Below are 56224 nucleotides of genomic sequence, written 5' to 3'. Positions count from 1 at the left end.
TTGCGGGCCGTTTGCACGCCGCCCCAGCCCGTGTACTGCACCTGCAGCGGCTGCCCCGCCGCCCCGCGCCGGGTGGTGATGCGGACAACCCCATTCTGACCCAGAAAGCCGTATTGGCCGGTGTCGAACGCGCCCTTCAAGATTTCGACCTGCTCAATATCTTCCGGGGCAATGCTCAGGAGTGGGTTGGTGCTGGCGTCGGGGTTGATGGGCGGCGGATTGAAGCCGGACACCTCGCTGAAGGTGTTGAACCGGTACTGGAACACCGGTACGCCGTCCACCACGTACAGCGGCTGGACGTGGTTGTCGAGGCTGGCCGCGCCGCGAATGCGCACCACGGCGCCCGCGCCGGGGGCACCAGAATAAGGCGTTACCTGCACCCCAGCCACCCGCGTAAACAGAGGGTGCACGGCGGTGATGCCCCCATAGATACGGATGCTTCGAACAGTGCTGTCGCCTGGGACAGGGGTAGCTACCAAACGAACAATAGGAGTGCCTGGGGCTAAGGTGTCGGCCTGTTGTGCCTGTGCGGCGATGGCTGCCATCAACAGAACACCGATGGGTAGAAGTCGGACCATAATAAAACAAGGAAGGAAAAGCAGCTGCGAAGATAGATGCCTCCCCTCCCGCAGATTACACACTGCTACCAGATGCAGCTACACGTACCGAAAGGCCACAACTGCGAAAGTCAAGCTAACTCAGTACCTTTCGTTCCCATCCACCCCTTTCTTCCGCTGCTTCTCATGCCCAAACGCCTACTCCTGCTGTTGCCACTGCTTGCCCTGCTGGCCAGTTGCGAAGACGCCACCGCCGACCTATATCCGACGCTGGCGCCCGTGCACTTGCCCGCCGAAAGCAAGGTAGGAGCTAACACCTTTGGCTGCCGCGTGAATGGCCAGCCCTGGGAAGCCAGCAACACTCGCACTCTCGACGGCCGCGTACTCACCCCCACCGCATACTACCAGCACGGCGAGCTACGCCTCGATGCCTTCCGGCGCCTGCAGGTCGAAGGGCCGATTACCACTGTTTCGTTACGGGCTGCTCACATCAATGGGCCCGGGCTGTACGAGCTAGGCGGCCCGGCTGATGCCGGCCGCACTGCAGCCCTGGCCACCGCTAGTCGGCAGCTCGTCTACGCGGCGGCCACCGGCACCCTTACCATCACGCGCCTCGATACGGCGGGCATGCACCCGGTGGTGGCGGGCCGGTTCGAACTGCGCACCACGCTTATGCCGGAAGCTCACCGGGCCGCCGGCCTGCCAGCCGAAGTGCGCGTAACAGAAGGGCGGTTCGATATCGAGCTTAACCGCTAGCAGGTTGGTGATAGCTGGCAAATGCTGGTCGGACGTGAGCGTGGTGGGGGGCGGGCCGCGGGCATTCGCCCGCTACCTTTGCCGTCCCAACCCACCCATTTTTCCACATGACGCCCACCGCCACCGCCCTCACATTCGACCGGCAAGCCCTCACCAACGAAACCCTGCTGCACCTCTACCAGCACCTGCTGCGCCCCCGGCTGATTGAGGAAAAAATGTTGATTCTGCTGCGGCAGGGCAAAGTGAGCAAGTGGTTTTCGGGCATCGGCCAGGAGGCCATCTCGGTGGGCAGCACGCTGGCGCTGGAAGCCGACGAGTACATTCTGCCGCTGCACCGCAACCTGGGCGTGTTCACGGGGCGTGAGGTGCCGCTGGGCCGCCTGTTTGCCCAGTGGCAGGGCAAGCGCACCGGCTACACCAAAGGCCGCGACCGCAGCTTCCACTTCGGTACCAACGAGCACCACATCGTGGGCATGATATCGCACCTCGGGCCGCAGCTGGCCGTAGCCGGCGGCATCGCCCTAGCCGACGTGCTCGATAAAAACCCCAAAGTGACCGTGACCTACAGCGGCGACGGCGGCGCCAGCGAAGGCGACTTCCACGAAGCCCTGAATGTGGCCGCCGTGTGGCAGCTGCCGGTTATCTTCATCATCGAAAACAATGGCTACGGCCTGAGCACGCCCAGCAACGAGCAGTTTCGCTTCAAGTCGTTCGTCGACAAAGGTCCTGCTTATGGCATGGAGGCCGTGCAGGTCGACGGCAACAACGTGCTCGAAGTGTACACCACCATCAAGCGCTTGGCTGAGGACATGCGCCAGAACCCACACCCGGTACTGGTCGAGGCCCTCACGTTCCGCATGCGCGGCCACGAGGAAGCCAGCGGCACCAAGTACGTGCCCCAAAGCCTGATGGAAGAATGGGCCGCCAAAGACCCGGTCGAGAACTACGAGAAGTGGCTCATGGCCGAGGGCATTCTCACCGAAACGGCCAAGCACGGCATCCGCGAGAAAATCAAGGCTGCCATTGAAGCCGGCCTGCAGGAAGCCGACGCCGAACCCATGCCCACGGCCGACATCCAGGAGGAAATTGCCGACATGTACCAGCCCTTCGATGCGCCCGTAACCGACGCGCCGAAAGACGCAGCGGCCCCCGAAAAGCGCTTCATCGATGCTATTCAGGAGGGCATGAAGCAGAGCATGGAGCGCTACCCCGAACTGGTGCTCATGGGCCAGGACATTGCCGATTACGGCGGGGTCTTCAAAATTACGGAAGGCTTTGTGGCTGAATTTGGCAAGGCCCGGGTGCGTAATACGCCGCTGTGCGAGTCGGCCATTGTCGGCATCGGGCTGGGCCTGAGCATCAAGCGCAAGAAGGCCATGGTGGAAATGCAGTTTGCCGATTTTGTCACCTGCGGCTTCAACCAGATTGTAAACAACCTGGCCAAGAGCCACTACCGCTGGGGCCAGAACGCCGACGTGGTGGTACGCATGCCCACCGGTGCCGGCTCGGCCGCCGGCCCCTTCCACTCCCAGAGCAACGAGGCCTGGTTCACGCACGTGCCCGGCCTGAAAGTGGTGTACCCCAGCAACCCGCACGATGCCAAGGGCTTGCTCTGCGCAGCCTTCGAAGACCCCAACCCCGTGCTGTACTTCGAGCACAAGATGCTCTACCGCAGCCTCACCGGCCCGGTGCCCGAGGCTTACTACACCACGCCCATCGGGCAGGCTGCGCTGGCCGCCGAAGGCGATGAAATGAGCATCATCACTTACGGCATGGGCGTGCGCTGGGCCCTGCAAACCTGCCAGGACTTGGGCGTGTCGGCCGACATTCTCGACCTGCGCACCCTGCTGCCCTGGGACCAAGAAGCTGTGCGCCGCACCGTGGAGAAAAACGGCCGTGTCATCATCCTACACGAAGACACCATGACGGGCGGCATCGGCGGCGAAATCGCAGCCTGGATTGGCGAAAATTGCTTCGAGCACCTCGATGCGCCGGTGCGCCGCGTGGCCTCGCTCGATACCGCCATCCCGTTTGCACCACCGCTGGAGGCGGCCTTCCTGCCCCAACAGCGCCTGCGCGAGCAGGTACAGGCGCTGCGCAGCTACTAGTACAGTTCAGGTTGGCGCGGTTTTCGCGCGTCCGCTCTATTGCTATTTACGTATCCTGAGCTTCGGCCCAACTCGCAGTGAAACAACGCCTCCTCTCTACTTTCTTTTCGCTGCTGTTCGGCGCACTGCTGCTGGCTGGGCTAGGCAGTTGTAGTCTCTACCACAAGATGGTGCACCCTTACCGGCTGCCCACGCCCAAGCCATCCAAGCAATTCATCGCTCAGCAGAAAGCAGAGAAGAAAGCCAAAGAAGCCCGCGAGAAGGAAGCCAAAGTCAACAGCAGCGGCGACAGCCAGAAAAGTGGCTTGTTGGGCGGCCTGTTTGGTTCAAAGAAGAAGAAACAGGCCGCTAGTGGTACTGATACCGAAGCTGCTACCGATGTGTCGACGCCATCGGGTGCGCCGCTGGCATCGGCCACGCCAACGGCCACCACGACCAGTACCCTGCCCGAACGCTCCACGGTGCGCTACGACAAGCAGCAGTTGATGAAAAAGCCGAAGCTGAACCGCCGCAAAATCCACAAGCAGCACAAAGGCTTCCATCCCATCGATTCTATCCGCAACTTCTTCAAATTCGGCCTCCATGCAAAACCCAACTACAGCCCCGACCACCGGCCCGCACCCAAGGAGCCTAAGCCAGAGGCCGACGACGCCCCAGCCCGCGAAGCTGCTCCGGACGGCCCGCCTGCTGCTCCCAATGCCGGCCCCGGTGGGCCGCCGGCCGCTCCTGGTGCCGGCCCTACGGGCAAGCCGTAGCCGGGTAGCGCCACTACTGGCCTTGGTGCTGTTGCTGGCGGGGCTACTTGCACCAGCTGCTCATGCCCAAATTGTGAAGGAAAAGCCCGGCCGCATTCGGGCAGCCAACCGCCGCGCCTTGCGCGAGGCCCGCGCCACCGAATCGCCGTACAAAGAGAGCCACCTCGACGTTACGCCCAACCGCCTGAAGCGCGGAGCCAGCAACGAGCCGCGCCCAGCCAACGACCGCGAGCTCAATTACAAAACCGGCACCGCTCCCAACGTGCAACCACCCGGTCTGCTGGGCGTGCGCCGCAAAACGACCTTGCAGCGCCCCCCGGCGCAGGAGGTCAAAAAAGCAAAAAAGAAGTGAGCCGGTTAGCAGAAAGCAACGGAAAGCCAGTGTTATCGCGTACGCTAAGCGTATGTTCGAATCTTTCGGCCGCACCGGCTGTTTTCGCTATCTATTAAACTAAGTAAATCTGAATGTCCACTCCCTGGCTTCCCCTCACCGATTCCGCGCAACTCACCGATTTGGCCCGTGCCTCGCACGAGCAGCCGGTGCTCATCTTCAAGCACAGCACTACCTGTTCCATCAGCGCTGCCGCCAAAGGCAAGATTGAGCGCCAGTGGGCCGATAGTGGCCTAAACGTGCCCATCTACTACCTCGATTTGCTGCGTTTCCGGCCCATTTCGGCCCAGATTGCGGAGCAGTTTGGTGTGCGCCACGAGTCGCCCCAGCTTCTGCTCATCAAAGATGGCGAATGTGCCTACGATGCTTCGCACATGGGCATCCGCCTCAGCGATGTGCAGGCTGTGGTAAAGTAAAACACAGGGTTACCGGAAGAGCAGTTGTTCTGTTCTTTCGGTAACCCTTTATGCAATCCAAGCTTACATATACTCGAATACAATGTTCTGCCGCACTTCCGGGTGCAGGCTCAGGCCCACCGGGCAGGTGTGGGCCGCGCGCTCGAGGATGGTCCGGTCCTGCGGGGCCAGAGCGGCGGGCAGTGTAAACGTCACGTCAATTTGAGCAATGCGGCGCGGTGCCTCAGTGCTCATGTGTTTAAGCACCGTGAAGGTGCTGTCTACTAGGTCCCAGTTGTGGCGCTCGGCCACAATGCCCATCACCGTCATCATGCACGAGCCCAGGGCCGTGCTCACGAGGTCGGTGGGGGAGAAGGCCTCGCCCCGGCCGTGGTTATCGACGGGGGCGTCGGTCTGAATAATGTTACCCGAAGCGGTGTGCGTAGCTTCGGTGCGGAGGTGGCCGGCGTAGCGGGCGGTGGCGGTGTTCTTCAAGTCAGATAGTTACCTTTAAGGCATCATGATTTCAGTAGCTAATTTACACCTCACCGAGGGTTTTGCATTGGGGCGGGCAGTTGCATCGCGTTTACAGGCCGGTATTCGTTTTGTGGCGCGTGCCCTGCCGGTGGTCGGGCTGGGGCTGGCAGCAAGCGTAGGCACGGCTCAGGCGCAGGCCCCGCTACGCACAACGGTGGTACCCCTGGCGCCGTCCGACGAGCAGTCTTACCGCAAGGAATTCGTGTTTGGCATCAATTTCAACGACCAAGGCGGGTTGCTGGGTGGGGCCTCCATCCGCTCGTCGCGGGTGCTCGACGACCGCAACCTGCGCTTCTGGATGGTGGAAGGCGTGATGCTAAAAAACACCGGCAAGGAGCAGCGAATGACCAACCCGTACGTGGGCGGTACTTACATCGCCAGCAAAACCAACTACGCGTTTGTGCTGCGTCCTTCGTTTGGGCTGCAGCGCGTCCTGTTCCGCAAGGCGGCCGAATCGGGGGTGCAGGTAAATGCGCTAGCCAGTGCGGGCCCGTCAATAGGCCTGCTCATGCCCTACTACATTACCTACGACCGCACCTTCGCCGTGGGGCAAACGCAGTACAACTTGTCGACCGATGATATTGTGAATGAGCAGTATGACCGGAAGAAGCACAACGTCGAGTTGGCCATTCTCGACCACGGCCCCTTGTTCAGCGGCATCGGCCAAACCAAAATTGTGCCCGGAGCACACCTGCGTGGAGGCCTAAGCTTTGAGTACGGTCGCTACCGCGACGCGGTGGCTGGCGTCGAGGTCGGATTTCTGGTCGAAGCTTTCACCAAGCGCATGGTTATTTTGGCTCCCGACCCGAACCTGTCGGAAGACAACCTCAACCGCCAGTTTTTTCCTTCGGTGTACCTCACGCTCTACTTTGGGCATCGTAGCTAAATGCCATTAACCGATAATAGATAAGCTCGGGCAGTGCAAACCAGCTAAGCGGTGTTGCTGTTGGACGACAATTCCGGGGTTATTTTTGTGCTGCTGCTTGGTCGCGACGATTTAGCTGCAAATTATTTTTCATAGGGTTAACTGCTACGTGTTAACTGCCAACTGTTAACTGAAAATGATAGATTTGCCCGTTATTCAGCCCGAAACGGCTGCCCCCGCCCGCCCGCGCAAACCCGACTGGCTGCGTGTGAAGCTGCCCGTGGGCGAAGAGTACGCCGCCGTGCGCCGCCTCGTAGACGAGCACAAGCTGCACACCATCTGCGAGAGCGGCAACTGCCCCAACATGGGCGAGTGCTGGGGTGCCGGCACGGCCACGTTCATGATTCTGGGCAACATCTGCACCCGTTCGTGCTCGTTTTGCGCCGTAGCAACCGGCCGGCCCACCGAGTACGACCTCGACGAGCCGCGCCGCGTGGCCGAAGCCATTGCCCTAATGAAAGTGAAGCACGCCGTTATCACTTCGGTGAACCGCGACGAACTGAAGGACCGTGGTGCCAGCGTGTGGCGCGAGACGGTGGTGCTCACCAAGCAGCTTTCGCCCGGTACCACCATCGAAACCCTGATTCCGGATGTGAAAGCCAACTGGGATGCGCTCGATGTGATGATTTCGGGCGGACAGGAAGTGATTTCGCACAACATCGAAACCGTGGGCAGCCTCTACCGCATGGTGCGCCCACAGGCCCGCTACGACCGCAGCCTCGAGCAGATTCGTCGCACCAAACTAGCCGGGCACCGCACCAAGTCGGGCATCATGCTGGGCCTGGGCGAAAAGGCCGATGAGCTGTACCAGGCCATGGACGACCTCGTGGCCAATGGCCTCGATATCCTCACCCTGGGCCAGTACTTGCAGCCCACCAAGCGTCACCTCGACGTAGCCGAGTTCATCACCCCCGACCAGTTTGCTCACTACAAGGAGGAAGGCCTGCGCCGTGGCCTTAAGTATGTAGAAAGCGGCCCGTTGGTGCGCAGCTCTTACCACGCCGAGCGCCACGTGAACGTGCCAATCTAGTCCGGGTCACTAACCGCCAGCAACAAAAAAGCCCGCTCAGTTTGAGCGGGCTTTTTGCTGTTACAAACGCGGCCTTAGCGGCGGGCGTTGTTGTCCTGCGGCGGGTAAGTGCTCAGGATACCGTTCACGATGCGATGGGTTTCGGCTTCGTCGATGGTGTTTTGGTTTACCTGGGCTTGGCCAGTGCCGCGCCAAGCAAGCTCCTTGCGGCGGGCATCCACAATGTCGATAACCACGGTGCCCGCTTTGTACTGCGTCACGGGCGAATAGCCGCGGCCGTAATACCCACCGTAGCCGTAGCCATAGGGGTAGCCCATGCCGTTGTTGTAGGGCGACACCTGCTGCTTGTCCTCAACGCGTGCGCTGTAGGCCACATAAATGTCGGGGGCAGCATTCGCGGCAACCTCAGTCAGACCTTTGGCTGTGAGCTCGGCAGTTACCGAAGCACGCATGCGCTTATCCAGGAACGATTCATAGCCTTTGGCTGGGCCGCCTTCGGCATCCTTGGGTTGCTGCGGGTACCAAGCCCAGGTTTTGAATGCCCGGAAGTTAACGGCATGGTCAAAGTCATTGGTCACGCCCACGCGGGCGGCGGTGGAGCAGCCGCTGGGGCCCAGCAGCAGTAGCAAGCCAGCGGCAGCCAGCGCCACCGGACGAGCTAGATAACGGGTGATGTGATTCATAAAGCAATAATGAACAAGTGGATGGAGCGCCTAACAGGCCGTTTATCAGACCAAACGGGCGTGTGCGGGCGGCTATTGAGTTAACGGAAAATGGCAATCCAACGTTCACATTTTACCAACCTGAAATAAAGCCTGCATGTGTGCTAATTCTGTTTGCCTATTATTGACTTAACCGGATTTTGTCCTACCTTACCCACAAAATACATCTTCCTGCTTCTCCTATTATTAATGAAAAGTACAGCGTTACTCTTAGTAGCCGCGGTTAGTTTGGCTGCTGCCTGCACAGCATCCCGCGATGAATCAAGTAGAGGTGGCGTCGAACGCACGCCCGTTGCCTACAATACCATCGTCGATTGCCCGGTATACGATGGCATGACCAAAACTTCGGCCATACTGGCTCAAACCACTACTGGCAACGAAGTACAGGTAACCGATACCATCAACGCCTATTTCGTGCGCGTGCGCCTCGACAAAGGAGGCCAGACCCAAGTGGGCTACATGGACCGCCGCTGCTTTGGCGAGCGCGGCAACGAGCGTGGTAACCGCAAAAAGAAATAACCGCTGTTATCCAGTCTGCTAAAAATGTATGGTGCCAGGCCACACAAAAAAGCCTCGTCAGGAATGACGAGGCTTTTTTGTGTGGTTAATCATGGCGTTGATTAGTACGATGGGCCTTTGTCAGCCTGCACCAGTTCTTCCTGCTGGTCGGCGTAGTCCTCCATTGGCGTGCAGCTACAAATCAGGTTGCGGTCGCCGTAAGCCGAGTCGATGCGGCTAACGCTGGGCCAGAACTTGTTGGCGCGCACGTACTCCATGGGGTATACGGCCTGCTCGCGCGAGTAGGGGCGCGTCCAGTCGTGCACCAGCACCGTAGCGGCGGTGTGCGGCGCGTGCTTAAGAACGTTGTCTTTGGCATCAGCCTTGCCGGATTCTACCGCGGCAATTTCCTTGCGGATGGAAATCATGGCGTCGCAGAAACGGTCGAGCTCTGCCTTGCTTTCGCTTTCGGTGGGCTCCACCATCAGCGTGCCAGCCACCGGGAACGACACCGTCGGCGCATGGTAGCCGTAGTCCATCAGGCGCTTGGCAATGTCTTCGACTTCAATCCCTGCCTTTTTGAAGTGACGGCAGTCAAGAATCATCTCGTGGGCGCAACGGCCGTGGCTGCCCGTATAGAGCACCGGGTAGTGCGCTTCGAGGCGGGCCTTGATGTAGTTGGCGTTAAGAATAGCCAGTTGGGTAGCGCGCTGCAGGCCGTCGCCGCCCATCATCGAAATGTAGGCGTAGCTAATGGGCAGGATGCTGGCCGAGCCCCAGGGCGCCGCCGAAACCGAGCCGTTCACGCGGCCTTCTACCGGCACCACGGCGTGACCGGGCAGGTAGGGGGCCAGGTCGGCCACCACGCCGATGGGGCCTACGCCGGGGCCGCCGCCGCCGTGCGGAATGCAGAAGGTTTTGTGCAGGTTCAGGTGGCACACGTCGGCGCCGATGGTGGCAGGCGAAGTGAGGCCCACTTGGGCGTTCATGTTGGCGCCGTCCATGTACACGCGGCCGCCGTGGTTGTGAATGGTCTGGCAGATGTCGATGATGGTTTCCTCGTACACGCCGTGTGTGCTGGGGTACGTCACCATCAGGCAGCTGAGGTTAGCAGCGTACTTCTCAGCCTGGGCTTTGAGGTCGGCTACGTCGATGTTGCCGTCTTCGGTGCTTTTCACCACCACTACCTGCATGCCAGCCATTACGGCCGAAGCGGGGTTAGTGCCGTGGGCCGAAGCCGGGATGAGGGCCACGTTGCGGTGATGGTCGCCGCGGGCATCATGGTAGCCTTTGATGGCCAGCAGGCCGGCATACTCACCCTGCGCGCCCGAGTTGGGCTGCAGGCTGACGGCCGCGAAGCCGGTTACCTCGCACAGCCAGGTTTGCAGGTCGGAGAAAATCTGCTGGTAGCCTTTGGCTTGGTCGATGGGGGCAAAGGGGTGCAGGCCACCGATTTCGGGCCAGGTCACCGGAATCATTTCAGCCGTAGCGTTCAGCTTCATGGTGCAGGAGCCTAGGGGAATCATGCTGTGCGCGAGGCTGAGGTCCTTGTTTTCGAGCTGCTTCATGTAGCGCAATAGCTCGTGCTCGGCGTGGTGCGTATTGAAGACGGGGTGCGTCATGTACTCGCTGCTGCGCACCAGGCTGGCGGGAACGCGCAACTCGCTGGCTTCGATTTCGGCGGCCAGCTGGTCGGCTTCCTTGCCCAGCACTTTGGCGAATACGTCCAGAATATCGGCTACGTCGTGCAGCTCGGTGTTCTGGTTCAGCGAAATACCCACGCGTACTTCGTCGAAATAGCGGAAATTGAGGCGGGCGGCTTCGGCTTCCTGCTTCAGGGCCTGCTGCATCTCGGTGCTTTCGAGGCGTAGGTTCAGGGTGTCGAAGTAGTACTCGTTGGTTTGCTCCACACCCAATTTCTTGAGGCCGGCTTCCAGCGTTTGGGCCAGCAGGTGGGTGTTGGTGGCAAACTGCCGAACGCGCTGCGGGCCGTGGTACACGGCGTACATGCCAGCCAGCACACTCAGCAGCACCTGCGCCGTGCAGATGTTGGAAGTAGCTTTTTCGCGGCGAATGTGCTGCTCGCGGGTTTGCAGGGCCATGCGGTAGGCCTTGTTGCCGGCCGCGTCCACGCTCTGGCCAATGAGGCGGCCGGGAATGACGCGCTTAAACTGGTCTTTGCAGGAGAAGAAGCCCGCGTGCGGCCCGCCGTAGCCCATGGGCACGCCAAAGCGCTGCGAATTGCCCACGCACACATCGGCACCCAACTCGCCGGGCGAAGTCAGTAGCGTGAGGGCTAGCAGGTCCGCACCCATCACCACAAACACATTGTTCTTCTGTGCGCTGGCGATGAAGTCCTTGTAGTCGAATACCTCGCCGTCGGCGGCCGGGTACTGCACCATCGCGCCGAAGAAGCCTTGGTTGCTCAGGTCAACCTGGCGGTGGTCGCCCACGACCAACTCAATGCCGACTGGCGTGGCACGGGTGCGCAGCAGGTCGATGGTCTGGGGCAGCACCTGCTCCGACACGAAGTACTGGTTGGCGCCTTTTTTCTTGGTCTGGCTGTGCAACATGTGCATAGCCTCGGCGGCAGCGGTGCCTTCGTCGAGCAGGCTGGCGTTAGCGATTTCGAGGCCGGTGAGGTCAATTACCACAGTCTGGTAGTTGATGAGGGCTTCGAGGCGGCCCTGGGCAATTTCGGCCTGGTAAGGCGTGTAAGCGGTGTACCAGCCCGGGTTTTCCAGAATGTTGCGCTGGATAACGGGGGGCAGGGTGGTATCGTGGTAGCCAAGGCCGATGTAGCTTTTGAACACCTGGTTTTGGCCGGCAATCTGCTTGAACTTTGCCAGAAAAGCCCGTTCGCTGAGGGCGGCGGGCAGGTCGAGCGGCTTCTTCAGGCGAATGGCAGTCGGCACGGTTTCGGCGATGAGCTGCTCGATGCTGTCCACGCCAATGGCGCGGAGCATCGCCGCCTGGGCTTCGGCACCAGGCGCGTTGTGGCGGGCTTCAAAAACGTCGACTGGCGAGAATTTCAACGACATAAAGACGGGAATGGGTTGGTGGGGAGCCAATTAGGCGGGTGGGTTTTCAGTATCAGAGTCCTTAACAAAGGTACGCCCGAAACGTCCCGACGAACTGCCAACAAAGCCGTAATTTTGGCTGCCAGTTGAATAAGCAGAACATCAACGAGCGACAAAAAGCACGTTGTGCTGCTAAAAGCTTTCCTCTCCAATTCCCACCACCCCATGCCCCTTACCATCGGCCTTATTTGCGAAGGCAAGACCCCGCCCGACAAGCGCGTTCCCCTCACCCCCAAAAAGTGCGTTGAGGCGCAGGACGATTTCCCCGGGCTGCGTGTGGTGGTGCAAAGCAGTGCCATCCGCAGCTACACCGACCAGGAGTACCGCGACCTGGGGCTGGACGTACGCGAGGATGTAAGTGGCTGCGATGTGCTGATGGGCGTGAAGGAAGTACCCATCGACCAGCTTATTCCCAACAAAACGTACTTATTCTTTTCGCACACCGTGAAGAAGCAGCCGGCCAACCGCAAGCTGCTGCAAGCGGTACTCCGCAAGAATATTACCCTCATTGATTACGAGCTGCTGACCAACGAGCACGGCGAGCGCATTGTCGCCTTCGGGCGCTACGCTGGCATTGTGGGGGCCTACAATGGCCTGCTCACCTACGGCCGCAAACACGGCCTCTACAACCTGAAGCCCGCTTACCAGTGCGTGGATATGGACGACATGCAGGAGGAGTTTTTCAAGGTAAAGAAGCTGCCAACCATTAAGATGGCCGTGACCGGCTCGGGCCGCGTGGCGCAGGGCGCGCTGGAAGTGCTCGACCGCATGGGCATCCGGCGGGTGAGTGTGTACGATTACCTGTACCTCGATTTCAACGAGCCGGTGTATACCCAGCTGCGCAGCTCCGACTACAACCGCCGCCGCGACGGCCGCGTGTGGGACACGCAGAATTTTCACCAGCACCCCGCGGAATATGAGTCGACGTTTGGCAATTTTCTGCCCGTAACCGACTTGCTCATTGCCTGCGCTTACTGGCACCCGGCCGCGCCACTGCTCTTCACAGAAGCCGATACGCGCCGGCCCGACTTCCGCATCAATACCATTGCCGACGTTACCTGCGACGTGAACGGCTCGGTGCCCACCACCAAGCGCAGCAGCACCATTGCCGAGCCGGTGTTCGACTACAACCCGGCCACCGGCGAGCTGGAACCGGCCTACTCACAGCCCGAAAACATCACCGTGATGGCCGTGGACAACCTACCCTGCGAGTTGCCCCGCAACGCCAGCCGCGACTTCGGCCGCCAGCTCATCGACAAGGTGCTGCCCCACCTGCTGGGCGACGACGCCGAGGGCGTAATTGCCCGTGCTACCATTGCCAAAGAGGGACACCTCACCGAGCGGTACCAATACCTGAGCGACTACGTAGCCGAAACCGTGCAGGCCTAACCGCTACACGCCCCGCAGAATGGGGTAGCGGGCCTGCACCAGCGAGTAGAGGCCGTAGGCAATGAGGCCTGCGGCCACGGCTGCCAGTACGGGTTGTCCCATTGCGGCCAGAAAGTCGAAAGCTTCGTCGGTGCTGCCCACCGCTCCGGCCCGCGACTGCTGCCCGGCCTGAACAAAAAAATAGCCGATGATGCCCACCACGATGCCCCGGGCTGCGACGCCCACCTGCGCGGTCCGGTACACAAGGCGGTGCTCGGCGGTAGAAAGGCGCCGCTCGTTTACATCGGATTGCAGCTGCCCCGAAAAGGCGCGGTATGCCTGGTACAGGCCAATGAAGATGGTAACAACACCCGCCAACATCAGGAGCCAGTCGCCTCCGGGCCAGCCCAGCACCGTGGCCGCCAGCGTTTTCGGGGCATCGCCGCCTTCGTCGGCGTGGCCGTTTAGGGCAAGCTTAGCAGCGTATATGGCCAGGCCGCTGTAGAAAAGCCCGCTGCACACGTACCAGAACCGAAAGCTCAGCCCTTTCAGGCTGGTTCCTTTGGATTCGGTATCGCGCAGAGCCTGCACAAAGCGCCACAGGATATAGCCAAGCAGGCCCAGCGCAATCAGGCCTAGCAACACGCTGCCGCCGGGTAGCTGCTGCAGGTGCTGCACGGCTTCTTCCTTGTCGGCACGGGTGCCACTTTGCTGGCCCATGGCAGCGAGCAAGGCCAATACTCCCATGAGCACATACACTACGCCTATGGCTGCAAAGCCGAGCTTAGCCAGCGCTTTAATGCCGGACGAAGGCGAGTGAGGAACAGCATCAAGTAGGGTATCGGTGGCAGACATAATAGCAGCGGGTAGAATACAGCTTTGCCTTACGCAGCAACCCGGGGCAAAGGTTGAGATGATGAAAAGAGTATAGATGCCAAAAAAGCCCCTTCTGTTTCCAGAAGGGGCTTTTGAATGATGATGCAACGTGGTATGAAGTGGAAGCCAGGTTACTTCATCGGGAAATACATGCGTTAGAACGTGCGCTGGAACCAGCCTTTGATGTCGTCGACGGCGTGGCCCGTTTTTTCCTGCAGGCGGCCGTACCACTCGTCCTGCTTACCGTCTTCGTAGTCGAGGTCATCGTCGGTGAGGGTGCCCCACTTCTGCTTGGCCTGGCCCTTAATCTGGTTCCAGTCGCCGCGGGCTTTCAACTCGGTGCTATTGCCGGTGGCCGTGGCACTCGCGTCATTGGTTGCGTTGTGAAACCAGTTCTTGATGCTGTCGATGGTTTCGCCGGTTTTTGCCTGCAATTGGCCAAACCACTCATCCTGCTTGCCTTCGCTGTACGAAAGGTCATCGTCGGTGAGGCTGCCCCACTTTTGCTTGGCGGCTCCTTTTAGTTGGTTCCAGTTGCCGCGAGCTTGCAGCTCGGTATTGTCGCTAACATTATTGCTGTTAAGGTCCATGATGAAAAGGCGTTAGGTACGTGAGAAATACTTTGGGTGGGAAGGGGAGTGTTGAGCTTTTACGCATCCCGTTTCGGCTGCGTTGAAGCTGGACCATGAATGCCGGAATCTTATACCTCCTTATTGATGCCTCAACGCTGCAGCGCTTCGCCCTGTTTCGTGAGCTGCAAATCAAGCCCGCAGCTAACTATAGTAGGGGTTGCCGGCCGCACTGACAGGGTGATAAAAGCAAAAAGCCCCGCTGCGGAGGCAGCGGGGCTTTGAGGTAAGTGGGGTCGATTACTTCTGCGGGGTGGCAGGAACTTCTTCCACTACTTTGTCGGCGGGTACGTCGCGCACTACGGCCGTGTCGCCGGGCTCGCGGGCGATGTCAGCTTTAGCTTCGTCAACGGCACCTTCCATTTTGTCGCCAGCGTTCGAAGCAGCGTTTTCAGTGGTGGTAGCAGCATCGTCTGCTTTTTTCTCAGAGCACGAAGCGGTGGCGAGAGCAGCTACAGCAAACAGGATTTTGAAGGAGATTTTCATGGCGTTTTAAAAAAGCATAAATGTTAAAATGTGCCTTTAATCAGACAATTTAGAAAAGGTAACCCGCTCAAATGCTAGTGTTGAGCTAGTGAGGGCTAGAAAACATGCCCCGGCCGTGGCCCTGGCGGTGGCGGGCATTGAAGCCCACAAGCAGGCTCAAGCAGCCGCCCTCACTGTTAGGTGCCACGCCCAGAGTGATGGGAAGTTGCTGCCGTTTGACTGGATAAAAGTGCCCAATGCTAAGGCGCAAGAAGGAAGATGTTAAGGTGAGGCTTTGTTCAGCCAATTTCTTCTTTTTACAGACTTTGCTCCGAAGTATTTCAGGTTATAATTAACTAATATTCAATAAAATATAAATGATGATTCCGACTTTGTAGGCTCTTGTGCTATCACGGAAGCGTTGGTTTCCTGCGCCGGCGTAATTTGGCTCGATGGATGACCTGCGCACTACCCTGCTAACCCTTAATCCCGACGAGCGCCGCGAGTTCGGCGTGTTCATTCAGCGGCAGCGGCGCAAAACAGCAGGCCGGCTCGATTCGCGCCTCTATGAACTGCTGATTCAGGCCAAAGAGCTCAAGCCTGAGAAGATTATCGACAAGCTCTACCCCGACGAGCCCAACGCAGTGGCCTACTACGCCCTGCGCAAGCGTCTCATGCGCCACCTGACGGACTACCTGCTCCTACGTCAGCGCCAGCTCGATACCACCGCCGCGGCCACTGTGCGCGGCCACCTCACGCTGGCTCAGTACCTGTTCGAGGCCGGCATTCCGCGCCTCGCCTGGAACACGCTGCGCAAAGCCGAAAAGCTGGGCCGCGAAAGCGAGCAGCACGAGCAGCTGAATGCCGTGTACAACCTTCAGATTCAATACGCCAGCTCGCCGCACGCCGAGCCGCTCGACGAGATACTGCCCCGCTACCGCCTCAACAAAAAAGCTGCCGACGAAGAGGAGCGCGCCAACATTGCCGACAGCGTGCTGCGCCAGCGCCTGCGCGGGTCGCGGACACAGGGCCGGGCCATGGTGCCCGCCGACGATATTTTGCGCCAGGTGCTGGCCGAGTACGATTTGCAGGAAGCTTTTGCCCGTTCGCCCTCCCTGCTGAGCCGGCTCATGTCCATCACGCGCGTTGCGATGTTGGTGCGGCGCGATTTTGCCGCCTTTGCTGCCTTCGTCGAACGCTGCTACAAGCTCATGGAGCGCCGCCACGGCTTCGCACCGGCCCAGCGCGGGCACCAGTTGAAGCTGCTTTATATGCTGGCCCATGCACTGTACCGCTCGCGCCGCTTTGCTGAGTCAGTGGCCTATCTGGAACAAGCACAGGAACTGCTGGCTACTGGTCCGGGCCGGCAGTTTGGCGAGTATGCGCCGCGCTTTACATTGCTGCTGGCCGCCAATTATTCGTTTCTGCGCCGCAATAGCGAAAGCATTGTGCTGCTTGATACGCTGCTGGGCGGTCCCAGGCCGCTGACCGAAAACAACGAGCTGGCGGTGCGGCTGCAGCTTACATTTCACTATTTTGCCGAGGGTAAGTTTGCCAAAGCCAACCACACGCTGCTGACCCTGGGCCGTACCGACCACTGGCTGGAGCAGCACCTGGGCCTGGAGTGGATGCTGAACCGTAACATCGGCGAAATGCTCATTCAGGTTGAGTTGGGCAATACCGAAGTAGCCCTGGGCCGGCTGCGAGCGCTCGACCGTGCCGTTCGCGAGCAGTTCCCGGCAGTGCCCGAAACTCTCGAATCCCCCGCTGTGCCGGCTGGTGGCCCATACCAGCCAGTGCTGGCATACCTGGCTTTGGTGCGTGAGTTGGTCGAAAATCCTGTCATTACCCAAGAGCGCAATTTCGGAAACCGGGTGATGCACCTGCCGCCATTTATTTCCGAAGAGCGCGAAGACTTGCAGGTCATCAGCTTTTACGCGTGGCTAAAAGCCCGCATTCTGCAACGGTCCTACTACGAGGTACTGTTGGAATTGGCCCATGCCTAACAGGATTGCTTCAACAAAAAAAGCCCCAGGCGTAGTGGCCCGGGGCTTTTTGTTGAAGCAAGAGTGAACTTACTGCGGGGCAGCCTACTTCTTGGCGGCTTCTTTCATGTTGTCTTTGGTCTGCTGAGCCGACTTGGCAGCCGCGTCGCCCATCGCGTCCATCTTGTTGCCAGCGGCATCCATCTTGGCGTCCATCTTGGCACCAGCGGCGTCCATTTTGGCACCGGCAGCATCCATTTTAGCATCCATTTTGGCGCCAGCTGCTTCCATCTTGCCTTCCACTTTATTGCCGGCGGCGTCCACATTTGCGCCAGCTTCTTGCGCCGACATCACCGTAGTCGAATCCGTGGTGACGGTTGCCGTGGTGCCCTCGGGCGTAGTGGTGGTCGTTTCAGTGGTTTTGGTTTCGCAGGCGGTGGCGGCAAAAGCGACAGCAGCGGCCACGAAGAGGGTTTTAATGGAGCGGTTCATAAGGGGAGGGATTGGGGTGAAAAGTTGCCGTTAATCGGAACTGTAGCAAAAGGTAACCCGCTCGCTTGCGAGGAATAGTAAATGGGCTAACGGCCTTGGTTCAACTTTTTAGGCGCGTGGTAAGTATATCCCTCACGCACTTTCATCATCCCGTTTTCTTATGGATTCCACCGCCGCCACTCCGCAAACGCCCGCCACGCCCGCCGTGCCCATGGCCGTAAGCGACCAGCAAAATACCGCCCTGCTCGACGATACTCTCACGTTTCTCACGAGCAGCAAAGCCATCAACTCCGGCCCCGAAGGGCGCACCGAAATCGACCGCTGGATGGCCGTGCTCGATGCTTCGGAACGTACCGGCCTGGCCAAAATCAAGCAGGAGCTCAACCAACTCAACGAGTTGCTGAGCAATGCTAAAACTCCCGCCCACGACATTGCCGAAATTCTGGCCAGCCTGGGGGCCGAAACAGCCAAAGTCGCCGACGAGGCCGGCGGCGACTACAACGCGCCGCTCACCAACCTGAGCAAGCAGCTCATCCGGGCCGCCTCCACGCTTTCTAAATAAGCCTGCAAAGCCGCTTCGTAACCGAAGTAGCGCGAACTTTGTAGTTCGCGTCTCCGCACCAGTCGTCATTTGACCGGCAGTGCAGGCGACGCGAGCTACAAAGTTCGCGCTACTGCTTTTTATGGCTCCATTTACCCCCGCCGACCTGCTGCCCTACGACCCGTTCGACGGCATGCGCTTCGGCCCCGAAACCTGCTTCCTCACCGGCCAGTCTGTCGGCCCCGACGATACCGTGCCCGTCTTTGCCGAGTGGCTGCAAACCCGGTACAACCTGGCCGAGCGCCCCATTCAGCTACTCGACCAACGCATTGTTCTCCTCAAGGATTTGCGACTGCCCGCCAGCGCCGCCGCCCGCCAGCGCATCGCCGAGTTGGAGAGTAAGGTAGAAGCTGCCAGCCTCGAAGGGCCCGCCGCCCTGCGTGCCCTCGGCGACAATACGCTGTTCCTGTGGATTGGAAAAATGTTCTACGGCATCTTCATCACGGAGCTGCTGAACGAATTTGAGCCGCTGATAAAGCCCAAGTACCCACTGGCCGAAAACGCCGCGCTGGTGCGCCGCTTCCAAGCGTTTTTCCAGTTGCTGCAGGGCCTGCGCGTGCCCACCGAATACGCCGATTTCGTGCCCGGCTCGGTGTTCGTACTCGAAGCGGACCCCACCGAAGACGTTACCCCTTTCGAGCACGACGATGACCTGAACACGCTAGTCTTCAGCATCAAGCTGGATAAAACCGTGCTGGTGGCTTGTCTGGTGGATATTGGCTTGGTGGGCCAGGCCATGCGCAAAGTCTACGCCGATGCCCAGCGGCCTTTGCATCCTGTGCAAATCGCCGAGTTCAAGGCCCGCGTGTATTACGCCGCGCACCTGCTACACGTCGTGCCCGACATTTACCCGCGCCACCCGCGCCCCGGCGATACTCAAATTGTATTTGATGCCCTCATCGACGACGTTACAGGGGCCATCTTCAACCCTTGGGAAAACAGCGCCTACACCCAAACCCTGGCCGAAATGTGGCAGCGCTGGAACATTACCCTTGCCGACGTAGTCGCCAAACCCACCGAGCCGCTGAGCCTGCTCTACGATGAAAACGGCGACCCCCGGCATCTCACGCACTGGCCCGTAACTGTCTAATAGATAAATACAGAACGTCATGCTGAGCGGAGCCGAAGCATCTCTACCGCGCTAGTAATCCAGTCGATTGGATTGCGTTGCGCGGTAGAGATGCTTCGGCTCCGCTCAGCATGACGTTCTAAAGTATACAATATGCTTTTGTTACCGCTCTACTTACGTACCGCGCTGATTGTGTTACTGCTATTGCCGCTTAATAGCTGCATTAGGCTGCTGCTCAAGCCCGGCCGGGAATTCGAAAAATATTCCCCCCCGCCGGCACCCGATTATGCGCAGGCCGGCAATTGGGCTGCCCTCCCCACCCGGCACGACTCGGCCGATGCGGTGCCCCGCCATTCCACCCTGCGCGATGAGCAGGCCACGGCCACCGTCGACGTGTTTTTCGTGCATCCCACCACCTACTACTCGCCCCGAAACTGGAACGCTGACGTGCGCAAAAAGTGGCTGAATAAGTACACCGACCGCAGCACCATCAGGCAGCAGGCCAGCGTGTTCAACGCCACGGGCCGCATCTACGCGCCGCGCTACCGCCAAGCCACCCTCTTTTCCTTTCTTGACAAAGAGCCCAACGGCCAGAAAGCCCTGGAACTGGCCTACTCCGACGTGCGGGCTGCCTTCCAATACTACCTCGCGCACTACAACCAGGGCCGTCCCTTCATCATCGCCGGCCATAGCCAGGGCACCGACCACGCCACGCGCCTGCTGCACGAGTTCTTCGACAAAGACAACAAGCTACGCCGTCAACTCGTCGCCGCCTACCTCATCGGCTTCCAGGTGAAACCCAACGAATTCCTGACCATCAAACCCTGCGCCGATTCGCTAGCCACCGACTGCTTCATCGCCTACAACACTTCCGACGCCGGCCACGAATCACCCATATTCCAACCCAGCATCGCTGTCAATCCGCTCACCTGGACGCTCGACTCCACGCTAGCACCGGCCAGCCTCAACCGGGGCGCGGTCAGCATTCGCTTCAAGCACGTCCACCCCAACTTCACCGACGCCCAGATTCACCACGGCCAGCTCTGGGTAAATGCGCCCCGGCTCAAGGGCTTCCCGCATTTCCCACCCTCCGGCCGCAAGGCCCTAAGCTACTCCCGTCACATTGCTGACTATGCCCTGTTCTACATGAATATCCGGGAGAACTCCAAGGCGCGGGTGCGGGAGTGGCAGATGCGGAAACAGTAGTGTTCTATTTTTTCAATTGATTAACAGCACCCTCTAAAAAAGGAGCCCATTTATCAGATGGAAACTGTTCGCGAAAGATTTGATAATCTTGCCAGAACCAATTTTCATCGAACTTCTCAAAACCCTGACTGGAATGCAGCGCAAGGTTGTGAAGCCAATCAGTTAGGGAATAAATGAATTCTAATGCAATGCTTCTGCCATGCCCCTGCAAATTCTGCGAGTGAGACAGATTATCAGGCCAAAATGATTGTCCTCGCATTTCCAGCATAGCAGTGTACAGCAGCTTTCGATAGAGATTCTTGCGCTCTTCAGTCATAGCCACAAAGAAAATCATCACAATGCCAGCGGGGCTTTTCTAGCGCGATTCAGCCAATGCCATTTCAAATACCTTCTTGAAATGTAGGACACTCAATTGCGGGTATTCCTGACTAAAACGTTCCATGCCTCGCCAAAACGCTGCCTCATCGAAGGCAATGAAGTTGTCAGCAGATGCTAACGCGAAATTATGAAGCAGATAAGCCACTGCACCGGAGTAATTGACAAGATTACGGCATTGTTGGTCAGTCAAATGAGCGGAACTGTCCAGCGTAGGAGTTGTGCGAATATCAAGTAGGAATTGATATAGCAAGTAGCGGTACGCCCGCTTTCTATGAGGTTCCATTAGCTCCTATTGTATCAAAAGAAAAGCCCCGCCGGCATAATGCCAGCGGGGCTTTCAATTTAGAAATCAGCCGCAATTAAGCGCCGATAGCTACACGCTTGAAGTCCGAAACCGTCATGCCTTTCGACTTGCTGTCGAGCAGCTGGGCGATGGTCATCGAGTTGTCTTTCACGAACTCCTGGTTCAACAGGGTGTTCTCTTTGTAGAACTTGTTGAGCTTGCCTTGGGCAATTTTCTCCAGCATCGCCTCGGGCTTGCCTTCGGCGCGGGCCTGCTCTTTGCCCACTTCAATTTCACGCTCAGCAATAGACGAATCCACACCGTCTTTGTCAACGGCGATGGGCTTCATGGCTACGATTTGCATCGCTACGTCGCGGCCCACGGCAGCAGCGTCAGCCGAACCAACGTTCTTCAGACCCACGAGTACGGCCTTCTTGTTGTCGGAGTGGATGTACGAAGCCACTTTCTCAGCGGTCAGCGTAGCGTAAGTCACTTCCAGCTTCTCGCCGATTTTGCCCATCAGGTCGGTTACGTGCTCCTGAATGCTCAGGCCGTCGGAAGCTTTAGCAGCGAGGATATCCTCTTTCGTGCCAGCGTCGATGCGGATAGCAGCGTCCAGAATTTGCTGGGCCAACTCACGGAAGTTAGCCACTTTGGCTACCGATTCGGTTTCGCAAGCCAGGGCTATCAATTTGCCCTGGGTGCCGTCTTCGCTCACGTTCACCAGCACGAGGCCTTCCGACGTCTCGTTCTCGGCGCGCTTGTCAGCGATTTTCTGGCCGTGCTTGCGCAGAATGTCGCGGGCGGCTTCGAAGTCGCCATCGGCTTCCACCAGGGCTTTTTTGCAATCCATCATGCCCGCACCGGTCATGGTGCGGAGCTTGTTTACGTCTGCGGCGGTAATAGCGGCCATTGTGAGTAGCGCGGACTTTTAGTCCGCGAATTAAGTGAATGGTTATTTTTGAGAAGGGGCGCGGACTAAAAGTCCGCGCTACAAAAAGAAAAAGGGAACCTCCGGAGCCTAGACTACTCGAAGGTTCCCTTTTTTCAAAGAGCTAAGAAGGGACTATTCTTCGTCAGCAGCCGTTTTTTCAGCAATGGCAGCCTCATCGGCTTCCTTGCGGTCGGCGTCTTCTTTGTCAACTTTGCGCTCCGACAGGCCGTCTTCGATGGCTTTGCCAATCACCCCAACAATCAGTTGGATGGACTTCGAAGCGTCATCGTTGGCAGGAATCGGGAACTGTACCAATTCGGGGTTCGAGTTCGTGTCGCAGATAGCGAAAACCGGGATGCCCAGTTTGTGCGCCTCTTTAACCGCGATGTGCTCGCGCTTCACGTCGATAACGAACAGAGCAGCGGGCAGACGGCCAAGGTCGGCGATACCACCGAGTACGCGGTCGAGCTTTTCGCGCTCGCGCTGCATCATCAGTTTCTCGCGCTTAGCCAAGGCGGCGTAAGCAGTGTTCTCTTTCACCATCTTGTCGATGGTGGCCATCTTCTTCAGGCTCTTGCGAACCGTGGCGAAGTTGGTGAGCATGCCGCCCAACCACCGGTCGGTTACGAAAGGCATCTTCAAACGCTCGGCTTCCGTGGTTACGATTTCCTGCGCCTGCTTTTTCGTAGCTACGAACATGATTTTGCGGCCGCTTTTCGCGATGTTGCGAATAGCCTGGGCTGCGTAATCCAACGAAACCAACGTCTTGTTGAGGTCGATAATGTGGATGCCGTTCTTCTCCATGAAGATGTACGGCGCCATTTTGGGGTCCCACTTGCGGGTGAGGTGACCAAAGTGGGCACCTGCGTCGAGCAGGTCCTTATAGGTAGTCTGGGCCATGATATGTTTCCTCCTGGATTAGCGTTTCGAGAACTGGAACGAGCGACGAGCTTTGCGCTTGCCGAATTTCTTGCGTTCCACCATGCGCGGGTCGCGGGTCATGAAGCCTTCCTTCTTCAAAGCAGGACGAACTTCTTCGTTGTCGCTAACCAGAGCCTTGGTGATAGCCAGACGGATGGCCTCGGCCTGAGCCGAAATGCCGCCGCCGCGCACATTCACCTTGATGTCGTACTGGCCGACTTGCTCGAGGATTGCCAGGGGTTGGTTCACTACGTTCTCCAGCAATTCGTTGCTGAAGTACGATTTCATGTCCCGGTCATTGATAGTGATATTCCCTTGCCCGGCCTGCATGTAAATGCGGGCCACCGAGGTTTTTCTTCTACCAGAGGTGTTGGTAATTGCCATTAGGTTAAAAAAATGTGAAAATGTGCTTGATGTGCGGAATGTGAAAAATGAGAAGGAAGAGAAAATCTCCACATTTTCACATCATCACATTCATCCACATGAAAAAAATTACAGGTTTTTGAGTTCGATAGCTACGGGCTGCTGCGCCTCGTGCGGATGCTCCATGCCGGCGTACACGTACAGGTTGCGGTACTGAGCCGAGCCCAGCTTGTTACCCTGCAGCATGCCTTTCACAGCGTGCTCGATGACACGACGCGAGTCGCGATTCATCTGCTCACGCACGGTGCGACGCTTCTGGCCACCGGGGTAACCCGAGTGGGTGATGTAGACCTTCTCGGTCATTTTTTTGCCCGTTACGCGCAGGTTGTCAGCGTTGAGGACGATGACATTGTCACCGCAATCAGCGTTGGGCGTGAACGAAGGCTTGTGCTTGCCGCGCAGAATGTTGGCAATCTGCGAGCAAACGCGGCCCAGAGGGGCGACGCTGGCGTCGATGATAACCCAGCTCTTCTGGGCGTTGGCCTTGCTGACGTGGGTCGTCTTGAAGCTCAGGTGGTCCATGAGTCGAAAAAAAAGGTATGCTAAACTATTGAATAAGAGTGCGGAGCCGCTTGGGTTCCGGGAAAAACGGACACAAAGGTACTGATTTATGGGGAACTAGCCAAACGGGGCGCAGTAGTTTTTCTGACAATCACCCGTTTGTCTGCCCCTACCGCGCCTAGCGGTTCTGGCCCAACACTTCCACCAGCACCCGAAAATCCTTCGGATACGGGGCCTCCACGCTGATTTCTTCGCCGTTCAGGCCCGTGAACTGCAGGCGCAGGGCGTGCAGCGCAAAGCGCTTAATGAAGGGCTGCTCTTCCTGGCCTTCCTTCATGTTGAACTTCTTCTTAAGCGACGATAGAAAGAAATCCTCTCCGCCATAATCCTTGTCGCCCACGATGGGCGCCTGCAGGTACATCAGGTGCAGGCGAATCTGGTGCATGCGGCCGGTTACGGGCTCACACAGCATCAGGGCGTGGCGGGTGTAGGTTTCGAGGGTGGTGAAGTGGGTTTCGGCGGCCTTGCCCTTGTAGGCGAGGCGGGCCTTGCCGCGGCTGGTGGTTTCGATGTTTCGCGTCACCACTTCGTCGTTCAGCTGTGGGGTGCCCCATACCACGGCGTGGTATTGTTTTTTCACCTCACGGTTCTCAAACTGCATGGCCAGGTGGCGGTAGGCCTCCGGGTTTTTGGCGAAGGCCAGCGCGCCGCTGGTTTCGCGGTCGAGCCGGTGAGCAGCCTGGATATCGTCGTGCTGCTCGCGGGCCAGGCGCAGCATATTGGGTGCGCCGCCTACCCGCTCGTCGAGCGTAGCCAGAAACGGTGGCTTGTTGACGACGAGGTAATCGTCGTTTTCGAAAATAACGAGGTCGGAGAAATCAGGAAGCTTCATAAGAGGCCGCAAAGGTACGACGGCCTCAGGCCGCGCCTTCTACCGGGCCTGATTTGGGCTTGGTCAGCTTGAATTCTAACGTAGTGCCTTCGCCCACGGTGCTCTTTACCTTGATGGTGGACTTGTGCGCCTCCACAATATGCTTGCTGATAGCGAGGCCCAGACCTGAACCGCCCGACTCGCGCGAACGGCTCTTGTCAATGCGATAGAACCGTTCGAAGATGCGCGCTTGGTGCTCGGGGGCAATGCCCGCGCCGTCGTCGCGTACGGCAATGCGCACCGTGCGGCCGCTTTCAACGAGCGAGACGACCACACGGCCCTGGTCGCGGCCGTACTTGATGGCGTTGTCAATCAAATTGATTAGCACCTGCCGGATGCGGTTGCGGTCGGCAATTACCGGCAGGCCGGTGGCGGGCAGGCCGGGTGGAAATAATTCGAGGCGGGTGCCGCGCCGGTTAGCCTGCTGTTCCAGCAATTCAAAGATTTCGCGCACCAGCACGATGACGTCGAAGCGCTGGCGGCGCATGCGAACCACGCCTTTTTCGAGCTGCGCAATGGTGACAAGGTCCTGCACCAGCGCATCCAGCGTATCGAGGCTAGTGGCAGCTTTGCGCAGAAACTTGCGGCGCGTGGCCAGGTCGATGTCGTCCTCCTCATCATCGAGAATGGTATGCACGAAGCCCTGGGCGGCAAACAGCGGCGTTTTGAGCTCGTGCGACACGTCGGCCAGGAACTCGCGGCGCAGGGCCTGCAGGCGTACCAGTTCGTCGAGCTCTTGCTGGCGGCGCTCGGCCATTTGCAGGATTTCGTCGCGTACGCGCTTCACCGGTTCGGGCCGGAACAGAAACTTGTTGCTCAGCTTCTTGAATTCCTTGCGCTTGATGTTCTCAAGGCCCGCATACACGCCGTTGATTTCGCGAAACAGCAGCGCTTCAAACGACAAATAGACCAATAGAAAACAAACTGCCACGGTAATGCTGGCGCCGAGAAATGCTTCGCGAAAAGGCAGCGTGGGCGCCACCCGCGCATAAGTCGTGAGCACACCGGCGACCAGCAGCGCAATAAAAACGGCAATGGTGCGGGAGGAGAAGTTCATGGCGTTTTGGGACTGAAGACGGGTGTAAATAAGTCATCCTGAGCGTAGCGAAGGACCTTATCACGCCCGAACAATAGCTGTTCAGACGGGATAAGGTCCTTCGCTACGCTCAGGATGACGGACGGTGACCGGCTGGATTAGTCGGCGTTGAACTTGTAGCCTACGCCCTTGATGGTCTGGATGTGGTGGTCGCCCACCTTTTCGCGCACTTTGCGCACGTGCACGTCCACGGTGCGGGCCAGCACGAAAACATCATTGCCCCAGATATTCTGGAGCAACTCCTCGCGGTTGAAGACCTTGTGGGGCGAGGCCGCCAGGAAGGACAGCAACTCAAACTCCTTTTTGGGCAGGCTGATTTTTTTGCCGTCCTGGTACACCGCAAATGCCGTGCGGTCGATGCGCAGTCCGTTAATGTCAATGGCATCGACGGCGGCGTGGGGGTCCTGGTCGCGGCGCTTCACGGCGGCAAGGCGGCCAAGCAGGGCGCGCGGCTTGATGGGCTTGGCGATGAAGTCGTCGGCGCCGGCCTCGAAGGCTGCCACTTCGGAAAATTCCTCGGCCCGGGCCGTGAGAAACAGGATGTAGGTGTCTTTAAACTTTGGGTTTTCGCGCAGCAGGCGGCAGGTTGCAATGCCGTCGAGGTGGGGCATCATCACGTCGAGCAGGATGATGTCGGGATGGAAGTCGGCGGCGACTTCCAGGGCCTGGCGGCCGTCGGGGGCCGAGGCAGTCTGGTAGCCTTCTTTTTTCAGGTTAAATTCCAGCAGCTCCACGATGTCGGGGTCGTCATCAACCACGAGAATCTTGTACACGGGCGTTTTGGCGGCAGTCACGGCAAAAGGGCTTAGGTGAAGCAGAACAATGCGCCGGCAAAAGTACCGCTTCTGGCGGCGGGCCCGTGTTACGATTGTGTGATGCCCTCCATGGTTGCCGGATGCCGGGGCGTAACCGACAGAGCTACGATGTAAAAGCCGTTCAGAAACGAGTAAAGCAGCGCGTGGACCGTCCAGACAGTCATGCTCAGCTCACGCGAATGGAACAGCGTGATGTTGCTGGTAAGAAAAATAAGGCAGTTGCCCGCGAAGTAGAGCAGGACCCCCGCCGAAACCCAGAACATGGGCTCGTGCTCCAGCGGGGCCAGCGTAGTGGGCGGCTGCAGCAGCTGCCAGAGGTAAAGCCCGGCCAGGACCAGTATGGCTACGCTTTCGATGAAATGCTGCACCGGGCTGAACTGTGCGGTGTCGAGCCGGGGCACGTAGGTGAGGGCAGTACCCAGCAAAAACAAGCCAATGCCCAGCGGCAGGTACCGCGCTACGGCCAACGGCCACAGGGCCCGGCGGTACATCAGTGCCAGCAGCGTTAGCTCAATGGCGGTATCGATGGGGGCCAGAAACAGGTTGGGCCGGTGCTGGGCCGCAAACCACATGGCCACCCCCGTTACCAGCAGTGCCAGCCACGACAGCCACACGAGGTAGCGGCGGGTAGTTTCCAGCCGGCGGTACCGCACCAGCCCCACCACGCACGCTCCTACCAGCGGCACGGTAGAAAACTGCATGATAAACTGTTGAACTGACGCTTCCATTCCGTACCCAAGATACGGCCGGTCAGCGGCGGGCTAGTTCACCAGGTTCAGCTTCCAGCGCAGGCCCTGGTAGCGGACCATGTCAACCTTCACGGTGCCCACAAACATCTCGGCCTGAAACAGCACCGGAATCTTATTGCGGTCGTCGGAGAAATACACCGATATGGCATTTTCGCCCCGAAACAGCTTGTTGTTGGGCATGCGGGGTACCAGTTTAAAGGCCCGCACATCGCCGGCCTTGGTCTCGACTACTTCCCGGCCTTTGAACACCACTTCGAGCATGAAGTTGTCGCCATCGAAGTAGCCCGGTACACGCACCACGTCGCCCACCTTCATGCGGTCGAAGTTGAGGGTGCGCAGGTAGTAAAAGCCACTCACCAACTCCAGGGTGTTGTTGGCCACTTTCACGGTGGTGCGGGCGTTTTCGTGGGTATGGTCGGTTACTTCGGCCACGTCGTGCAGGTGGTCGAAATCCACGGTTTCACGCTTGCGGTAGTTCTTCTCGGCAATCTCGCGCTGGGCGCGTAGCGGCAGAATGCTGGTGGTGTCGATGAGGGCCTTCCACTGGTCGCGGATGCGCAGAAAGAAATCGAACGAACCGGTGGTTTTGCCGCTCACCGAGGCCTTGTAGCAGGGGCGGCCGTTGAAGCGTTCGAGGCTGCCGCCGGTTTCCACGGTGGCCTCGCCGCCGTTGATGAGGCCGTAGTGCACCGTGTATTTAATGGTTTCGCCCCGCCCGAAGCTACTCTGCGGAATGCTGCGCACGGCATCGCCGGGGCCCAGAGCGGGCACGGCAGCTACCAGAAATAAGGCAATAGCGGGGGTAAGAACAAGCCAGCGGCGATTCATAGTGATAGCAAGAAGTAATGCACAGCGTGCCTAGACAAACCTAGTGCCAGCTCAACGGTGCTACCAAAGATACGGACGTAAAAAAGCCCGTTGCTAAGAGCAACGGGCTTTGCAGTTTATCTGACGGATTTACCGTGTTTACAGCGTGTCTTCGCCGTCCTCCACAATGGTCAGGTCCACGGGGATAACGTCCACGTCGCCCTTGGCCATAGTGCGGATTTTTTCTTCGATTTCGGCAGCCAGCTCGGGGTTGTCGAGCAGCAGGGTTTTCACGGCTTCGCGGCCCTGGCCGATTTTGGTTTCGCCATAGTTGAACCACGAGCCCGACTTGCCGATGATGCCCATGTCGACGCCCAGGTCCACAATCTCACCGACTTTGGAAATGCCCTGGCCGTAGATGATGTCGAACTCGACCACCTTGAAGGGCGGTGCCACTTTGTTCTTCACCACCTTCACCTTGGTGCGGTTGCCGGTCACATTGTCCTTGTCTTCCTTGATTTGGCCGATACGACGGATGTCGAGGCGCACCGAAGCGTAGAATTTCAGGGCGTTACCACCGGTCGTGGTTTCGGGCGAGCCGAACATCACGCCAATTTTCTCGCGCAGCTGGTTAATGAACACGCAGCAGCAGCCCGTTTTGTTGATGGTACCGGTGAGCTTGCGCAGGGCTTGGCTCATGAGGCGGGCGTGCAGGCCTACTTTCGAGTCACCCATGTCGCCTTCGAGTTCGCCTTTGGGCACCAGGGCAGCCACGGAGTCAATAACGATGATGTCAATTGCACCCGAGGAAATCAGCTGGTCGGCGATTTCGAGGGCTTGCTCGCCGTTGTCGGGCTGGGCGATGAGCAAGTTGCTGGTGTCGATGCCCAGCTTTTCGGCGTACGATTTGTCGAAGGCATGCTCGGCGTCGATGAAAGCGGCCATGCCGCCTTTCTTCTGCGCTTCGGCAATCATGTGCATGGTCAGCGTGGTCTTACCCGACGATTCCGGGCCGTAGATTTCGATGACACGGCCGCGGGGCACGCCGCCAATACCGAGAGCAATGTCGAGCGAAAGCGAACCGGTGCTGATGCTAGGAATGTCGCCCACCTTGTTGTCGGAGAGCTTCATCACGGTGCCTTTGCCGTAGGCCTTGTCCAGCTTGTCGAGCGTGAGCTGGAGGGCTTTCATTTTTTCGGCCGCGGTGTTGACTTCCGCCTTTTCAACTCTTTCGGCTTTGGGAGCCGCTTTGGTAGCTAGTGCCATGTGGGGGTGTTTAAGAAAAACGGGTTAGGTTTGGTAAAGTTAACGGTTTTGGCCGGGTCGCAATCGAATAAATCTATTCTTTATCTGAAGCCCTTTAGAGGCCCTTTTGCGGCGGCTTTTTCTAACACAGAGGTCAGTGGTTTGGTGCCGTTGAAAGGCGAAATATATGCGGATTTATCTAAAAATATTAGTTGGCCTTGTGGCTCTGCTAATTAGAGTGGGAGAGGCGCGGGCACAGGTCGATAATCGTGGGTTTACGAGTCCTACGCCGGGTGCTGAAAGGGATGTTCAAGAAATTGTCCCCGAGCTTGAAGATTCCCTAGGAACAATACGGTACATGCCAGCACGTCGCGGCGAACTCCGCGTTTCACTCAATGGCTTCGTTTTCTTCAAAGACAACGAGTATTTCAATAAGATTGTCGACGGCTACACGCTCTACGGCACCCAGTTGAACCCGCAACTGGTGTATTACCCTACGAAGAACCTGCGGCTGGAGGGCGGCGTGTTTTTGTGGAAGGACTTCGGCAACCCGCAGCTACAGCAGGTGCGGCCCACGTTTCGGGCTACCTGGACGACGGGCAAGCAGCAAATCATTCTGGGTAATATCCGGCCCAATCTGGCGCACAACTACATCGAACCCATGTTCAATTTCGAGCGGGTAATGCTAAACCCGCTGGAAGAAGGCATCCAGACCATCTATCGCGGCAAGCGGCTGTTTCTGGACCAGTGGGTAGATTGGCAGCGCCAGCAGTACCGCTACAGCAACTACCAGGAGGAAGTGGCCGGCGGCCTGAGCACCAGCTACCGCATCAGCCCCGACGATAGCCGCTGGACGGTGGCCTTGCCGTTCCAGTTCACCGCCATCCACCACGGCGGCCAGATTGATACGCTCGACAAACCCCTGCAGACGGCCTTCAACGAAGCCTTCGGGCTGGAGGCGCGCTATAAGTTGAAAGGGCCGAATGTGCATGCCGTGCGCTTCAATGGCTACGTGCTGGGCTTTCAGGACTACTCGTTCACGGCGGGGCAGTTCCCCTACAAATACGGCCGGGGCTTGTACCTGAACGGCACGCTCGAAACCCGCTTCGCCGATGTGATGGTGAGCTACTGGCAGGGCTCGCGCTTCATCTCGCCGCTGGGGGGCGACCTGTACCAAAGCGCCTCGCGCACGGTATCGAACCCCGATTTCCGGGACCCGCAGCGCCAAATTGTGATGGTGCGGTTGCTGCGTGACTTCCGCATCTCCGATGCTGCCTCGCTCACGGCGCGGGCCGAGCCGCTGTTCGATTTAAACGCCGGGCTGCTTGATTACTCGTTCGGGATGTACCTGAATTTCCGGCAGGACTGGCTGCTGGGCAACATCGGCAAGCGCGTGCGGATGGGGCAGTAGCACCTACCTTTTGCTCGGGCCCGAATACAGTTGTTTTTGGGCGGGTTGAATTTCAACTTGACCAAAAACACTTGTTTTCGGGCCGGTTGAATTTCACTTTGGGCAAAAACACCTCTTTTCGGGCAAGTTGAACTTCGACTTAAACAGAAACAGCTGTTTTCGAGCAAGCCGGATTTCAACCCACCAGAAAACAGCGGGGGGAGCCGGGCACAGCCTGCAGCAGGTGCTACTGCTTCACCAGCCAGAAGCGGCAGATTTGGTTAAGCGCATCGGAGTTGCGGAACCAGACCGAGCGGCGCGGCGGGGGTTCGGGCACGAAGCCGGCCGCGCGGGCCACGGCTTGGCCACGCACGTTGTTTTGGTAGCAGCGCACCAGCAGCCGCTGGCTGCCCACCACATCAAACCCAAAATCGATGATGGCCGCCAGCGCCTCGCGGGCAAAGCCCTGGCCCTCGGCAGCGGCGGCCAGGTAGTAGCCAATTTCGCCCTGGCCCTTCTGTTGGGGCATCAGGCAGATGTCGCCTACATATTCGCCCGTGGCGCGGTGCCAGATGCCAAACACGTAGAAGCGGCCGCTGCGCCAGTCATCGGCGAAGGTGCGCAGCGTAACGTCCGCATCGGCCGCAGAGCGCACCGCCTGCAGGCGGTCGGGGAAGGAAGGCTGGAACCGGGGGCGGTCGGCGTGCAGCAGCCCAAAGAAAGCGTCGGCATCGGCCGGTTCGTAGGGGCGCAGGCAGAGGCGTTCGGTGTAGAGCGGGGCGCGGGGCAGCATAGCAGCGTACTACGGAAAAGGGCCGCTTCTGTGCACAGAAGCGGCCCTTTTTAGAAGAGCTAAACGGGTTTATTTGTTTGGGCCCACATATTGGCTGGGGCTGCCCAGGGCCTGCTGGGTGCGCATCACGTTCACCTGCCGGGCCGCTTCGTTGAAGAATTCCAGGCGGCGGATGAGCATTTCCTTGGTCAGCACGCGGCCTTCGGGAGTGCTCATCATCGCGCGTTTGTCGGCCAGCACGTGCTGCATGGCGGCCAGCGTCTGGCCCTCGTGCTTCATAAACTGCTGCTGGAACTCGGCCAGTCGGGCCACGCCGCTGGCCGTGAGCGTGAAGTGTTCGCCGGCACCTTGGTTCAGTACTTCGCACAGCACGTACACTTCGATGGGCAAGCTGGTTTCGAGAGCCGTGGTGCGCAGGTCGAGGCCGGCGGCCAGGGCGTCGAGAATGATGCGCGCATTGCGCTCAAATTGCTGATAGTAGGCTTGAACTTCCATGTTTTTCGGGGGGCAATTGGGCTACAAAGAACGTCATGCTGAACGCAGTGAAGCATCTCTACCAGGGAAGTAACTAATTACTATGGCGGGCAAGATGCTTCGCTACGCTCTGCATGACGTGCTGCGAAATTATTATAACAACTCTTTCACAATTTGCTCCACGCCAATGCCTTCGGCTTCGGCTTTGAAGTTGCGCACGAGGCGGTGGCGCAATATGGGCACGGCCACGGCGCGCACGTCCTCAATATCGGGCGAGTACTTGCCGTTGAGCAGGGCGTTGCACTTAGCCCCCACAATGAGGTGCTGCGAGGCCCGCGGCCCGGCGCCCCACTCCAGCAGCTGGTTGGTGCGCGGGGCGGCGCGTTCGGTGTTGGGGCGGGTTTTATGCACCAAGCTCACTGCGTATTCCACCACATTATCGGCCACTGGCACCCGGCGCACCAGCTCCTGAAAGGCCTGGATATCGGCCGCATGGAGCACCTTATTCACCGTGCGCTTGACGTTGGACGTTGTTTGCTTCACAATGTTCAACTCCTCGGCGTAGGTGGGATAGCCCAACTCGATGTTGAACATGAAACGGTCGAGCTGCGCTTCGGGCAGGGGGTAGGTGCCTTCCTGCTCGATGGGGTTTTGCGTGGCCAGCACGAAGAACGGGCGCTGCAGTGGGTAGCGCTGCCCGGCCACCGTCACGGCGTATTCCTGCATGCTTTCGAGCAGGGCGGCCTGGGTTTTGGGCGGCGTCCGGTTGATTTCGTCAGCCAGAATGATGTTGGCGAAGATGGGGCCTTTCACGAAGTGAAAATCCCGCTGCTGGTTCATCGTCTCCGACCCCACAATGTCCGAAGGCATCAAATCGGGGGTGAACTGGATGCGGTTGAACGACAAATCCAGCGAGTCGGCAATGGTTTGAATAAGCAGGGTTTTGGCTAGGCCGGGCACGCCTACCAGTAAGCTGTGGCCCTGTGAAAACACCGCCGTAAGCACCAGCCGCACCACCTCGTCCTGTCCTACAATGACTTTGCCGATTTCCTGGCGCAACTGCTGGAACGAGGCAGCCAAGGCATCGGCCGCTTCTTTATCGTTTTGAAATTGAGCCATTCGAAAGTTTAAGAGGAAGGAGGGAAACGAGTCATCCTGAGCGTAGCGAAGGACCTTATCACGCCTGCGCCGTTAGAATTTGCCGCGAGCTGTACTAACGTGATAAGGTCCTTCGCTACGCTCAGGATGACAGACAATAGAAACGGATTAGCTTACCTCTCGGTCACATCCAGCACTTTGCACTGGGCGTATTCGGGAGCAACTTCGAGGTATACGGTGCCGCGGTTCTTGGCAAACCACTCGTCCAAGGCTTTGTTTTTCTTCTCGTTGAGGGCAGCAGCGGCGATTTTCTGGTAGTCGTCCTGCAGATTGGCCTGATGGGGTGGGATGTTCGACTTCAGCCACAGAATGCGCATGGCGTCCTTGCCTTCGTCGGTGCGGTAGGCCATGGGCGGGGTGATGTGGCCCACCTTCATGGTATCGATGGTGAAGAAGATGGCCGGGTCGAGCTTATCCAGGGGCAGGCGCGAGCCCCCATCGGCCCGGTTTGCCAACAGGCCGCCGTTGGACGAGCTCAGCTTGTCGGTCGAATTGTCCTTGGCAGCCTTGGCGAAGGTGATGCTGTCGGTCAAAATCTGGCGGCGCAGGCGGGTAAGCAGCTTGGCTGAGGCACTGATATCGGCCGCGCCCGTCTCGGGCTTCAGCAGAATATGGCGCGTGGAATACTTGTTGCCCTTGCGCTCGATGAACTGAATGAGGTGGAAGCCGAACTGCGACTGCACCACCGGCGACATTTGTCCTGGCTCCAGCTTCATCGACGCCGCCTCGTACTCGGGCACCAGTTCGCCCCGTCCGAACGAGCCCAGGTAACCGCCTTCTTTGGCCGAACCCGGGTCTTCGGAGTATTGCTTGGCTAGCGTAGCGAAGTCGGCTCCGGCAAGTATCTGCGCCCGAATGTCGTTCAGCTTGGCCATGGCGGCCTGCTTGGCTTTGTCGTTCACCTGGGCAGGTACCACAATCTGGCCCACTTCCACCTCCGTACTGAAATAGGGCAGGCTGTCCTTGGGAATGCGCGTGAAATACTGCGCCACTTCGCGCGGGGTCACGGCGACCTTGCCGGTGATGGTTTCCTGCATTTTCTGCTGCGTGAGCTGCTCCTTAATCTGCGGGCGCAGGTCTTCTTTCAGGGCCTTCAGCGTCTTGCCGTATTGCTCTTCCAGGCGCTTTTCGGAGCCAATCTGCTGCACGAAGTAGGCCATGCGGCGGTCTACTTCGCTGCTTACCTGCTTGTCTTCCACGATTACGGAATCGACTTCGGCGCGGGCCAGCATCAGTTTATTCAGCACCAGGCTTTGCAGAATTTTACATTTGAGGTCGGGCGGTAGGGGCTTGCCAGCCGCGCGCGCGGCCTCCTGGGCATAAATGAGCTCCACGTCGGAGCGCAGCACAATCTGGTTGTCCACTTTCACTATAATGCCGTCCAGCAGCTCCTGCCCCTTGGGGCGGCTGATGCCCAACTGGGCCTGGGAGGCGGGCGCAAAGCCCAATAACAGCGCCAACGTAAGCAGGGCCAACGTTGCGGCGCGATTCACTTTAACAAGCATAGAGTAGGTTTGAAGAGCCCGGGCAGCTGCCCGAACGAAAGCCGCTGGGGAAACAACACCGCAACGGCCGCACAAATTTCACGATAAATCCGTCGGCAGACAATTGCAAGGAGCCGAACGGGAGAATAAGGGTTGCAGTAGGCCGCAGCCTTTGCTGCGTCGGGCATTGAACGATGCGGCACTTTCGGCATACTGTGCCGTCAACGCCCGACGCAGCAAAGGCTGCGTCCTACAGGTTATTTCGTTATCAGCTTGTTCACCTCGGCCTCGTTCACCTTAACGGGGCGAGCGGTGCGTAGCTGGGCAATCCATTCTTTTTCGAGGAAAGTCTGGTAGTCGCTGGTGGCCTGGCCGCGGGCTTCAGCCAAGGTTTTGGGGCCGGCGGGCAACGTTTTGTCAATAGTGACGGCGTAGTAGCGGCCGTCTTTTTGCACGTTGTAGGTGCCGGGGCCTTTGGCCATCAAGTCGTCCATCACCTTGTTGTCGCCCTTAGCAAACACGCGCTGGCTGATTTGCACCGACAATGGGTTTTGCTGGTTTAGGCTGGCCTCCAGGGCGGCGGGCGACGACGTTGAAAGGGCCAACTGAGCCCCGCCATCGGCAGTAGCGCCGGCCTGCGTGGCCGTGCGAATGCGGCGAGCCGCCACACCATGCTGGCGCAACAGGCGGGCAGCTGCGTCGGCGCGGGTGCGGGCCAAGCTAGCTTTTTCACCCTTGCGCACGCGGCCTGTTACGGTTACCTGCGCGAGGGTGTCGCCGGCTATGCGCTTGGCCAAGTCATCGAGCGCAGTCTCACCGGCCTTGCTCAATTCCGTTTTGCCAGCGTTAAATACCAGCGACTTCGCGCCGGGGTTGGCCATCGGGAAGCTGCCGGTTTTTAGCTCTTTCTGCACGCGGGCTAGCAATGCCGGAGTGGCGGCGCTGATTACGCGGCCCTGCACGCGCTGGTCCCACTGGTACTTGGCTTGGTTGTCGGCGAAGAACTTCTTCAGGCCCACGGTGTCTTCAATGGCTTTGCTCCACACCTTCTCATCCATCAACTGGAAAAGCAGAATGCCATCGCGGTACTCCTTCACCAGCATGCGGTAGTCCTCGTACTTAGTGTCGAGGCTGCCTTTCTCGAACTCGGTCAGGCTCTGTTCCACGTACTGGTCGTAGAGCTGCTGCATGGCGAAGCTGGGCTGGGCACCCGCGCGCGGCCGCTGGTTTTGCTGCACATAAGTGAGGAAGTCGCTCACGTAGTACGGCTTGTTCTTGATGAGAAACAGGGGCATCTTGCCGCCGCCGCTCTTGGCCTGCGCCGGCTTCATGCCTTCGCCCGCCATAAACTGGTACTTGAAACGGCCCGCCACCAAGGCCGTATCCGCTTTGCTGAACGCATAAATCTTGGCCGCCGGAATTTCCACAAACTGGTCTTCCTGGCGCACGCGCTTAAGGAAAGCCGCTTTGTTGAGCTCCGAGCGCGAGTCTTTCGATACCTTGCTTTTCAGGCCAGCTTCCAGGTCGGCGAATTTGGCCAGGGGCTGCTTCTCAATCAGCTTGATAACGTGCCAGCCGTAAGGCGTTTGCACCGGAGCCGAAAGGTCGCCGGGCTTTTGCAGCTTGAAGGCAGACTCTTCGAAGGAGGGTATCATGCGGCCGGTGCCGAAGGGCGGCAACTCGCCGCCGTTAGCCGCCGAGCCGGCATCCTCCGAGAACTGAGTCACGAGCTTGTCCCAGCTTTCGCCCTTTTTCAGGCGGCTGTACAGCTCGTCAATCTTCTTGCGTGCCGTAAGCGAGTCAGCTTTGGCGGCGCTGGGGTTCATGCGAATCATCAGGTGGGCCACCTTGATTTCGCCCTGCGCCGTTCGCTTGTCGTTCACCTTGATAACGTGGTAGCCGAAGCGCGTGCGGATAGGCGCCGAAATCTGGCCCACCGGCGTGTTGTAGGCGGCCGACTCGAACGGGTACACCATCTGCATGGCAGTGAAGTAGCCCAGCTTGCCGCCGTTTTCGCGGGCCGAAGGGTCTTCGCTGCTGGCGCGGGCCAGCTGGGCGAAATCGGTGCCGGCCACGGCCTGCTGGCGCAGCGCGGTAACCTTGCTGTAAGCGGCCAGGGTATCGGCCGGGGCCGCGTCGGGTGCTACCCGGATGAGGATGTGTGAGGCGCTTACTTCCTGGCCCATGCGGTCGTACGCTTCACGCACCAGCTGGTCGGTCACGCTCTTCTCGGTGAGGTAGGGCTGGGCCAGCTGCTGCCGGTAGCCGTCGAGCTCGCGCTTGAAGGCCTGGGTGGTATCGAGCCCGCGCTGCTCGGCTTCCAGCACCTTCAATCGGAAGTTGGTGTAGAGGTCGAGGTAGTCGGTTACACTCTGGCGGGTACCGTAGTCGGCGGCCGTGCTGTTGTTTTTACGGTACACGTAGGCAAACTCGTTGGCCGGTACCGGGTAAGTGCCCAACATTTCCACCGCCGGCCCGGCTGGGGCAGTTGTAGCGGTAGTAGCGGCCGGTTTAGCAGCCTGGCAACCCGCCAACAGCGCAGCAGTGGCTGCGCTGGCATACAAAATGCGTTTGTCCATAAACAATAGAAAGAGTCGTCGCGCGCAGGCACAGTGAAACCAGACGCGCAGGCATAAAATTACCGGTGCGAAATTAACCAACTTTCCTGCCCGGGGCGAAAGGCCCGAAAAAAGAACGTCCGGCCCCCTGAAGCGGCCGGACGGTATTGGTTGAGACGGCGGCTGGCGAAGTCAGGCCAGGTGCTTGCTGAGGTGGCAAATGGTGTGGTTGCCACGGGTAAAGAATTCAACGCGGTCCATGAGCCGGGTCACCAGCGTCATGCCCATGCCGCCCTTGCGGCCTTCCTGTATATAGGCGCGCAGGTCGGGGGCCTTATGCGGGCCGGGCTCAAAAATGGTGTCGCCGTTGTCGGCGATTTCAATATTCAAGTCGTGTTCGTCGAAGTCGAGTTTCAGGTCCAGGAACTGCGACTCGTCTTCGCCGTTGGCGTGGATAATGAAGTTGGCCACTACCTCATCGATGGCCAGCACCACTTGGTTCACCGTTTTCTCCGACAGCTGCCGGGCGCTGAGATAATTCCGCACGAAGTCGCGCACCTCCTGGAGGTGGGCACGCGAGCAAGCAATGCGGAGAGCAGACTTCACTTTGGGGGCGATGAGGTGGTGAAGTAATGAGGCGATGAAGCAGGATGAAAAAGTGTAAAGCAAGACAAGCCCGCGATACTTCATCACCCTTTTACTTCATTGCCTCATCACCAATTATTTAGGCGGCTTCGGCTTCTGTGGCGCTGGGCACAATCGTCATGAGCGCATCGAGACCCAGGATTTCGAACACATTGAAGACCTTCTCCTGCATGTTGAAGAATACCAGCTTCACGTTGGCATCCTGAAAGCGTTGCAGGTGGGAAATGAAGACGCCCAGGCCAGCCGAGGAAATATAGCTAAGCTTGGCACAGTCGATGAGGACTTTGCGGTAGTTCAGGATGTCGGGCTTCGCCAGCTCGGTATCAAGCACAATGGCGGAGCTAGCATCGAGCTCGCCATCGAGCTGTAGCGTAAGGATGTCGGCGGAGGGTTGTGCGGTAACTTTCATAATGAGGGCGATACGTTGGGCCTACGGCAGGGGTTGGGCCGACTTGAATTTAATGACGAGTAGGGTCTGGTCGTCGTGAATGGGGTGGCCGGACGTAAACGCGTTGAGGTCGTCAAGGATGTACGATTTAATGTCGTCGGCTTCCTGGAAATAACTTTCTTCCAGGCGCAGCTTCAGGCGGTCTTCACCGTATTCGTCGGTGCCGTCGCCACCCCGGGCTTCTACGATGCCGTCGGTGTAAATGACCATTACGTCGCCGGGGCTGTAGTCGTAGAACTGGTTTTTAATGTGCTTTTCGTACGAGTCGTTGCGGATGATGCCTAACCCGAGGCCCTGCGACTCGAAGTAAAACACTTCTTCGCGCATGGCGTGGTAATACAGCGTGTGGCAATGACCGGCGCGGGCAAACACAAAGCCGCCCTGCTCATAGTCGATAATGTAGAGCGAGGAGGTGATAAACGACGACTTCTCGAGGCAGTGAATAAGGGCCGTGTTGGCCTGGGCCATGAACTTGCTGGGCACCGGGAACTTGTCGCGCTCGTTCTTCGCCAGCGGGTTTTCCTGCATCAGCGAGTGAAAGATGCCTTTCATCTGGGCCATGTGGAAGGCGGCCGTGACGCCCTTGCCGCTTACGTCGCCGATGATGACGGCCAGGCGGCGCCCCGGCAAGTGCAGAAAGTCGTAGAAGTCGCCGCCCACTTCCTTCGCCGCCAGCGAGTGCGAACTGATGTCGAACCAGTTGTCTGTGGGCAGGTTTTTCGGGATGAGGCTGTCCTGCACCTGCGAGGCAATCTTGAGCTCCTCCTGGGTGCGCTGGTTGGCCAGCGAGGTTTGCACCAGCTCCAGGTTCTCGATGCTGAGCACGGCCTGCCCCGTGAAGGTTTGCAGGATGCTGAAGTCTTCGTGGTGGAAGGTATGGGGCTCTTCCTTTAGCAGGTAGAGCATGCCATAGTTGTAGTGGAGGCCATGCAGGGGCAGTTGCAGCAATGAGCGGTACTGCTGCGCCACGCCCTCAAAACCGGCCCGCCGGTTCAGGTCGTTGGTAATGAATTCGCCTTCGGGCAGGTCGTAGGCGGCAAGCCGGCTGCGCAACTTGCTCGCCTGCTCGGGCGAGAAGTTGAGACAAAGAGTGGATTGGGTCGCTTCCGCGCTGGTGTGGCCGGGTTCGAGGTCGAGCCAGGCCGCGTCGGCATTTACCGTCTGGGCCGCCGACTCGAGCAGAATGCGGTAGACCTCGCCCGAAGTTTGCCCACGCTGAATAATCTGGGTGAGGCGCTGGAGCCGCAATATCTCGTTGCGGCGCTGCTCCACGATGTCGGAAACCGGCAGGTTAAAGAAGGTGACCATCAGCCCCATCAACGCATAAAATGCCGAGAACAAAGCTGTGAGCAGCAGAAACGCATACTGCGGCCGCGGTGCAATCAGCTGCGGGTCGACCTGCGTGACGCGGAAGTACTGCACAAAAATGAGCACGCATAGCAGCAGCCCGGCCTGCAGCAGCACGACCCGCCACTTGTCGCGCTGGCTGAGGTAAGCCACCCATCGCTGATGCCCGCTCAGGTATATTCCATACAGCCCCAGCAGCACCACAATAGGCGTGCCGAGGTAGCTGGGCGGGTCGACCCCCACAAGGCGAAGCAGCAGCGTAGCCCCGAGCAGTACTTCAAACAGCGTCCATTCCTTTTGCAGGCGGCTCGACGAGCGGAACAGCACCAGGGCGCGCCACGCGTAGTTGGTGCGGGCCAGGAAAACCACGAACAACCCCAGATTGAGGGTGTAAATAGTCGTGAAGAACAGGCTGTTGCTACTAAGGCCGGCATCGTTTTTCAATACCCGCTCCAGCATGTGCAGCCCTACGCAGCCCACTGCCAATAGCCCTGGCCCGGTGAGCAGCCGCCGCAGCAGCTTCACAAATTGCTGCCCTTCCAGAGGGGGCGGCTGGTAGCGGTAATAGAGAAAGATACCCAGCACAAACAGCGCCTGCGTCAGCTGGGTACTCCACTGCGGCCACTGGCCCAGCCACTGCTCCGCGCCCGAATGGCTGAGCGCACCTAAGAGCAGCAGCACCCAGCTTAGCAGGCTAAAAAGAAGAAGAGTAGGAAGTAAGCGTTGAGCCACAGATAGTAACCAGGAATAACAAATGCGCGCCAGCCCGTCGCGTAGCTTCGCGACGCTCAACCGGCGTGCAAGATACAAGTAGCGGCCCGAAAAGGGTTCACGCGGCGAGTATGTAAAAAAACGGGCAGCGCTGGCCCTCGCCAAACGCTGCCCGCTGCAAACCGCTCAGCAAATTAAAAGTTAGCGGCTCGAGTAATTTGGCGCTTCGCGGGTAATCTGCACATCGTGCGGGTGCGATTCGCGCAGGCCCGCCCCGGTGATGCGGACGAACTGCGCGGCCTGTAGGGCTTCAATATTGGCGGCACCTACGTAGCCCATGCCAGCCCGCAGGCCACCGGCCAGCTGGTAAATTACTTCCGACACATTGCCTTTGAAAGGCACGCGGCCCACAATGCCCTCGGGCACCAGCTTCTTCACGTCGTCCTCGGCGTCCTGGAAATACCGGTCCTTGCTGCCGTCTTCCATGGCCTCCACCGAGCCCATGCCGCGGTAGCTCTTGTACTTGCGGCCTTCGTAAATGATGAGGTCGCCGGGGGCTTCTTCGGTGCCAGCCAGCAGCGAGCCCACCATCACGGCGGCCGCCCCGCCGGCGAGGGCTTTCACGAGGTCGCCCGAGAACTTGATGCCGCCGTCGGCTACCAGCGTCACGCCGGTGCCTTCGAGGCCCTTGGCGGCTTCGAGCACAGCCGACAGCTGCGGCACCCCAATGCCGGCAATGATGCGCGTGGTGCAAATGGAGCCGGGGCCCACGCCCACTTTCACGCAGTCGGCTCCGGCCTCAGCGAGGGCCTTGGCCCCGGCGGCCGTGGCCACGTTGCCGGCCATTACGTCGAGGTTCGGGTAGGCCTTTTTAATGGTGCGCACGGCACCCATCACGCCTTTGGAGTGGCCGTGGGCAGTGTCGAGGCTCACGATGTCCACGCCGGCTTCGACCAGCGCGGCCACGCGTTGGAGCAGGTCGGGGGTTACGCCCACGGCGGCACCCACACGTAGGCGGCCCAGCTGGTCTTTGCTGGCGTGCGGAGTGCGGCGACGCTTCCGAATGTCTTTGTAGGTCATCAGGCCAGCAAGGCGTCCCTCGGCGTCCACCAGCAACAGCTTGTCGACTTTGCTATCGGTGAGGAGCTGTTCGGCCGCGGCCTGCGTGATGCCGGCGGGGGCCGTTACGAGGCGGGCCAGCGGCACCATCACGGTCGTAACGGGCTGGCTCATGTCTTTCTCGAAGCGCAGGTCGCGGCTGGTGAGGATGCCTTCGAGGGTATGGTCGGCATTTACCACCGGCACGCCGCCGATGTTGTGCTTGCGCATCAGCTGGCGGGCGTCGGCGAGGGTGGCGGTGGGCGGCAGGGTGAAGGGGTCCTGAATCAGGGCCGACTCGCTGCGCTTCACGCGGCGCACCTGGTCGGCCTGTGCCTTGATGGACATATTCTTATGAATGATGCCCAGGCCGCCTTCCTGCGCCAGGGCAATGGCCATGTCCGACTCCGTAACGGTGTCCATGGCCGCCGAAATCAGCGGGGTGTGCAGCCGGATGTTGGAGGTGAGGCGGGTGCCGGTGTCGCAGTCGCGGGGCAAAACCTCGGAGTACGCTGGCAGCAGCAGTACGTCGTCGTAGGTGAGAGCCTCGAAGGCAATTTTTGGGGTTGCGGAATCCGCCATGGCAAAAGGGGTTGGGGGTTGGTGCCTTTTGCCAGTCAAAGGTACGGCGGGAAGTTGGGTTGGAAACCCAGTTTCCCGCTGTCCTATGATTATTCTTTGGTGAATTTGCTGCTGCCTACTGCGCTGCCGGCCGTAAGGCGCGACAGGTACAGGCCGGCTGCCAGGCGGCTCACGTCCACGGCCTGGCCGTTGCGGACGCGGGTGCGCAGCACCGCCCGTCCCCGTGCGTCGCTGATTTCGAGCAGGGCATCGCCAGCCACGCTGGCAGGGAGCGACACGCGCAGTTCGCGGGCAGCAGGGTTGGGGTAGAGGCTCACGGCCAGCGTTTGGGCCGGGCGGGCCGCGGTGGCCGTAGCGGGCGCGTACAGCCAGGAATAGCCGGCCGGAAACTCGCGCTTCCAGAACCATTCGGCGTGCTGGCCGTCGGCGCGGGTGTTGAAGCTGAGGTTGGTGGCCGGCACGCCGCCGCGTTGCAGCGAGTCGCGCAGGGCCTGCATCTGGGGCACCATGGTGGTGCTTTCGGTAGTACCGCTCACGAAGTAGAAGCGGGTGTTGGGATTGGCCGGGTGCTGGTGGGCGTAGGCGGCCAGCTGCGGGTAGGCAAACCAATAGGCCGGCGAAAACGACGCCACTTTGCCAAACACCAACGGCTCACGCAGGGCGGCATAAGTGGCAATGAGGGCGCCCATGCTGGAACCCCCGATGCCCGTATTGGCGCGGTCGGTTAGGGTGCGGTAGTTCGTGTCGATGTAGGGCTTGAGGGTTTGTACCAGGAAATCGACGTACAAATCGCCCTGGCCGCCGCCGTACTGCGGGTTGTTCCAGGGCGAGTATTCGTCGAGGCGGTTGGCGCTGTTATCAATGGCTACCACAATGCAGCCGGTGGGGTCCTGGCCGCTGGCGGCCAGCTGGTTCAGGGCCTCGTCTACGCCCCACTCGCCGGCAAAGGACGTGGCGGCGTCGAACACGTTTTGGCCATCCTGCATGTAAAGCACCGGGTAGCGACGGCCGCTAGTAGCGTAGCCGGGCGGCAGATAGAGCCACACGCGCCGGGTGCGGCCCAGCTGCGGCATGGCAAACGAAGTCGAAATCACGCTCACGTTGGCTGCCGCTGTAGAAGCTGGCCCCCCGCCACCGGGACCAGCAAGGTCTTCCCAGTTCAGCACCTGGCAGAGCACCGTGGCCGGGGCAGTACTGAAGGTGTAGGTGCGGTTGGGCACCGAGCCATTCGAGGCATTGGTTTCGACAGCCGCCCAGGAGCCGCGGGTGAACTTGTACTCCATGGTACCGGTGGCAGCGGGCAGCGTAATCTGGTAGCTGCCGTCGGCGTTGCGCGTGAGGGCATGAGGCGCGCTGCCGGGATTCCAGTTGTTGAAGGTGCCAGCGATGTAGAGCGTGGCATTGACCGGCGTGTTGGCCGGCACGGCCGTTATTTTGAAGGTGACCTGAGCCTGAGCCGTGAAGCCGATAAGTGCCAGCAGCAGCAGCGAGAAAAGCTTTCTCATAACGAACGGGTGGGAGTGGAAAGTTGATAAGAGTAGTACCGTGAAAGTACGCCAGGGGCAGCGAGCGTTTGAAGTTTGGTTGGTAAAGACCTGTCATCCTGAGCGCAGCGAAGGACCTTATCATGTCTAAATTATTTACTGCCAACCGTTCGGTCATGATAAGGTCCTTCGCTGCGCTCAGGATGACGGGCTAATGAAAATACTGAGGTGCTTAGCAAGTGCGCCCACCGTCCGCAAACAATTGGCCACTTCAACCCGTCTTAGCACCTACCATTTTATCTAAACGACTCCTATGTCTGATTCCACTGCCAAAACCTGGTTTATTACCGGGGCCTCGTCCGGTTTCGGCGAAGCTCTGGCCGACTACGTGCTTGAAAAAGGCGACCGCGTGGCCGCAACCTTTCGCAAGCCCGAGCAGGCTGCGGAGTTCACCAAAAAAATAGACGGCCGCACCCTGGGCGTAGTAGCCGACGTGACTAATGAGGCCCAGGTAAAAACCGCCGTGGCCGATGCCCTGGCCCAGTTCGGCCAGCTCGACGTCATCGTAAACAACGCGGGCTATGGCTCGCTGGGCAGCATCGAAGAAGTGCCCGCCGAGGAAGTGCAGCGGCAGTTCGACGTGAACGTGTTCGGCGCACTGCACGTGCTGCGGGCGGTGCTGCCGCAACTGCGCGAGCAGCGCTCGGGCCACGTACTCAACATCACCAGCATCGGCGGGCTGAAAACCTTCCCCGGTGTGGGCATCTACAACGCTTCGAAGTTTGCTCTGGAGGCGATTGGCGAGAGCCTGAGCCAGCAGGTTGGCCCGCTCGGCATTAAGGTGACGAACATCGAGCCCAGCGGTTTTCGCACGAAGTGGGCGGGTGAGTCGGCTACCATTGCCGATACTAAAATCGATGATTACCAAGCTACCGTGGGCGAAAACCTGCGCGGCATCCAAGGGTACAGCGGCAGGCAGCCCGGCGACCCCGTGCGCGCCGCCAAGGCCATGTACGACGTGGTGCAGCTCGAAAACCCGCCGCTGCACCTGCCCTTGGGCAAAGCGGCGGTTAAGGGCGCCCGTGAGAAATTCGCTGGTATCGCGAAGGAGCTGGAGCAGTACGCCGAAGTAGGCGACGCAGCGGATTTTCCCGCAGGAGAGTAGGCGGGTATGGGTAGGGGCGGGGCTTGCCCCCGCCCGGTCGTTGAACGGCTTACATATAGTTCGTTCAACGACCGGGCGGGGGCAAGCCCCGCCCCTACTTCGTACAGCCTTTTTAGTGCCGACCTGCTATTCACTCAGCGTATCTTCGCCCCATGCCCCTTTCCGCCAACGATTACGAAGCCACCTCCTGGGAAGACCTGCAACGGCTCCTGTTTCAGGATACCTGGGATGCGCGCATTGGGCGGTTCCGGTCGCCGTTTGTGTACCGGGGCGGCCGCTCGCGCCACTTCCAGCTCGACACCAGTTTGCAGCGCCTCGGCGGTGAGTACCACAGCCTTGAGCACCACTTGGTGCGCAATTTCCGCAAGTATGCCCGCGAAACGGGAATGCCCGCCGCTACCACCAGCACCTGGGACTGGCTGGCGCTGGCCCAGCACCACGGCCTGCCCACCCGCCTGCTCGACTGGACGTATTCGCCCTACGTGGCCCTGCACTTTGCCACCGACGACATCACGGCCTACCACGAAGACGGCATCATTTGGGCGCTGAACTACGTGAAGGCCGCCGAACACCTACCCCAGCGCCTGCGCCAGGCCCTGCAGGCCGAGGGTTCCAACGTTTTTACTTCTGAGCTGCTGCAGCCCGTAAGCAGCAGCCTGCGCGAGCTCGAAGAGCTGCAGGCCGAGCCCTATGTGCTATTTCTGGAGCCGCCCAGCCTCGATGCGCGCATCGTGCATCAGTACGCGCTGTTTTCGCTGATGAGCACCGCCCAAAGCGTGCTGCACGACTGGCTGGCCAACCGGCCCGACCTGTACTTCCGCATCATTCTGCCAGCCCGCCTCAAGTGGGAAGTGCGCGACAAGCTCGACCAGGCCAACATCACCGAGCGGGTGCTGCTGCCGGGCCTGGGTGGCCTTAGCCGCTGGTTGCACCGGCACTATTCGCCCCGCGTCGAGGGGAATAACTTTCTGGATGACAACGAAATGCGATAGCCTTCACGGCTAGTCCTGCCAGGGCCAGTGCCAGCGGAAGCGGTGCTCCTTGGCGCGGTCACGCTGGGTAGGGTCGTGGCCAACCACCTGCACATCCCACACCAAACCCACGGCCCGCAGGCCCGCCACCAGGTACCAGCCCAGGTCGAGCTCGTACCATTCGGTGCTCATCTTGGCCGAGCTGGGGTGGGCGTGGTGGTTGTTGTGGAAGCCCTCGCCGAAGGAGAGCGCGCCCAGCACCCAACTGTTGTAGCCGTGCTCCCTAGCGTCGTCGATGGCATAGCGGGCGTAGCCGTATTTGTGCGTCATGAAACCCACAAACCAGTGCCCCAGGATGCTCACGCTTACGCGCACCGGCACGCAGATTATCATAGCCTCGAACCCGAAAAAGGCCCAGATGAGGCCGGCCAGACCGATAACGTGCAGATACCAGGTCTTTTCCAGGAAGACGAGCCACGGGTCGTACAGGTCCTCGGGGGGGATTTGGTAGCGGCTGATTTCGCCGGGTACCAGGTCGAAATGCAGGTTCCAGTAGTAGTCGCGGGCCATGGAATGGTCGTAGCGAAAATAGGGCGGGCAGTCGAGCCGGTTCTGCCAATAGTCGCGGAAATAATGCACCCGCAGCCACGAAATCGGCCCGCCCAGCCCTGACAGCACTGCCAGGTAAGCCAGCGCGCCCCGCGTAAGGCGCCCGCACCGGTAGGCGTGGTGGATGATGCCCCGGTGCAGGCCCGTGGAGTGCCCCAGCCCCACCGTGAGCACCACCAGCCCTGCCGAGGCCAGCCCGCGCGGCCCCGACCAGCTCGACCAGCCCCAGCCCACGGCGGCCGCCAGCATCAGGTACATCCAGCTGTTGTGGAGCCAGCCCGGCGTAAGCCGGTCGCCGGCAATAACCGGTGCCTCAGGAGTTGCAGTAGAAGCCATGTAACTGCGAAAAAAGCGTTATTCCCTACGAAGTTACGCGGCGTTTGCCCGGTAACGAAATGGTTTTTTAGCCTGTTTTCTTCCGATTTGCAGCAGTCGTACCCACCGGTACGCACGGGGCTGTAGCGCGAACTTTCCAGTTCGCGTTGCCACGCCGGGGTGTTAGAGCCGTTTCGGAGCCAGTGGATGTAGGGGCGGGGTCGTACCCGGTAGGGCTTGCCCCCGCCCGGACGTTGAGGCCCGTTGACCGGTTCCGTACAACTACGGGCGGGGGCAAGCCCTGCCCCTACATCGTTCAGCCTGTACACTGGCCCCGAAACTGCTCTAGTTCATCGCTTGCTTACTGCCCTAGCCGTTTCTTGGTGAGCCGGGTAGGAATGTGCTCCATCGGCTTGTCGGGCCAGGGGTGGCGGGGGTAGCGGCCCTTCAAATCCTTGCGGACCTCGAAGTAGCCCTTCTCCCAGAAGCTGCGCAAATCGCGCGTTACCTGCGCCGGGCGGCCGCCCGGTGAGAGCAGGTGCAGCAGCAACGGCACGCGGCCGGCGGCCACCGTCGGCGTTTCCGTCAGGCCGAACAGCTCCTGCAGCTTCACGGCCAGCACGGGAGCGGCAGGGTCGCTGTAGTCGAGGGTGATGTGCGAGCCGCTGGGCACTTCCAGCGCGGCCGGGGCGAGGCGGTCCAGCTCCTGGCGCTGGGTCCAGCCGCCGGGCAGCCGGGACAGCAACGGCTCGTATAGGTCGAGGCGCTGCACCTGGTCGAGCGTTTTGAGGCCGGTGAGGTGCGGCCCGAGCCAGTCGGCCAGCTCGTGGGCCAGCGTGGCGTCGTCGAAAGCCGGCCAGCTTATAGTTGTTGGGTGGTTGTTGTCAGTTGTCGGGTCATTTTCGGCAGCCGGAAAATGCTGCCGCAGGAACTCCAGCCGCTGTTGTAGCTGGCGGGCGGCGGGTGTCCAGTTCAGCTTGCTCACGCCGGCCTCCTGCAAGTAATCGAGCAAGGCCCGCGCCACCAGCGCCGCATCGGGCTGGCCGATGACTTTTTCATCGAGCAGCAAGGCGCCCAGGCGGCGCACCCGGCGGCCCGTTACGCGCTGCGTGGTGGGGTCGTAGCGCACTTCGTCGGTAGTGGTAATCTGGTCGGCGAAGGCCAGTTCCAACTCGTCCTGCCCGAGTGGGGCGGCCAGGGTAGCGCGCGGGGCCGCCGCCGTGCCTGCCAGGTGCGCTACCGCAAAAAACGTGGCCTGCGGGTCCACATCAGTGGTATTCAGGCTTACGCGCTGGCCGGTTACCAGGCGCAGGCGGTCGTGGGTTTCGCGCTGGGCCAGCCGGTCGGGGTAAGCCAGCGCAGTGAGCAGGCCGACCGGTGCCTGCGCAATTGGCTGAGCGGATGAGGTGGCTTTGCCCATGCGGCCGGTAAGGTTGCGGGCCACGTCGCGCACGCGCTGCAGCGTGGCGTGGTGCAGGGCCAGGCCGGGCAAGGGCGGGCGGCCGCTGGCCAGCGCTTCGAGGCGCAGGCGCAGGTCGGGCGGAGCAGGGCGCGTGTCGGTGGGGGCGGCCCAGCGCAGCAGGTCGCGCTCGGCCAACAGCGCAGCTAATGATGCGGCGGCGGGGCCGTGCCCCAGCTCCTGCCCGCGCACTACCAGATGGCCCAGGCGCGGCGGCAGGCCCAGTGCAGCTAGTTGGCGGCCGTGGGGGGTCGGAAGTAGGGGCGGGGTCGTACCCGGTAGGGCTTGCCCCCGCCCGGTCGTTGAAGTGTTGCTTTGGCCGAAGTCATCGGGCGGCGCGACCGACCGGGCGGGGACAAGCCCTACCGGGTACGACCCCGCCCCTACTGCGCCTAGTCTGACCAATAGCTCCCGGCCCTGGGCATACGCTGCTACTGGGGGCACATCCAGCCAGCGCAAACTGGTGGGTTCGGCGGCGCCCCAGAGGGCCAGCTCCAGCGCGAGGCTGCTGAGGTCGGCGGTGTGGATTTCGGGCGGGCGGTGGGCCGGCAGACTGTGGTGCTCGGCTTCGGTCCAGAGGCGGTAGCACGTGCCGGGGGCGAGGCGGCCGGCGCGGCCCCGGCGCTGGTCGGCGGCGGCGCGGGCCACGGGCACGGTTTCGAGGGTGGTGAAGCCCGTGCGCGGCACAAAGCGCGGCACCCGCGCAAACCCGCCGTCAATCACTACCCGCACCCCTTCGATGGTGAGGCTGGTTTCGGCAATGCTGGTGGCCAGGATGACCTTGCGCCGCCCGCCGCCCACCGGGCGCAGGGCGGCATCCTGCGCTTCGAGCGGCAGTTCGCCGTGCAGCAGGTGCAGGTCGACGTGGTCGGGCAACCCATCCTGCAGCTTGCGGGCGCTGCGCTGCAGGTCGCCCACGCCAGGCAGGAACACCAGAATGTCGCCCTCGGCGTGGGTGTTGAGCGCGGCGCGCACCTGGGCTGGCACCAGCTCGGCCAGCCGCTCGTTGGGCTTGTTGGGCAGGGCCGAGGCCCGGCGCGGGTCGAGGTAGTGCGTATCAATCGGAAACAGAAAGCCGGCCGACGACACCACCGGCGCGGGCAGCCACTGGCCCAGCCGCTGGGCCTCCAGCGTGGCGCTCATGATGAGGATGCGCAGCTCGGGGCGGAGCACGGCCTGGGCATCCAGGGCCAGCGCCAGGCCCAGGTCCGCGTTCAAACTCCGCTCGTGGAATTCATCGAATACCACCGCTGCCACTCCTTCCAGCGCCGGGTCGTCCTGAATCATGCGGGTGAGAATGCCTTCGGTAATCACTTCCACGCGGGTCTCCTTGCTCACCTTGCTATCGAGTCGCACGCGGTAGCCGATGGTGCGGCCCACGGGCTCGCCCAGCAGCTGGGCCAGGCGGGCGGCGGCCCCGCGCACGGCCAGCTGGCGCGGCTCCAGTACCAGGATTTTATCGTCGGGGTTGCGCCACTCGGCGGCCAGCAGCTCCAGTGGTACCACGGTGGTTTTGCCCGCGCCGGGCGGCGCTTCGAGCACCACGCGGTTGTGGGCAGCCAGGGCAGCCCGCAATTCGGGTAGCGCCGCGATGATGGGCAGGTTGGGCAGGGGCGGTAGGACGAAGGCGTTGGGCATCGGGCCAAAATTACGCCCGCCTACCGGGTACTACCTGGTGCAGGCGGCTGGCCACCATTCTCACACAAAAACACGCGAGGCAAAAAAGTGTGAGTCGCATACTGCTCTCACACTTCTGGCGTTGGCCGGAAAAAATGTGAGTCCCGCCCCACCCCGCCCCGTGAGCACTGCTTCCCAATTGCGCAACCTGCGCACCCGCCTCGGCCTGAGCCAGCACGAGCTAGCCACCTGGCTGGGGCTGAGCCGGGCCCAGCTGGCGCAGGTCGAAACCGGCCGCGACCCCTTGCCCCGCCACGCCGAGCGCTGGCTGCGGGCGTTGGCCGAGGTAGGGGCCGCGCCGCCCGCTGTGGCCCTGGTCCCCCTGCCAGGGGTGCCCGCTACCGGGCCGCCCCTCGTTGTGGCCCGACTAGCCGAGTGCCGCTACCAGGCCCAGCGCCTGCACCAGCAGCTGGTGGCGCAGCAGGGCCGGGTAGCCGTGCTGCGCGCCCGGCTGGCTCTGGGGCCGCCGCTGCAAGCCATGCTTGCGCCCGCCGATGCTGCGGAGGCGGCCCATGCGCCCACTGCCTTGCGCCGTCGGTGGCTGGCCCGGCTGCTCGAAGCCGCTACCGACAACCTGGAGCCCGCCACGCAGGCGGCTACGCTGCTGGCCGCCCGCTGCCACGCCTGGCAAAGCGAGGCCGACTGGCTGGTTGCCACGCTCACCGTTGGGCCGGTGGCCTAGCACAGCCGGCGTCCTGCGTTGCACCAGTAACGGCTACAAAAAAGCACGGCCTGCATGCAACACGCTTCCTGCTGCCCTCCTTAAGTTTGGGCAACTGCTCGTTTTTCGCTCCTCCCATGTCCGCCTCGCTACTTGCTGCCCGCTCCACATCGCCCGCCGACACGTGGCTGCCCGCCATGCGCGACTTCCTGGCCGGCATTGGGCTCGAAGTAGCTGAGGCCGACCTGAGCGCCGCCGATACCTTCGTGCCCGGCATCTTCATCGACCACGGCCGGCTGCTGATTGACCCGCCCCGGCTGCTGTACCCCGGCGACCTGCTCCACGAGGCCGGCCACTTGGCCGTGACGCCCGCCGCCGAGCGCACCCTGCTTTCGGGCAACATCATGGACGGCAAGCCCGACCAGCACGGCGTCGACGGCGAAGAAATTGTGGCCATGCTCTGGTCGTACGCGGCCTGCCAGGCCATTGGGCTGCCGCCCGAAATTGTGTTTCACCCCACCGGGTACCGGGGAAGCAGCCACTGGATTCTGGACAATTTCCGCCAGGGCATTTACCCCGGCCTGCCCTTGCTGGTGTGGATGGGGCTGACCACCACCGAAGGCTTCCCGCGCATGACGCGCTGGCTGCGCGAGTAGTTTGCTGCGGCCGCTACACCTGCTGCATGGGCCACAGCTCTACCTGCACCGGGCCCCCGGCGTGCACCAGGGGCTTGCCCGCGGGCGTGGGCAGGCCGTGGCCTTCCAGCAGGTCCGATTCGAAGTGCAGCACCTGAGCGGCGCGCAGCGGCCAGGGCCCGTGCGCAACCCGGCCCTGGTACAGCTTGGTTTGCGATTTGTTGCTGGCGTATAGGCAGTACCGCTCGGTGAGGAAAAAATCCAGCGAGCCGGGCTCGGCGGGCGGCAGCTGGGCGCCCAGCTTCCAGGTGGCCCGAAAGGTGGCGGATGGCGCCCCGCCGTGGGTGCGGGTAGCGGCAAACTGGCGCAGCTCGGCGCTGGGCTGGTCGAGGCGCATGGTGGCCCGCAGGTAGGGCAGGTGGAAGAAGGTGCGGGCCACCAACACGGCCAACGGGCTGGTGGCATCAAGCGAGAAAAACCACACCCCAGGCACGCCGTCGAGGTGCACGTAGGTGCGCACGTTCAGCTCCAGGAAGGTATCGGTGCCTTTTACCGGCGGGGTAAAGCGGGTGCGCACCTTGCTCATCTCAAACGGCACAATCCCAATCCACGCCTGGCCCTGGTGGGTATCGGCCCGCAGCCGGGGCGGCAGGTGGGCCTGCAGCAGCTCGGCGGGCACTGGCCAGTGCATAAAGAGCAGTTCGCTCCACTGCTGGCGCAGCAGCGGCGCGCCGGAGGGCCGCTCGCGCAGCGCCAACCGGGCCGATAGGGGCACGGCATCGGGCAAGAGGGGAGAAATGGGGAGCGGAGCTAAACCAAGCATGGTATGGGTGTGGAAAGGGAATACTAGCCTTAAACGCAGTCCGTTGGCAAAATGCTATATGGCTTGCTTTCACCAAGGAAAGCCTGACTGCGCTTTGCTCCCTGTCCTCAACCTAGAGCGGTTTTGTGGTCAGTGTACAAGGCTAAACGATGTAGGGGCGGGGTCGTACCCGGCAGGGCTTGCCCCCGCCCGTCGTTGAACGGAACCGGTCAACGTCCGGGCGGGGGCAAGCCCTGCCGGGTACGACCCCGCCCCTACATCCACTGACTCCGAAACTACTCTAAAACCTTAATACACTGGGAATGTTGGGTCGACCTGCAGAGCCCAGGCATCTACGCCGCCGCGCAGGTTCAGCACGTTGGTGCGGCCCAGGTGGCGCAGGTAGCCCGCCGCGTGGCCCGAGCGCACCCCGTGGTGGCAGATAACGACTACCGGGCCTTCGGTGCGAATCTCGGCGGCGCGGCGCGGCAGCTCGTCCAGGGGCACGAGCAGGCTGCCGGGCAGGTGGCAGTACTCAAACTCCATCTCCTCGCGCACGTCGATGAGCTGGATATCGTCGCCGGCTTGCAGGCGGCGGTGCAGGTCGGTGGGGCTGAGGTCGAGCGGGTCGTGGGGCATGGATACGGAGTGAAGGCGCAAAAATAGCCCGTCCTGGCGCTATCTTTCGTCTTTTACCACCAGCAGGCTTTCGTGAGCATATTTCTGGCGCTTGATATTTCCGGAGCATTTGCCCAGTTCTGGCAGGCCACCACGCGGTTGGAGTTGGTAGCCGTCATCACGGGGTTTGCCTGCGTGTGGCTGGCCGCGCGCGAATCCATCTGGAACTTCCCGGTGGCCATTGTGAGCTGCCTGCTCTACGTGTTCGTCTACTTCGGGGCCCATCTGTACGCCGACAGCGGCCTGCAGGGACTGTTTATTCTGCTCAGCTGCTATGGCTGGTACGAATGGCTCTACGGCGGCAACAACGCCACCGAGCTGGGCGTAACGCACGCCACTGCCCGGGAGTGGCTGCTCGCGGCCGGGTTCGTGGCGGTTTTCACCCTGGGCTTCGGCTACTACCTCCAGCACCAGCACACCGACGCGGCCTTTCCTTATATCGACAGCTTCACCACGGCCGGCAGCATCGTGGCCCAATACCTGCTCACCCGCAAGCGCCTCGAAAACTGGCTGCTCTGGCTGCTGGTCGATGTTATTTACGTGCCCGTGCTCTGGTATAAGGCCTTGTATTTCACTAGCCTGCTCTACTTCCTCTACCTGGCGCTGGCGGCTTACGGCTACTGGCAGTGGCGGCGCGAGCTGCTGGCGGCACGTGAGCTGGTGCCCAATGCGCCGGTCGCCTCGGAGGGGTAGTTCTTGCAGCATGCTCCGACTGACTCGCTGGCTTCGGCCGGCTCTACCCTTCGCCTTCCACAACTGCCCTTTTTCCACGAGTCATTCCCGCCCCTCCGTTGCTCCGAGTTTCCCTGACTGGCCCCGAATCGACGGGCAAAACGACGCTGGCTATTCGGCTGGCTTCGCATTATGGCACTTCCTTCGCCCCGGAGTTTGCCCGCGAGTACCTGGCTGATTCCGGCCCGCACTACTCGCCCGAAGACCTGGAGGAAATTGCCCGCGGCCAGCTCGCCGCCGAAGCAGCGGCCGTGGCTACTGCCGAGGCCCAGGGCCACCGCGTGGTGTTTTTCGACAGCGACCTGCTGGTGATTAAAATCTGGTTCGAGCACTCGTTCGGCTCCTGCCCCGAGTGGATACTGCAAGCCATTGCCCAGCAGCACTACGACCTGGTGCTGCTGATGGGCGTGGACCTGCCCTGGCAGCCCGACCCGCTGCGCGAACACCCGCACCTGCGCCAGCACTTCTACGACCTCTACCAGCGCGAGCTGCGCGAGCAGATGTCCAACTTTGCCGAAGTATCCGGCGAATACGACCGTCGGTTCGCCCACGCCTGCTTCCTGGTTGATGAACAGTTGCTGGCGGCCGAGCACCCCGTGCTGCCCACGGCCGAAGAGCCGCGCGCCCCGTACCGCGCCCCGGCCTACACGCTGGCCACGCCCGGGTGCCAGGCCACCTTCAGCCCGCACGGGGCCGAGCTGACCAGCTTCATCGTTAACGGGTTGGAGTACCTGTGGTCGGGCGACCCGGCCGTGTGGGGCCGGCACGCCCCGGTGCTGTTTCCGTTGGTGGGGCGCCTGCCCGGCGATGCCTACCACTACCAGGGCCGCGACTACCGCCTGCCCCAGCACGGCTTCGCCCGCGACCAGGAGTTTACCGTGCTGCACCAAAGCCCTAACGAACTGGTTTTCCGGCTGCAGCACGACGAGGGCACCCGCGCCATGTTTCCCTTTGCCTTCGAGCTGCTGATTACCTATACGTTGCGCGGCGCGCAGCTGAGCGTGCGCTGGGACGTGCGCAACCCGGCACCCGACCAGCCGCTGCTGTTCAGCATTGGGGCGCACCCGGCGGTGCGCTGCCCCCTGCTGCCCGGCGAGCAGTTCGAAGACTACTACTTTGCCTTCGACCACCCCGTAACGCTGGACCGCCACCTGCTGGCCGGCGGCCTGCTCACCGGCGAAACGGCCCGCGTGCTCACCCAGGGCGAGGAGCTGCCGCTCAGCTACGAGCTTTTTGCCGATGACGCGCTGGTGTTCAAGTACTACGATTTTTCCCGGCTCACGCTGCGCTCGCGCAAGTCGGCGCGTTTCGTGCGCTTTCAGTTCGACGGCTTTCCCTACCTCGGCCTCTGGACCAAAGGCCCGGGCGCAAATTTTGTGTGCGTCGAGCCCTGGTATGGCATCGCCAGCCCAACAGGCGAGCCCGGTGAGCTCAGCGAGAAAGAGGGTATTCTGACGCTGGAGCCCGGGCAGTCGTTCAGCGCTACTTATTCGATTGAAATAGGGTAGGTGCTTGGCTTAATGAGGAATGAAAATTTGACCTGTTTGGCTATTTTTCAATTCCTCATTAATAAAGCTGTTTAGCAGGTTGCGAGAACGATGTAGAGACGCGACCCATCGCGTCTCGGTGTTAGCTTCGCTGACCTTCGGTTGAACGATAGGAAGCAACGATTCCACTTGGCGCGGTTCCGGAGACGCGATGGGTCGCGTCTCTACATCGTCCTGCCAGGTTGTGCCGGCTTCCTCAACAGGTTCAATAATTCTTCATTAAGCGAAGCGTCAAATCTCCACTTTGCGGCGGTTGTAATCCGGCTCCCAGTCGTTGATGGGGCGCGAGATACCGGGGGGCAGGTCGAGGTCGGGCAGGCCGGGGTCGTGGGGTTCGCCGCCTTCGTCGTCGCCGTCGGTGGGCGGAGGTGGGGGCAGCACGCGCCGCCGCCGGGGCAGCGCCAGCATAAACAAAAAGAGGGCGCAGAACGCAACGGCGTAGACTAAGCTGAACATGGCAAAGGCGGCTAAAACAGTGCTGACCTGTGAACGCAGGCCACTGGCGCAGCGTTGCGCCGGCCGACGTCCCTAAATTAACTGACAGTCAGGAAACCGCCAAGGGCCGCGCAGGTTTGCCGACGCCAATTTTTGTGTCGTCTGCAGAACGGAGCTCTGCGCAGCCGTACCTTTGCGGCATGTTTAGGGGTGCTGATGTGGTACACAACATCGGCTGAGATGATACCCATCGAACCTGAACCGGGTAATGCCGGCGCAGGGAAATAAACAATCCACGAACGATTCTGCGGCCGCTCCGACCCCTGGCGCGACGGCACGTTCCACTTTTTAGCGTTACTTTTTTTGAAAACTGTATTCATCACGGGAGTTGCCCTGCTTGGGCTGGTCGCGGCACCGGCGTGGGCGCAAGGCCCCGTGTCTGGCCGCCTCACTACGGCCAACGACCAAACCGTGCCCGGTGCCACCATTCGCCTCGACGGCCAGCCCGTGGGCGCCACCGCTGCCGACGGCTCCTTTGCCCTGCCCACGGTGCCCGCGGGCTCACACCAGCTGGGCTTTACGGCGCTGGGCTTTAGCCCACTAACCACGGCTGTAACCGGCCAGCCTGCCGCGCAGCAGCTGCCCCCATTGGCCCTGGAAGCCAGCAGCAGCGTTACGCCCGAGGTGCTGGTAACGGCCTCGCGCGCCAACGACCGCACCGCTACGGCCTACAGCAACCTGAGCAAGCAGGAGCTGGCCAGGCAGAATTTTGGTCAGGACCTGCCGTACCTGCTCAACCAGACGCCTTCGGTGGTGGTGAACTCCGACGCCGGCGCGG

The 56224-nt window shown here is 60.6% G+C and carries 56 protein-coding genes and 1 riboswitch (2 of these 57 only partly in view); of the genes, 21 read left to right on the top strand and 35 right to left on the bottom strand.

Features of this window, described 5'->3' with window-relative positions; all coding sequences use genetic code 11:
- Positions 1–578: the 5' end (the start) of a SusC/RagA family TonB-linked outer membrane protein gene (locus tag ABD837_RS16585; RefSeq protein ID WP_345056682.1), read on the bottom strand. The gene continues 2080 nt to the left of window position 1, outside the view; 578 of the gene's 2658 nt are visible here — the first part of the coding sequence; the start codon lies at positions 576–578; the stop codon falls past the left edge of the window.
- Positions 579–743: 165 nt separating this feature from the next.
- Here ABD837_RS16585 and ABD837_RS16580 point away from each other — a divergent pair, with 165 nt between their 5' ends.
- The 5 genes from ABD837_RS16580 (at position 744) to ytxJ (ending at position 4983) form a co-directional block, all read left to right on the top strand.
- Complete coding sequence (locus ABD837_RS16580; RefSeq protein ID WP_345056680.1) at positions 744–1313, top strand: Riean_0653 family protein; 570 nt, start codon at positions 744–746, stop codon at positions 1311–1313.
- A gap of 107 nt (positions 1314–1420) precedes the next feature.
- On the top strand, positions 1421–3421 hold the full coding sequence (locus tag ABD837_RS16575) for an alpha-ketoacid dehydrogenase subunit alpha/beta (RefSeq protein WP_345056678.1): 2001 nt from the start codon (positions 1421–1423) through the stop codon (positions 3419–3421).
- A gap of 77 nt (positions 3422–3498) precedes the next feature.
- Positions 3499–4176, top strand: coding sequence for a hypothetical protein (locus ABD837_RS16570; RefSeq protein ID WP_345056676.1), 678 nt, complete (start codon positions 3499–3501; stop codon positions 4174–4176).
- Positions 4118–4528 (top strand): hypothetical protein, encoded by a 411-nt coding sequence (locus ABD837_RS16565; protein WP_345056674.1) that lies wholly within the window; start codon positions 4118–4120, stop codon positions 4526–4528. Before ABD837_RS16570 ends, ABD837_RS16565 begins: the two co-directional genes overlap by 59 nt.
- 113 nt (positions 4529–4641) lie before the next feature.
- Positions 4642–4983 (top strand): bacillithiol system redox-active protein YtxJ, encoded by a 342-nt coding sequence (ytxJ, locus tag ABD837_RS16560; protein ID WP_345056672.1) that lies wholly within the window; start codon positions 4642–4644, stop codon positions 4981–4983.
- Between the two features lie 63 nt (positions 4984–5046).
- On the opposite strand, the gene ABD837_RS16555 is transcribed toward ytxJ, so the two are convergent.
- Positions 5047–5457, bottom strand: a complete 411-nt coding sequence (locus ABD837_RS16555; RefSeq protein WP_345056670.1) for an OsmC family protein — start codon at positions 5455–5457, stop codon at positions 5047–5049.
- A 25-nt stretch (positions 5458–5482) separates the two neighbouring features.
- Between ABD837_RS16555 and ABD837_RS16550 the strand changes: the two genes are divergently transcribed.
- Both ABD837_RS16550 and lipA read left to right on the top strand, forming a co-directional pair.
- The gene (locus ABD837_RS16550) at positions 5483–6385 is read left to right on the top strand and encodes a hypothetical protein (RefSeq protein WP_345056668.1); all 903 of its coding nucleotides are present in this window, start codon (positions 5483–5485) and stop codon (positions 6383–6385) included.
- 175 nt (positions 6386–6560) lie between these two features.
- Positions 6561–7454, top strand: a complete 894-nt coding sequence (gene lipA / locus ABD837_RS16545; RefSeq protein WP_345056666.1) for a lipoyl synthase — start codon at positions 6561–6563, stop codon at positions 7452–7454.
- Positions 7455–7528: 74 nt separating this feature from the next.
- On the opposite strand, the gene ABD837_RS16540 is transcribed toward lipA, so the two are convergent.
- On the bottom strand, positions 7529–8137 hold the full coding sequence (locus tag ABD837_RS16540; RefSeq protein ID WP_345056664.1) for a DUF4136 domain-containing protein: 609 nt from the start codon (positions 8135–8137) through the stop codon (positions 7529–7531).
- Between the two features lie 372 nt (positions 8138–8509).
- Between ABD837_RS16540 and ABD837_RS16535 the strand changes: the two genes are divergently transcribed.
- Positions 8510–8695, top strand: coding sequence for a hypothetical protein (locus ABD837_RS16535; RefSeq protein ID WP_345056662.1), 186 nt, complete (start codon positions 8510–8512; stop codon positions 8693–8695).
- Between the two features lie 101 nt (positions 8696–8796).
- Here ABD837_RS16535 and gcvP read toward each other — a convergent pair whose 3' ends face one another.
- Complete coding sequence (gcvP, locus tag ABD837_RS16530; protein WP_345056660.1) at positions 8797–11715, bottom strand: aminomethyl-transferring glycine dehydrogenase; 2919 nt, start codon at positions 11713–11715, stop codon at positions 8797–8799.
- Between the two features lie 204 nt (positions 11716–11919).
- Between gcvP and ABD837_RS16525 the strand changes: the two genes are divergently transcribed.
- Positions 11920–13143: an NAD(P)-dependent oxidoreductase gene (locus ABD837_RS16525; protein ID WP_345056658.1), complete on the top strand. Its 1224-nt coding sequence runs from the start codon at positions 11920–11922 to the stop codon at positions 13141–13143.
- Between the two features lie 3 nt (positions 13144–13146).
- Here ABD837_RS16525 and ABD837_RS16520 read toward each other — a convergent pair whose 3' ends face one another.
- From ABD837_RS16520 to ABD837_RS16510, 3 genes are all read right to left on the bottom strand, one after another.
- Complete coding sequence (locus ABD837_RS16520) at positions 13147–13977, bottom strand: DUF1206 domain-containing protein (RefSeq protein ID WP_345056656.1); 831 nt, start codon at positions 13975–13977, stop codon at positions 13147–13149.
- Between the two features lie 176 nt (positions 13978–14153).
- Entirely contained in the window at positions 14154–14588 is a 435-nt protein-coding gene (locus ABD837_RS16515) for a CsbD family protein (protein ID WP_345056654.1), read from the bottom strand.
- Positions 14589–14867: 279 nt separating this feature from the next.
- On the bottom strand, positions 14868–15113 hold the full coding sequence (locus ABD837_RS16510; RefSeq protein WP_345056652.1) for a hypothetical protein: 246 nt from the start codon (positions 15111–15113) through the stop codon (positions 14868–14870).
- A 431-nt stretch (positions 15114–15544) separates the two neighbouring features.
- On the opposite strand from ABD837_RS16510, the gene ABD837_RS16505 reads away from it, so the two are divergent.
- A complete protein-coding gene (locus ABD837_RS16505; RefSeq protein WP_345056650.1) occupies positions 15545–17098 on the top strand; it encodes a hypothetical protein in 1554 nt (517 codons plus the stop codon).
- An 84-nt stretch (positions 17099–17182) separates the two neighbouring features.
- Here the strand turns inward: ABD837_RS16505 and ABD837_RS16500 are convergent, their stop codons facing one another.
- Positions 17183–17569 carry a hypothetical protein gene (locus ABD837_RS16500; protein WP_345056648.1) on the bottom strand — a complete coding sequence of 129 codons (387 nt, stop codon included), beginning with the start codon at positions 17567–17569 and terminating at the stop codon, positions 17183–17185.
- A 160-nt stretch (positions 17570–17729) separates the two neighbouring features.
- Here ABD837_RS16500 and ABD837_RS16495 point away from each other — a divergent pair, with 160 nt between their 5' ends.
- The 3 genes from ABD837_RS16495 to ABD837_RS16485 all read left to right on the top strand — a co-directional run bounded on the left by ABD837_RS16495 (position 17730) and on the right by ABD837_RS16485 (position 20445).
- Positions 17730–18131 (top strand): hypothetical protein, encoded by a 402-nt coding sequence (locus ABD837_RS16495; RefSeq protein WP_345056646.1) that lies wholly within the window; start codon positions 17730–17732, stop codon positions 18129–18131.
- A gap of 121 nt (positions 18132–18252) precedes the next feature.
- Positions 18253–19260 (top strand): hypothetical protein, encoded by a 1008-nt coding sequence (locus tag ABD837_RS16490; protein ID WP_345056644.1) that lies wholly within the window; start codon positions 18253–18255, stop codon positions 19258–19260.
- A 132-nt stretch (positions 19261–19392) separates the two neighbouring features.
- Positions 19393–20445: a DUF3089 domain-containing protein gene (locus ABD837_RS16485; protein WP_345056643.1), complete on the top strand. Its 1053-nt coding sequence runs from the start codon at positions 19393–19395 to the stop codon at positions 20443–20445.
- Between the two features lie 4 nt (positions 20446–20449).
- Here the strand turns inward: ABD837_RS16485 and ABD837_RS16480 are convergent, their stop codons facing one another.
- The 12 genes from ABD837_RS16480 to recA form a co-directional block, all read right to left on the bottom strand.
- Positions 20450–20761 (bottom strand): hypothetical protein, encoded by a 312-nt coding sequence (locus tag ABD837_RS16480; RefSeq protein WP_345056641.1) that lies wholly within the window; start codon positions 20759–20761, stop codon positions 20450–20452.
- Positions 20762–20800: 39 nt separating this feature from the next.
- Positions 20801–21013 (bottom strand): hypothetical protein, encoded by a 213-nt coding sequence (locus ABD837_RS16475; protein WP_345056639.1) that lies wholly within the window; start codon positions 21011–21013, stop codon positions 20801–20803.
- Between the two features lie 169 nt (positions 21014–21182).
- Positions 21183–22019, bottom strand: coding sequence for a translation elongation factor Ts (gene tsf, locus ABD837_RS16470; RefSeq protein ID WP_345056637.1), 837 nt, complete (start codon positions 22017–22019; stop codon positions 21183–21185).
- A 153-nt stretch (positions 22020–22172) separates the two neighbouring features.
- Positions 22173–22940, bottom strand: coding sequence for a 30S ribosomal protein S2 (rpsB, locus tag ABD837_RS16465; RefSeq protein ID WP_345056635.1), 768 nt, complete (start codon positions 22938–22940; stop codon positions 22173–22175).
- A gap of 18 nt (positions 22941–22958) precedes the next feature.
- Positions 22959–23345, bottom strand: a complete 387-nt coding sequence (rpsI, locus tag ABD837_RS16460; RefSeq protein WP_198069873.1) for a 30S ribosomal protein S9 — start codon at positions 23343–23345, stop codon at positions 22959–22961.
- A gap of 108 nt (positions 23346–23453) precedes the next feature.
- The gene (gene rplM, locus ABD837_RS16455; protein ID WP_342295208.1) at positions 23454–23906 is read right to left on the bottom strand and encodes a 50S ribosomal protein L13; all 453 of its coding nucleotides are present in this window, start codon (positions 23904–23906) and stop codon (positions 23454–23456) included.
- Between the two features lie 157 nt (positions 23907–24063).
- Entirely contained in the window at positions 24064–24777 is a 714-nt protein-coding gene (locus tag ABD837_RS16450) for an RluA family pseudouridine synthase (protein WP_345056629.1), read from the bottom strand.
- A 25-nt stretch (positions 24778–24802) separates the two neighbouring features.
- Positions 24803–25873 carry a sensor histidine kinase gene (locus ABD837_RS16445; protein WP_345056627.1) on the bottom strand — a complete coding sequence of 357 codons (1071 nt, stop codon included), beginning with the start codon at positions 25871–25873 and terminating at the stop codon, positions 24803–24805.
- 137 nt (positions 25874–26010) lie between these two features.
- Positions 26011–26706, bottom strand: coding sequence for a response regulator transcription factor (locus tag ABD837_RS16440; RefSeq protein WP_345056625.1), 696 nt, complete (start codon positions 26704–26706; stop codon positions 26011–26013).
- Between the two features lie 68 nt (positions 26707–26774).
- Positions 26775–27428, bottom strand: coding sequence for a hypothetical protein (locus ABD837_RS16435; protein ID WP_345056623.1), 654 nt, complete (start codon positions 27426–27428; stop codon positions 26775–26777).
- A gap of 60 nt (positions 27429–27488) precedes the next feature.
- Positions 27489–28304 carry a DUF3108 domain-containing protein gene (locus ABD837_RS16430; protein WP_345056621.1) on the bottom strand — a complete coding sequence of 272 codons (816 nt, stop codon included), beginning with the start codon at positions 28302–28304 and terminating at the stop codon, positions 27489–27491.
- A 138-nt stretch (positions 28305–28442) separates the two neighbouring features.
- Positions 28443–29474 (bottom strand): recombinase RecA, encoded by a 1032-nt coding sequence (recA, locus tag ABD837_RS16425; protein ID WP_345056845.1) that lies wholly within the window; start codon positions 29472–29474, stop codon positions 28443–28445.
- Positions 29475–29886: 412 nt separating this feature from the next.
- Here recA and ABD837_RS16420 point away from each other — a divergent pair, with 412 nt between their 5' ends.
- A complete protein-coding gene (locus tag ABD837_RS16420; protein ID WP_345056619.1) occupies positions 29887–30939 on the top strand; it encodes a hypothetical protein in 1053 nt (350 codons plus the stop codon).
- Positions 30940–31165: 226 nt separating this feature from the next.
- Here ABD837_RS16420 and ABD837_RS16415 read toward each other — a convergent pair whose 3' ends face one another.
- The 10 genes from ABD837_RS16415 to ABD837_RS16370 all read right to left on the bottom strand — a co-directional run bounded on the left by ABD837_RS16415 (position 31166) and on the right by ABD837_RS16370 (position 43721).
- Positions 31166–31711 carry a GNAT family N-acetyltransferase gene (locus ABD837_RS16415; RefSeq protein WP_345056617.1) on the bottom strand — a complete coding sequence of 182 codons (546 nt, stop codon included), beginning with the start codon at positions 31709–31711 and terminating at the stop codon, positions 31166–31168.
- 69 nt (positions 31712–31780) lie between these two features.
- Positions 31781–32206 (bottom strand): hypothetical protein, encoded by a 426-nt coding sequence (locus ABD837_RS16410; RefSeq protein ID WP_345056615.1) that lies wholly within the window; start codon positions 32204–32206, stop codon positions 31781–31783.
- A gap of 132 nt (positions 32207–32338) precedes the next feature.
- Positions 32339–33304 carry an AAA family ATPase gene (locus ABD837_RS16405; protein WP_345056613.1) on the bottom strand — a complete coding sequence of 322 codons (966 nt, stop codon included), beginning with the start codon at positions 33302–33304 and terminating at the stop codon, positions 32339–32341.
- A 152-nt stretch (positions 33305–33456) separates the two neighbouring features.
- The gene (locus ABD837_RS16400; protein WP_345056611.1) at positions 33457–34848 is read right to left on the bottom strand and encodes a peptidylprolyl isomerase; all 1392 of its coding nucleotides are present in this window, start codon (positions 34846–34848) and stop codon (positions 33457–33459) included.
- Positions 34849–35084: 236 nt separating this feature from the next.
- Positions 35085–37406 (bottom strand): peptidylprolyl isomerase, encoded by a 2322-nt coding sequence (locus ABD837_RS16395; RefSeq protein WP_345056609.1) that lies wholly within the window; start codon positions 37404–37406, stop codon positions 35085–35087.
- Between the two features lie 171 nt (positions 37407–37577).
- The gene (locus ABD837_RS16390) at positions 37578–37991 is read right to left on the bottom strand and encodes an ATP-binding protein (protein WP_345056607.1); all 414 of its coding nucleotides are present in this window, start codon (positions 37989–37991) and stop codon (positions 37578–37580) included.
- Positions 37992–38109: 118 nt separating this feature from the next.
- Complete coding sequence (locus ABD837_RS16385) at positions 38110–38439, bottom strand: STAS domain-containing protein (RefSeq protein WP_345056605.1); 330 nt, start codon at positions 38437–38439, stop codon at positions 38110–38112.
- 21 nt (positions 38440–38460) lie between these two features.
- On the bottom strand, positions 38461–40557 hold the full coding sequence (locus ABD837_RS16380) for a PP2C family protein-serine/threonine phosphatase (RefSeq protein WP_345056603.1): 2097 nt from the start codon (positions 40555–40557) through the stop codon (positions 38461–38463).
- Positions 40558–40737: 180 nt separating this feature from the next.
- Entirely contained in the window at positions 40738–42216 is a 1479-nt protein-coding gene (gene guaB, locus ABD837_RS16375) for an IMP dehydrogenase (protein ID WP_345056601.1), read from the bottom strand.
- Positions 42217–42305: 89 nt separating this feature from the next.
- Positions 42306–43721 carry an alpha/beta hydrolase-fold protein gene (locus ABD837_RS16370; protein ID WP_345056599.1) on the bottom strand — a complete coding sequence of 472 codons (1416 nt, stop codon included), beginning with the start codon at positions 43719–43721 and terminating at the stop codon, positions 42306–42308.
- Between the two features lie 292 nt (positions 43722–44013).
- On the opposite strand from ABD837_RS16370, the gene ABD837_RS16365 reads away from it, so the two are divergent.
- On the top strand, positions 44014–44865 hold the full coding sequence (locus ABD837_RS16365) for an oxidoreductase (RefSeq protein ID WP_345056597.1): 852 nt from the start codon (positions 44014–44016) through the stop codon (positions 44863–44865).
- Between the two features lie 152 nt (positions 44866–45017).
- Complete coding sequence (locus ABD837_RS16360) at positions 45018–45857, top strand: FRG domain-containing protein (RefSeq protein WP_345056595.1); 840 nt, start codon at positions 45018–45020, stop codon at positions 45855–45857.
- Between the two features lie 9 nt (positions 45858–45866).
- Here ABD837_RS16360 and ABD837_RS16355 read toward each other — a convergent pair whose 3' ends face one another.
- Complete coding sequence (locus ABD837_RS16355) at positions 45867–46781, bottom strand: fatty acid desaturase (RefSeq protein ID WP_345056593.1); 915 nt, start codon at positions 46779–46781, stop codon at positions 45867–45869.
- 340 nt (positions 46782–47121) lie between these two features.
- Positions 47122–49857, bottom strand: a complete 2736-nt coding sequence (gene hrpB / locus ABD837_RS16350) for an ATP-dependent helicase HrpB (protein ID WP_345056591.1) — start codon at positions 49855–49857, stop codon at positions 47122–47124.
- Between the two features lie 160 nt (positions 49858–50017).
- On the opposite strand from hrpB, the gene ABD837_RS16345 reads away from it, so the two are divergent.
- On the top strand, positions 50018–50578 hold the full coding sequence (locus ABD837_RS16345) for a helix-turn-helix domain-containing protein (protein ID WP_345056589.1): 561 nt from the start codon (positions 50018–50020) through the stop codon (positions 50576–50578).
- A gap of 116 nt (positions 50579–50694) precedes the next feature.
- Positions 50695–51213 (top strand): hypothetical protein, encoded by a 519-nt coding sequence (locus tag ABD837_RS16340; protein ID WP_345056588.1) that lies wholly within the window; start codon positions 50695–50697, stop codon positions 51211–51213.
- 13 nt (positions 51214–51226) lie between these two features.
- Here ABD837_RS16340 and ABD837_RS16335 read toward each other — a convergent pair whose 3' ends face one another.
- Together ABD837_RS16335 and ABD837_RS16330 are read right to left on the bottom strand one after the other, a co-directional pair.
- Positions 51227–52015 (bottom strand): YqjF family protein, encoded by a 789-nt coding sequence (locus ABD837_RS16335; protein ID WP_345056586.1) that lies wholly within the window; start codon positions 52013–52015, stop codon positions 51227–51229.
- 288 nt (positions 52016–52303) lie between these two features.
- A complete protein-coding gene (locus tag ABD837_RS16330) occupies positions 52304–52633 on the bottom strand; it encodes a rhodanese-like domain-containing protein (RefSeq protein WP_345056585.1) in 330 nt (109 codons plus the stop codon).
- 72 nt (positions 52634–52705) lie between these two features.
- Between ABD837_RS16330 and pnuC the strand changes: the two genes are divergently transcribed.
- On the top strand, positions 52706–53365 hold the full coding sequence (gene pnuC / locus ABD837_RS16325) for a nicotinamide riboside transporter PnuC (protein WP_345056584.1): 660 nt from the start codon (positions 52706–52708) through the stop codon (positions 53363–53365).
- 98 nt (positions 53366–53463) lie between these two features.
- On the top strand, positions 53464–54912 hold the full coding sequence (locus ABD837_RS16320; protein WP_345056583.1) for an aldose epimerase family protein: 1449 nt from the start codon (positions 53464–53466) through the stop codon (positions 54910–54912).
- A gap of 270 nt (positions 54913–55182) precedes the next feature.
- Here the strand turns inward: ABD837_RS16320 and ABD837_RS16315 are convergent, their stop codons facing one another.
- Positions 55183–55407 (bottom strand): hypothetical protein, encoded by a 225-nt coding sequence (locus ABD837_RS16315; protein ID WP_345056581.1) that lies wholly within the window; start codon positions 55405–55407, stop codon positions 55183–55185.
- A 175-nt stretch (positions 55408–55582) separates the two neighbouring features.
- Positions 55583–55686: riboswitch (TPP riboswitch) on the top strand.
- Between the two features lie 63 nt (positions 55687–55749).
- Between ABD837_RS16315 and ABD837_RS16310 the strand changes: the two genes are divergently transcribed.
- Positions 55750–56224, top strand: the start of a protein-coding gene (locus tag ABD837_RS16310; protein ID WP_345056579.1) for a TonB-dependent receptor. 2021 nt of this gene lie beyond the right edge of the window; the window shows 475 of its 2496 coding nt (coding positions 1–475); the start codon lies at positions 55750–55752; the stop codon falls past the right edge of the window.

Origin of the sequence: Hymenobacter glaciei (assembly GCF_039539585.1) — a bacterium.
Taxonomy (GTDB): domain Bacteria; phylum Bacteroidota; class Bacteroidia; order Cytophagales; family Hymenobacteraceae; genus Hymenobacter; species Hymenobacter glaciei.
This window is presented reverse-complemented; position numbering and strand designations above follow the sequence as displayed.

Bases quoted from the DNA above. Each gene is read 5' to 3' on its own strand.
- ABD837_RS16580 (WP_345056680.1), top strand. From the start codon at position 744: ATGCCCAAACGCCTACTCCTGCTGTTGCCACTGCTTGCCCTGCTGGCC.
- ABD837_RS16575 (WP_345056678.1), top strand. From the start codon at position 1,421: ATGACGCCCACCGCCACCGCCCTCACATTCGACCGGCAAGCCCTCACC.
- ABD837_RS16565 (WP_345056674.1), top strand. From the start codon at position 4,118: ATGCCGGCCCCGGTGGGCCGCCGGCCGCTCCTGGTGCCGGCCCTACGG.
- ytxJ (WP_345056672.1), top strand. From the start codon at position 4,642: ATGTCCACTCCCTGGCTTCCCCTCACCGATTCCGCGCAACTCACCGAT.
- ABD837_RS16550 (WP_345056668.1), top strand. From the start codon at position 5,483: ATGATTTCAGTAGCTAATTTACACCTCACCGAGGGTTTTGCATTGGGG.
- lipA (WP_345056666.1), top strand. From the start codon at position 6,561: ATGATAGATTTGCCCGTTATTCAGCCCGAAACGGCTGCCCCCGCCCGC.
- ABD837_RS16540 (WP_345056664.1), bottom strand. From the start codon at position 8,137: ATGAATCACATCACCCGTTATCTAGCTCGTCCGGTGGCGCTGGCTGCC.
- ABD837_RS16535 (WP_345056662.1), top strand. From the start codon at position 8,510: ATGACCAAAACTTCGGCCATACTGGCTCAAACCACTACTGGCAACGAA.
- gcvP (WP_345056660.1), bottom strand. From the start codon at position 11,715: ATGTCGTTGAAATTCTCGCCAGTCGACGTTTTTGAAGCCCGCCACAAC.
- ABD837_RS16525 (WP_345056658.1), top strand. From the start codon at position 11,920: ATGCCCCTTACCATCGGCCTTATTTGCGAAGGCAAGACCCCGCCCGAC.
- ABD837_RS16520 (WP_345056656.1), bottom strand. From the start codon at position 13,977: ATGTCTGCCACCGATACCCTACTTGATGCTGTTCCTCACTCGCCTTCG.
- ABD837_RS16515 (WP_345056654.1), bottom strand. From the start codon at position 14,588: ATGGACCTTAACAGCAATAATGTTAGCGACAATACCGAGCTGCAAGCT.
- ABD837_RS16510 (WP_345056652.1), bottom strand. From the start codon at position 15,113: ATGAAAATCTCCTTCAAAATCCTGTTTGCTGTAGCTGCTCTCGCCACC.
- ABD837_RS16505 (WP_345056650.1), top strand. From the start codon at position 15,545: ATGGATGACCTGCGCACTACCCTGCTAACCCTTAATCCCGACGAGCGC.
- ABD837_RS16500 (WP_345056648.1), bottom strand. From the start codon at position 17,569: ATGAACCGCTCCATTAAAACCCTCTTCGTGGCCGCTGCTGTCGCTTTT.
- ABD837_RS16495 (WP_345056646.1), top strand. From the start codon at position 17,730: ATGGATTCCACCGCCGCCACTCCGCAAACGCCCGCCACGCCCGCCGTG.
- ABD837_RS16490 (WP_345056644.1), top strand. From the start codon at position 18,253: ATGGCTCCATTTACCCCCGCCGACCTGCTGCCCTACGACCCGTTCGAC.
- ABD837_RS16485 (WP_345056643.1), top strand. From the start codon at position 19,393: ATGCTTTTGTTACCGCTCTACTTACGTACCGCGCTGATTGTGTTACTG.
- ABD837_RS16480 (WP_345056641.1), bottom strand. From the start codon at position 20,761: ATGACTGAAGAGCGCAAGAATCTCTATCGAAAGCTGCTGTACACTGCT.
- tsf (WP_345056637.1), bottom strand. From the start codon at position 22,019: ATGGCCGCTATTACCGCCGCAGACGTAAACAAGCTCCGCACCATGACC.
- rpsB (WP_345056635.1), bottom strand. From the start codon at position 22,940: ATGGCCCAGACTACCTATAAGGACCTGCTCGACGCAGGTGCCCACTTT.
- rpsI (WP_198069873.1), bottom strand. From the start codon at position 23,345: ATGGCAATTACCAACACCTCTGGTAGAAGAAAAACCTCGGTGGCCCGC.
- rplM (WP_342295208.1), bottom strand. From the start codon at position 23,906: ATGGACCACCTGAGCTTCAAGACGACCCACGTCAGCAAGGCCAACGCC.
- ABD837_RS16450 (WP_345056629.1), bottom strand. From the start codon at position 24,777: ATGAAGCTTCCTGATTTCTCCGACCTCGTTATTTTCGAAAACGACGAT.
- ABD837_RS16445 (WP_345056627.1), bottom strand. From the start codon at position 25,873: ATGAACTTCTCCTCCCGCACCATTGCCGTTTTTATTGCGCTGCTGGTC.
- ABD837_RS16435 (WP_345056623.1), bottom strand. From the start codon at position 27,428: ATGCAGTTTTCTACCGTGCCGCTGGTAGGAGCGTGCGTGGTGGGGCTG.
- ABD837_RS16430 (WP_345056621.1), bottom strand. From the start codon at position 28,304: ATGAATCGCCGCTGGCTTGTTCTTACCCCCGCTATTGCCTTATTTCTG.
- recA (WP_345056845.1), bottom strand. From the start codon at position 29,474: ATGAAAGCCCTCCAGCTCACGCTCGACAAGCTGGACAAGGCCTACGGC.
- ABD837_RS16420 (WP_345056619.1), top strand. From the start codon at position 29,887: ATGCCAGCACGTCGCGGCGAACTCCGCGTTTCACTCAATGGCTTCGTT.
- ABD837_RS16415 (WP_345056617.1), bottom strand. From the start codon at position 31,711: ATGCTGCCCCGCGCCCCGCTCTACACCGAACGCCTCTGCCTGCGCCCC.
- ABD837_RS16410 (WP_345056615.1), bottom strand. From the start codon at position 32,206: ATGGAAGTTCAAGCCTACTATCAGCAATTTGAGCGCAATGCGCGCATC.
- ABD837_RS16405 (WP_345056613.1), bottom strand. From the start codon at position 33,304: ATGGCTCAATTTCAAAACGATAAAGAAGCGGCCGATGCCTTGGCTGCC.
- ABD837_RS16400 (WP_345056611.1), bottom strand. From the start codon at position 34,848: ATGCTTGTTAAAGTGAATCGCGCCGCAACGTTGGCCCTGCTTACGTTG.
- ABD837_RS16395 (WP_345056609.1), bottom strand. From the start codon at position 37,406: ATGGACAAACGCATTTTGTATGCCAGCGCAGCCACTGCTGCGCTGTTG.
- ABD837_RS16385 (WP_345056605.1), bottom strand. From the start codon at position 38,439: ATGAAAGTTACCGCACAACCCTCCGCCGACATCCTTACGCTACAGCTC.
- guaB (WP_345056601.1), bottom strand. From the start codon at position 42,216: ATGGCGGATTCCGCAACCCCAAAAATTGCCTTCGAGGCTCTCACCTAC.
- ABD837_RS16370 (WP_345056599.1), bottom strand. From the start codon at position 43,721: ATGAGAAAGCTTTTCTCGCTGCTGCTGCTGGCACTTATCGGCTTCACG.
- ABD837_RS16365 (WP_345056597.1), top strand. From the start codon at position 44,014: ATGTCTGATTCCACTGCCAAAACCTGGTTTATTACCGGGGCCTCGTCC.
- ABD837_RS16360 (WP_345056595.1), top strand. From the start codon at position 45,018: ATGCCCCTTTCCGCCAACGATTACGAAGCCACCTCCTGGGAAGACCTG.
- ABD837_RS16355 (WP_345056593.1), bottom strand. From the start codon at position 46,781: ATGGCTTCTACTGCAACTCCTGAGGCACCGGTTATTGCCGGCGACCGG.
- hrpB (WP_345056591.1), bottom strand. From the start codon at position 49,857: ATGCCCAACGCCTTCGTCCTACCGCCCCTGCCCAACCTGCCCATCATC.
- ABD837_RS16340 (WP_345056588.1), top strand. From the start codon at position 50,695: ATGTCCGCCTCGCTACTTGCTGCCCGCTCCACATCGCCCGCCGACACG.
- ABD837_RS16335 (WP_345056586.1), bottom strand. From the start codon at position 52,015: ATGCTTGGTTTAGCTCCGCTCCCCATTTCTCCCCTCTTGCCCGATGCC.
- ABD837_RS16330 (WP_345056585.1), bottom strand. From the start codon at position 52,633: ATGCCCCACGACCCGCTCGACCTCAGCCCCACCGACCTGCACCGCCGC.
- ABD837_RS16315 (WP_345056581.1), bottom strand. From the start codon at position 55,407: ATGTTCAGCTTAGTCTACGCCGTTGCGTTCTGCGCCCTCTTTTTGTTT.